48 protein-coding genes and 1 tRNA gene (2 of these 49 only partly in view) are annotated in these 56731 nt (G+C 61.8%); 28 read left to right on the forward strand and 21 right to left on the reverse strand.

The genetic code is table 11. The features are described from left to right. The 10 genes from FGZ14_RS22115 to FGZ14_RS17350 form a co-directional block, all read left to right on the forward strand. On the forward strand, positions 1-661 hold the 3' portion of the coding sequence (locus FGZ14_RS22115) for an AIR synthase-related protein (RefSeq protein ID WP_139925445.1). 2468 nt of this gene lie to the left of the window's left edge; 661 of the gene's 3129 nt are visible here — the last part of the coding sequence; its start codon lies beyond the left edge, outside the window; the stop codon is at positions 659-661. Positions 662-663: 2 nt separating this feature from the next. After that, the gene (locus FGZ14_RS17310; protein WP_139925446.1) at positions 664-2157 is read left to right on the forward strand and encodes a phosphoribosylformylglycinamidine synthase subunit PurQ; all 1494 of its coding nucleotides are present in this window, start codon (positions 664-666) and stop codon (positions 2155-2157) included. 81 nt (positions 2158-2238) lie between these two features. Next, a complete protein-coding gene (locus FGZ14_RS17315) occupies positions 2239-3171 on the forward strand; it encodes a phosphoribosylaminoimidazolesuccinocarboxamide synthase (protein WP_139925447.1) in 933 nt (310 codons plus the stop codon). A gap of 26 nt (positions 3172-3197) precedes the next feature. Beyond that, positions 3198-3581: a nuclear transport factor 2 family protein gene (locus FGZ14_RS17320; protein ID WP_139925448.1), complete on the forward strand. Its 384-nt coding sequence runs from the start codon at positions 3198-3200 to the stop codon at positions 3579-3581. 19 nt (positions 3582-3600) lie between these two features. Then, positions 3601-3978, forward strand: coding sequence for a hypothetical protein (locus FGZ14_RS17325; protein WP_139925449.1), 378 nt, complete (start codon positions 3601-3603; stop codon positions 3976-3978). Between the two features lie 12 nt (positions 3979-3990). Continuing rightward, complete coding sequence (gene purD, locus FGZ14_RS17330) at positions 3991-5280, forward strand: phosphoribosylamine--glycine ligase (RefSeq protein ID WP_219601032.1); 1290 nt, start codon at positions 3991-3993, stop codon at positions 5278-5280. After that, the gene (gene purN / locus FGZ14_RS17335) at positions 5277-6071 is read left to right on the forward strand and encodes a phosphoribosylglycinamide formyltransferase (protein WP_257883264.1); all 795 of its coding nucleotides are present in this window, start codon (positions 5277-5279) and stop codon (positions 6069-6071) included. Before purD ends, purN begins: the two co-directional genes overlap by 4 nt. A 74-nt stretch (positions 6072-6145) precedes the next feature. Further along, complete coding sequence (gene purF, locus FGZ14_RS17340) at positions 6146-7657, forward strand: amidophosphoribosyltransferase (RefSeq protein WP_139925450.1); 1512 nt, start codon at positions 6146-6148, stop codon at positions 7655-7657. A gap of 27 nt (positions 7658-7684) precedes the next feature. Continuing rightward, positions 7685-8044, forward strand: a complete 360-nt coding sequence (locus FGZ14_RS17345; RefSeq protein ID WP_219601033.1) for a hypothetical protein — start codon at positions 7685-7687, stop codon at positions 8042-8044. Between the two features lie 67 nt (positions 8045-8111). Beyond that, complete coding sequence (locus tag FGZ14_RS17350; protein ID WP_139925452.1) at positions 8112-9242, forward strand: AIR synthase-related protein; 1131 nt, start codon at positions 8112-8114, stop codon at positions 9240-9242. Between the two features lie 135 nt (positions 9243-9377). On the opposite strand, the gene FGZ14_RS17355 is transcribed toward FGZ14_RS17350, so the two are convergent. Continuing rightward, entirely contained in the window at positions 9378-9593 is a 216-nt protein-coding gene (locus FGZ14_RS17355; protein WP_139925453.1) for a heavy-metal-associated domain-containing protein, read from the reverse strand. Between the two features lie 175 nt (positions 9594-9768). Here FGZ14_RS17355 and FGZ14_RS17360 point away from each other — a divergent pair, with 175 nt between their 5' ends. Further along, positions 9769-10467 carry a DUF4240 domain-containing protein gene (locus FGZ14_RS17360; protein WP_139925454.1) on the forward strand — a complete coding sequence of 233 codons (699 nt, stop codon included), beginning with the start codon at positions 9769-9771 and terminating at the stop codon, positions 10465-10467. A gap of 17 nt (positions 10468-10484) precedes the next feature. Here FGZ14_RS17360 and FGZ14_RS17365 read toward each other — a convergent pair whose 3' ends face one another. Next, positions 10485-11972: a nicotinate phosphoribosyltransferase gene (locus tag FGZ14_RS17365; RefSeq protein ID WP_139925455.1), complete on the reverse strand. Its 1488-nt coding sequence runs from the start codon at positions 11970-11972 to the stop codon at positions 10485-10487. Between the two features lie 200 nt (positions 11973-12172). Further along, the gene (locus FGZ14_RS17370) at positions 12173-12559 is read right to left on the reverse strand and encodes an STAS domain-containing protein (protein WP_139925456.1); all 387 of its coding nucleotides are present in this window, start codon (positions 12557-12559) and stop codon (positions 12173-12175) included. Between the two features lie 297 nt (positions 12560-12856). Between FGZ14_RS17370 and FGZ14_RS17375 the strand changes: the two genes are divergently transcribed. After that, on the forward strand, positions 12857-13540 hold the full coding sequence (locus FGZ14_RS17375; protein WP_139925457.1) for a response regulator transcription factor: 684 nt from the start codon (positions 12857-12859) through the stop codon (positions 13538-13540). A 100-nt stretch (positions 13541-13640) separates the two neighbouring features. Here FGZ14_RS17375 and FGZ14_RS17380 read toward each other — a convergent pair. Further along, a tRNA-Arg gene (locus FGZ14_RS17380) sits at positions 13641-13712 on the reverse strand. A gap of 130 nt (positions 13713-13842) precedes the next feature. Between FGZ14_RS17380 and FGZ14_RS17385 the strand changes: the two genes are divergently transcribed. Further along, positions 13843-15003: a DUF2652 domain-containing protein gene (locus FGZ14_RS17385; protein WP_139925458.1), complete on the forward strand. Its 1161-nt coding sequence runs from the start codon at positions 13843-13845 to the stop codon at positions 15001-15003. A gap of 192 nt (positions 15004-15195) precedes the next feature. Here FGZ14_RS17385 and FGZ14_RS17390 read toward each other — a convergent pair whose 3' ends face one another. Beyond that, the gene (locus tag FGZ14_RS17390) at positions 15196-16437 is read right to left on the reverse strand and encodes a Pycsar system effector family protein (RefSeq protein WP_139925459.1); all 1242 of its coding nucleotides are present in this window, start codon (positions 16435-16437) and stop codon (positions 15196-15198) included. 242 nt (positions 16438-16679) lie between these two features. On the opposite strand from FGZ14_RS17390, the gene FGZ14_RS17395 reads away from it, so the two are divergent. The 3 genes from FGZ14_RS17395 to FGZ14_RS17405 all read left to right on the forward strand — a co-directional run bounded on the left by FGZ14_RS17395 (position 16680) and on the right by FGZ14_RS17405 (position 22601). Continuing rightward, the gene (locus FGZ14_RS17395; protein WP_257883265.1) at positions 16680-20588 is read left to right on the forward strand and encodes a metallophosphoesterase; all 3909 of its coding nucleotides are present in this window, start codon (positions 16680-16682) and stop codon (positions 20586-20588) included. Positions 20589-20889: 301 nt separating this feature from the next. Further along, on the forward strand, positions 20890-22011 hold the full coding sequence (locus FGZ14_RS17400) for a DUF6268 family outer membrane beta-barrel protein (protein ID WP_139925460.1): 1122 nt from the start codon (positions 20890-20892) through the stop codon (positions 22009-22011). A 167-nt stretch (positions 22012-22178) separates the two neighbouring features. Then, on the forward strand, positions 22179-22601 hold the full coding sequence (locus FGZ14_RS17405) for a hypothetical protein (protein ID WP_139925461.1): 423 nt from the start codon (positions 22179-22181) through the stop codon (positions 22599-22601). 84 nt (positions 22602-22685) lie between these two features. On the opposite strand, the gene FGZ14_RS17410 is transcribed toward FGZ14_RS17405, so the two are convergent. The 4 genes from FGZ14_RS17410 to FGZ14_RS17425 form a co-directional block, all read right to left on the reverse strand. Next, positions 22686-23765, reverse strand: coding sequence for an NAD(P)-dependent alcohol dehydrogenase (locus FGZ14_RS17410; RefSeq protein WP_139925462.1), 1080 nt, complete (start codon positions 23763-23765; stop codon positions 22686-22688). A 169-nt stretch (positions 23766-23934) separates the two neighbouring features. Beyond that, entirely contained in the window at positions 23935-24270 is a 336-nt protein-coding gene (locus FGZ14_RS17415; RefSeq protein WP_139925463.1) for an ASCH/PUA domain-containing protein, read from the reverse strand. A 281-nt stretch (positions 24271-24551) separates the two neighbouring features. Continuing rightward, positions 24552-26648, reverse strand: coding sequence for a polyphosphate kinase 1 (gene ppk1, locus FGZ14_RS17420; RefSeq protein WP_139925464.1), 2097 nt, complete (start codon positions 26646-26648; stop codon positions 24552-24554). A gap of 108 nt (positions 26649-26756) precedes the next feature. Next, positions 26757-27248 carry a histidine phosphatase family protein gene (locus FGZ14_RS17425; protein WP_139925465.1) on the reverse strand — a complete coding sequence of 164 codons (492 nt, stop codon included), beginning with the start codon at positions 27246-27248 and terminating at the stop codon, positions 26757-26759. A gap of 282 nt (positions 27249-27530) precedes the next feature. Here FGZ14_RS17425 and FGZ14_RS17430 point away from each other — a divergent pair, with 282 nt between their 5' ends. Further along, positions 27531-29636 (forward strand): T9SS type A sorting domain-containing protein, encoded by a 2106-nt coding sequence (locus tag FGZ14_RS17430; protein ID WP_139925466.1) that lies wholly within the window; start codon positions 27531-27533, stop codon positions 29634-29636. Positions 29637-29823: 187 nt separating this feature from the next. Here the strand turns inward: FGZ14_RS17430 and FGZ14_RS17435 are convergent, their stop codons facing one another. The 3 genes from FGZ14_RS17435 to FGZ14_RS17445 all read right to left on the reverse strand — a co-directional run bounded on the left by FGZ14_RS17435 (position 29824) and on the right by FGZ14_RS17445 (position 34112). Next, the gene (locus tag FGZ14_RS17435) at positions 29824-31533 is read right to left on the reverse strand and encodes a GEVED domain-containing protein (RefSeq protein WP_139925467.1); all 1710 of its coding nucleotides are present in this window, start codon (positions 31531-31533) and stop codon (positions 29824-29826) included. A 411-nt stretch (positions 31534-31944) separates the two neighbouring features. Continuing rightward, positions 31945-33285, reverse strand: a complete 1341-nt coding sequence (hflX, locus tag FGZ14_RS17440) for a GTPase HflX (protein WP_139925468.1) — start codon at positions 33283-33285, stop codon at positions 31945-31947. Positions 33286-33335: 50 nt separating this feature from the next. Then, positions 33336-34112 carry a cytochrome c gene (locus tag FGZ14_RS17445; protein WP_139925469.1) on the reverse strand — a complete coding sequence of 259 codons (777 nt, stop codon included), beginning with the start codon at positions 34110-34112 and terminating at the stop codon, positions 33336-33338. A 147-nt stretch (positions 34113-34259) separates the two neighbouring features. Here FGZ14_RS17445 and FGZ14_RS17450 point away from each other — a divergent pair, with 147 nt between their 5' ends. Further along, entirely contained in the window at positions 34260-35390 is a 1131-nt protein-coding gene (locus FGZ14_RS17450) for a glycosyltransferase family 4 protein (RefSeq protein WP_139925470.1), read from the forward strand. A 49-nt stretch (positions 35391-35439) separates the two neighbouring features. Next, positions 35440-35982, forward strand: a complete 543-nt coding sequence (gene rfbC, locus FGZ14_RS17455) for a dTDP-4-dehydrorhamnose 3,5-epimerase (RefSeq protein WP_139925471.1) — start codon at positions 35440-35442, stop codon at positions 35980-35982. 411 nt (positions 35983-36393) lie between these two features. Here the strand turns inward: rfbC and murF are convergent, their stop codons facing one another. Next, entirely contained in the window at positions 36394-37704 is a 1311-nt protein-coding gene (gene murF, locus FGZ14_RS17460) for a UDP-N-acetylmuramoyl-tripeptide--D-alanyl-D-alanine ligase (RefSeq protein ID WP_139925472.1), read from the reverse strand. 54 nt (positions 37705-37758) lie between these two features. Here murF and FGZ14_RS17465 point away from each other — a divergent pair, with 54 nt between their 5' ends. Beyond that, positions 37759-40071: a T9SS type A sorting domain-containing protein gene (locus tag FGZ14_RS17465; RefSeq protein ID WP_139925473.1), complete on the forward strand. Its 2313-nt coding sequence runs from the start codon at positions 37759-37761 to the stop codon at positions 40069-40071. Between the two features lie 83 nt (positions 40072-40154). Here the strand turns inward: FGZ14_RS17465 and FGZ14_RS17470 are convergent, their stop codons facing one another. The 3 genes from FGZ14_RS17470 to FGZ14_RS17480 form a co-directional block, all read right to left on the reverse strand. Further along, entirely contained in the window at positions 40155-40964 is an 810-nt protein-coding gene (locus tag FGZ14_RS17470) for an amidohydrolase (RefSeq protein WP_139925474.1), read from the reverse strand. Between the two features lie 123 nt (positions 40965-41087). Then, the gene (locus FGZ14_RS17475) at positions 41088-42245 is read right to left on the reverse strand and encodes a methionine aminotransferase (RefSeq protein ID WP_139925475.1); all 1158 of its coding nucleotides are present in this window, start codon (positions 42243-42245) and stop codon (positions 41088-41090) included. Positions 42246-42319: 74 nt separating this feature from the next. After that, positions 42320-45379 (reverse strand): PAS domain-containing protein, encoded by a 3060-nt coding sequence (locus FGZ14_RS17480; protein WP_139925476.1) that lies wholly within the window; start codon positions 45377-45379, stop codon positions 42320-42322. A 153-nt stretch (positions 45380-45532) separates the two neighbouring features. Here FGZ14_RS17480 and FGZ14_RS17485 point away from each other — a divergent pair, with 153 nt between their 5' ends. Continuing rightward, positions 45533-45928, forward strand: coding sequence for a hypothetical protein (locus tag FGZ14_RS17485; protein WP_139925477.1), 396 nt, complete (start codon positions 45533-45535; stop codon positions 45926-45928). 78 nt (positions 45929-46006) lie between these two features. Next, positions 46007-48883 carry a hypothetical protein gene (locus FGZ14_RS17490; RefSeq protein ID WP_308217157.1) on the forward strand — a complete coding sequence of 959 codons (2877 nt, stop codon included), beginning with the start codon at positions 46007-46009 and terminating at the stop codon, positions 48881-48883. Positions 48884-48895: 12 nt separating this feature from the next. Here the strand turns inward: FGZ14_RS17490 and FGZ14_RS17495 are convergent, their stop codons facing one another. Beyond that, on the reverse strand, positions 48896-49333 hold the full coding sequence (locus tag FGZ14_RS17495) for an META domain-containing protein (protein ID WP_139925478.1): 438 nt from the start codon (positions 49331-49333) through the stop codon (positions 48896-48898). Positions 49334-49415: 82 nt separating this feature from the next. On the opposite strand from FGZ14_RS17495, the gene FGZ14_RS17500 reads away from it, so the two are divergent. The 3 genes from FGZ14_RS17500 (at position 49416) to FGZ14_RS17510 (ending at position 51429) form a co-directional block, all read left to right on the forward strand. After that, positions 49416-50243: an alpha/beta fold hydrolase gene (locus FGZ14_RS17500; RefSeq protein WP_139925479.1), complete on the forward strand. Its 828-nt coding sequence runs from the start codon at positions 49416-49418 to the stop codon at positions 50241-50243. A 190-nt stretch (positions 50244-50433) separates the two neighbouring features. After that, positions 50434-50883: a hypothetical protein gene (locus tag FGZ14_RS17505; protein ID WP_139925480.1), complete on the forward strand. Its 450-nt coding sequence runs from the start codon at positions 50434-50436 to the stop codon at positions 50881-50883. Positions 50884-50979: 96 nt separating this feature from the next. After that, positions 50980-51429 carry a DUF2141 domain-containing protein gene (locus tag FGZ14_RS17510; protein WP_139925481.1) on the forward strand — a complete coding sequence of 150 codons (450 nt, stop codon included), beginning with the start codon at positions 50980-50982 and terminating at the stop codon, positions 51427-51429. On the opposite strand, the gene FGZ14_RS17515 is transcribed toward FGZ14_RS17510, so the two are convergent. Further along, complete coding sequence (locus tag FGZ14_RS17515; protein WP_139925482.1) at positions 51430-51912, reverse strand: YdeI/OmpD-associated family protein; 483 nt, start codon at positions 51910-51912, stop codon at positions 51430-51432. 108 nt (positions 51913-52020) lie between these two features. On the opposite strand from FGZ14_RS17515, the gene FGZ14_RS17520 reads away from it, so the two are divergent. Next, positions 52021-52722, forward strand: coding sequence for a DsbA family oxidoreductase (locus tag FGZ14_RS17520; RefSeq protein ID WP_139925483.1), 702 nt, complete (start codon positions 52021-52023; stop codon positions 52720-52722). A 64-nt stretch (positions 52723-52786) separates the two neighbouring features. Here FGZ14_RS17520 and FGZ14_RS17525 read toward each other — a convergent pair whose 3' ends face one another. From FGZ14_RS17525 to FGZ14_RS17535, 3 genes are all read right to left on the reverse strand, one after another. After that, positions 52787-53233, reverse strand: coding sequence for an META domain-containing protein (locus FGZ14_RS17525; RefSeq protein ID WP_139925484.1), 447 nt, complete (start codon positions 53231-53233; stop codon positions 52787-52789). A 154-nt stretch (positions 53234-53387) separates the two neighbouring features. After that, entirely contained in the window at positions 53388-54371 is a 984-nt protein-coding gene (locus FGZ14_RS17530; protein ID WP_139925485.1) for an aldo/keto reductase, read from the reverse strand. A 152-nt stretch (positions 54372-54523) separates the two neighbouring features. Then, positions 54524-55234: a hypothetical protein gene (locus FGZ14_RS17535; protein WP_139925486.1), complete on the reverse strand. Its 711-nt coding sequence runs from the start codon at positions 55232-55234 to the stop codon at positions 54524-54526. Positions 55235-55489: 255 nt separating this feature from the next. Between FGZ14_RS17535 and FGZ14_RS17540 the strand changes: the two genes are divergently transcribed. Next, positions 55490-56095, forward strand: coding sequence for a DUF4136 domain-containing protein (locus FGZ14_RS17540; protein WP_139925487.1), 606 nt, complete (start codon positions 55490-55492; stop codon positions 56093-56095). Positions 56096-56400: 305 nt separating this feature from the next. Further along, positions 56401-56731, forward strand: the 5' portion of a protein-coding gene (locus FGZ14_RS17545) for a YsnF/AvaK domain-containing protein (RefSeq protein WP_139925488.1). Its footprint extends 131 nt past the window's final position; the window shows 331 of its 462 coding nt (coding positions 1-331); it begins with the start codon at positions 56401-56403; the stop codon falls past the right edge of the window.

The following is a 56731-nucleotide window of genomic DNA, read 5'->3' on the forward strand; positions in this document are numbered from 1 at the left end:
CACCTCAGGCAAGGACTCCATGAAGAACGACTTCAAAGCCGATGGCGTGAAGATTTCCGTTCCACCGACGGTCCTGTACTCCATGACCGCCAAAATTGAGGACGTTCGTCGCACCATCACCTCCGACTTCAAGCAAGCCGATGACGTGGTGTACCTGCTGGGCGAGACCTACGACGAGCTGGGTGGCTCGGAGTTCTACCAGCTCTTCGGCGAGCTAGGTGCCAATGTGCCTAAGGTGCGTTTCGAAGAAGCCAAAGCCCTTTACACCCTGATGGGCGAGGCTAACGAGAAAGGCCTCATTCAATCCTGCCACGACCTGTCGGATGGTGGCTTAGCCGTTGGCCTAGCGGAAGCCACGTTCGGTTATGGCTTTGGCGCTGAGATAGAACTGCCGGAAGGCCTGCCGGTGCATGTGCAGCTGTTCTCGGAGTCGCACTCCCGCTTTGTAGCCACGGTAGCCCCCGAGGATGTGGTGGCGTTTGAGCAGCACTTTGGCGCCCATGCTACCCGCCTTGGCTGGGTAACCCAGAATGGTCATTTGCATGTGCGCCAAACTGGTAAAACCATCATTTCGGCCAGCACGGCGGCCCTGCGCCAGGAGTGGACGAACGGCCCGGTAAACCGCATTATCGGCTTCGGCCAGCACGAAACCGTACAGTAAGCATGGACGAACAACCCAAACTGCCGGACCTGAATACGCCCCCCCGGCCTCAGCTCGACCACGGCGGACCCGTTACGGATGCGAACGGTAGCCTGCAGGTACTCGGCTTCAAGAGCGTGGACGCTGGTCATGAATCAACTGAGCCCTTGAAAGGCTCGGAAGAACAACCTGACAACCAGCAACTGGCAACCGGCAACTCAACGGTGCGAGCCCTCATCCTGACGGGCTTTGGCATCAACTGCGAAGAGGAGTTTGCCGCCGCCTACCAACTGGCTGGCGCCGAACCTACCATTGTGCACCTGAACCAGGTGCTGCACGGCCACGTCAGCATCCACGACTACGACATCCTGAACTTCCCCGGTGGCTTTAGCTTCGGCGACGACTTGGGCTCGGGTGTGGTGCTAGCTAACAAGCTGCGCTACCGCAAAAACGCCGAGGGCCGCACCCTGCTCGACGACATCAAGCAGTTTATTGCCAACGGCAAGTTCGTGCTGGGCATCTGCAACGGCTTCCAAGTGCTGGTGAAGCTAGGCCTATTGCCCAACCTCAGCGGCAACGTAACGCCCGAAGTAACCCTCACGCACAACGCCTCTGGCCGCTACGAAGACCGGTGGGTGCGCCTGAAAGTCAACCCCAAGTCGAACTCCCCCTTCCTGAAAGGCATCGACAGTATGGAGGTGCCCGTGCGCCACGGTGAAGGCCGCTTGATCATCAAGGGCGAAGAAACCCTGGCTGAAATCGAAGCCCGCGCCCTGAACTGCCTGGCCTACACTGATTTCGACGGCTCGCCGACGGACGTGTATCCGCACAACCCCAACGGCGCCGACCTGAACTGCGCCGGCCTGACCGACACTACCGGCCAAGTATTCGGGCTGATGCCACACCCCGAGGCTTTCCTCTCGCTCTACAATCACCCCGACTGGGCCCGGCGCAAGCGCCAGAACCCCGGCCTGAGTGAGGAAGGGGATGGCCTCCGCCTGTTCCGCAACATTGTGGAGTACGTAGCCGCCCTCCACGGTGGACCCCACCCCCCGGCCCCCTCCCCGGTGGGGAGGGGGAGCCAGACAACAACAAAGCCCGAAACTAGTATCGAAGAGAATGTATTCACTACCACGCCGCAGAAGTGGGAGGTGTTGAAGGAGTTTGCTCGGGATATGCGGAAGCAGCCTACTCCGGCAGAAGAGAAGTTATGGGAAGCATTGCGAGGCCAGCAACTGGCTGTAAAGTTTCGGCGGCAGCACGCCATTGATGCCTATATCGTTGACTTCGTTACGATTCCGGATAAGCTGATTGTGGAAGTGGACGGCGACGTGCACCTGGAGCCAGAACAGATTGAGTATGACGCTGGCCGGACCCACGCGCTCCAGGAGCTGGGCTACCAGATTATCCGCTTCACTAATGAAGAGGTAATCAACAGATTGGATGAAGTACTGACTACCATCCAGCAGCACCTGACGCATACCAACGAAAACCATCGGTTGCGCAATAACTCTTAACAGCCACTAATACTAAACCAGCCCACTGTCGCCTGGCACCCCCTCCCTACCGGGGAGGGGGCCGGGGGGTGGGGTACTCGTATGAACACCCTCAACCACTTCGATACCCCCCAGCTCGAACTCCTGCACCGCGGCAAAGTCCGTGATTCGTACCGTGCGCCTTCCGGTGAGCGTCTCATCGTAGTTACCGATCGGCTGTCGGCCTTCGACTCGGTGCTGGAAACGCCGGTGGCCCACAAAGGCGCGGTGCTGAACGGGCTGGCTGCTTTCTGGTTCGAGAAAACACAGCACATCATCCCGAACCATGTGATTTCGCTGCTCGACCCGAATGTGACGCTGGCCAAGGAGGCTGAGCCGATTCGGGTGGAGATGGTGGTGCGGAACTACCTCACCGGCTCCATGCTGCGCGGTTACCAGAGCGGCCAGCGCACCTTCTCGGGCGTGACGGTGCCGGACGGCCTGACCAAGCACCAGAAGTTCCCCGAGCCCATCGTAACGCCGACTACCAAGGAGGAATCGGACCGCGAAATCACGCCCGAGAACCTGGTGTCGGAAGGCTGGGTGTCGGCGGAGCTGTACGAGAAGATGCGGGTGAAGTCGCTGGAGCTGTTCAACTTCGCTTCGCAGTGGATGGCCGAGCGCGGCATCATCCTGGTGGACACCAAGTATGAGTTTGGCCTGCTGGATGGGGAGCTGATCCTGATTGACGAAATCCACACGCCCGATTCATCACGGTTCTGGAGCGCCGAGGACTACGCCAAGAACCCTGAGGCCGTGGAGCAGATAGATAAGGAGTACGTGCGCCAGTGGCTGATTGCCAACAAGCAGGACGGCCAATACCCCCGCGCCCTCACCCCCGAAGTTTCCGCTGAAGCCACCCGCCGCTACCTCGATATTTACGAGCGTATCACGGGGGCCCCGCTGCCCACCGCCAACGAAGCCACTGCCGGTGGCGATGTACAGGCCCGCCTAGTGAATAACCTAGTGCAGGCCGGTATCATGAAAAGCGCCTAAGCTATAGACACCGTAAGACAAAGCACATGGACGCTGCGAAACAGAAACAACTCGTGCAAGACTACATCGAAGCGTACAACCGCTTTGATGTAGATGGCATGCTACGCCATCTGCATGAGGAAGTAGTGTTCCGCAACGTTTCCAACGGCGAAGTAAACCTGACCCTGACCGGCAAGGAAAACTTCCGCCAGCAGGCTCAGCAAGCTTTGCAGTACTTCTCCCAGCGTGAACAGCGCGTCACGGATTGGCAAGTAGCCGACAACAGCGTGGAAGTCTTTCTAGACTATACCGCCGTTGCCGCTATCGACTTTCCGAATGGCTTAAAAGCCGGCGACTCACTACAGCTGCAGGGCAAATCAGTTTTTCAATTTGCCGACGACCTGATAGTTTCCATCGACGACATCAGCTAGGCCTGTATAGACCTGTACCATGGAAAAACTGCTGAGAGAATATGCGCTAAACGACGGGGAGATTATCTCGCTGAAGTTAAATGCGGCCTATGCTTTCAACAGTAAATCTATGCTGCGCCAAGCTTCTGTGGAGCTTCTAATTCGCAAAAGAGATGGAAGTGCATGGATGCCTTGCGTGCTGCAAATTGAGTTGGCTGAAATTCTGAGTCTGCGACTTGATGAAGATTTTGCTTCCTCTCGTTACTCGGATATTGTCTTTAAAAGAATTGAGGATGACCGGTGGTACCTATCCTTAGACCCATACGGTAACTCCGGCGAGCCTCACGAAGAAGATAACTTGGTGATAGTGGCCAAGTCAGTGAAAATAGATGAAGGAGTAACACAAGATAGATTTTAAGCATTTACAACCTTGGCAACTCCTAAAACCATAGTACTCCTCGGCGGCGGGGCCCGTGAACACGCCATGGCGTGGAAGCTGACCCGCGACGGCGCTACCGTGCACGTGCTGCCCGGCAACGCCGGCATCCCCAACAGCCACCCCAACATCAGCGCCACCGACTTCCCGGCCATTCAAAGCTTCTGCGAAGCCCACGGCGTGAAGCTCATTGTGGTAGGACCCGAGGCTCCGCTGGCGGCTGGCGTTACGGACTATTTCGCCGGTTCCGATATCCGGGTGTTCGGTCCGGGCCGGTCCGGCGCGACGCTGGAAAGCTCCAAGGTGTGGTCGAAGGACTTTATGCGGCGGCATGGGGTAGCAACCGCTATGTCGTGGCAGTACCGCAGCGACAAGTTGGAAGAGGCCCGCGCCAAAGCCATCGAGCTAGACGGGCAGGTAGTGGTGAAGTATGATGGTCTGGCCGCTGGCAAGGGCGTGTACGTGTGCTCCTCTATTGAAGAAGCTCAGGCCGCGCTGGACGACTTGCAGCAGCAGCACACCGGCTGGTTTAGCTTCCTGCTGGAAGAAAAACTGACCGGCCCTGAAATCAGCATTATTGGCGTGACGGATGGCAACCGGGTGCGGCTGCTGGCTCCTTCTCAGGACCACAAGCAGCTGTTAGCCGGCGACCAGGGCCCCAACACTGGTGGCATGGGCGCCTACTGCCCCGTTCCGTTCTGCGACGACAACGTGCTGGCCGCCATCCGCACCAGTATCGTGGACCCTACCCTACGTGGCCTGCAAAACGAGCAGTTCGATTTCAAGGGCTTCCTTTATTTCGGCATCATGCTCACCCCCCAGGGCCCCAAGCTGCTGGAATACAACGTCCGCCTCGGCGACCCCGAAGCCGAAGTGCTGCTACCCGCCCTGGAAAGCAGCTTGCTGGAGCTCATTGAGGCTACCCTCGACGGCACGCTTCAACAAACCGTGGTACGCCAGCGGCGGGGCTGCTATGTAGGGGTAGTGCTGGCCTCGGGCGGCTACCCCGCGGCGCAGTTCCCCACCGGTTTCCCCATCACGGGCCTCGACCAGCTGCACCCCAGCATCCTGGCCTTCCATGGCGCTACCAAACGCACCGAAGCCGGGGAACTGGTAACCAATGGCGGCCGGGTGCTGGTGCTCGTCGGCCATGGCGAGGAGCTGGAAGATGCCGTAGGCCACGTGTACCGGGAAGCGGAAAAAGTGAAATTCCAGGACGTGTACCTCCGCCCCGACATCGGCCAACGGCCGGAGCCAACGGAAATTTTCAGCCAGGTACGGTGAAGAAATTATCAACCCCACCCCAGCCCCTCCCCGGTAGGGAGAGGCTTAGTTTAGCTTCTGATTCGGCTGATTTGTCGGCTGGCACTCCTGCCTATGGGGGAGGGGCTGGGGGAAAGGTTGCCCGCCTCGCCATCCTGCTCTCCGGCCGGGGCTCCAACATGGTGGCCCTGGTAAACGCCGTGCAAGGCGGCGTGCTGCGTGGCCTGGCTGAAGTGGCGGTGGTGTTCAGCAACAAGCCCGATGCGCCCGGCCTGGAAACGGCCGCCGGGCTGGGCTGCCCCACGGCCAGCCTCAGCAGCCAGGGCCGCAAGCGGGAGGAATTCGATGCTGAGGTGGTAACGGCGCTAGGTCAGTTCCAGCCCGACTATGTGGTGCTGGCCGGCTACATGCGTATCCTGTCGCCTACGTTCATCCGGGCATTTGCAGGGCGCATTCTTAACATTCATCCCGCCGATACGCACCAGCACCAGGGCCTGCACGCCTACGAGTGGGCCTTTGAAAATCAGTTGGTTGAAACCAAAATAACGGTGCATCTGGTTGATGAGGGTCTGGACACGGGACCTATCCTGGCCCAGCACCCCGTGGATTTGCGCGGCGCCGACACTTTGGCAGAAGTGGAGCGCCGCGGCCTGGCCGTGGAGCACCGTCTCTACGCCGAAACGCTGGCCCGCCTCATCCGGGGCGAGCTACCCGTTGGATCTACTAAGACTGCTACTTCTGAGGCTCAGCGCGAATCGTTGCCTTTGTCGTCTGGCTCTCCCTCTCCCTCCAGAGAGGAGGCCGGGGGGTAAGGCGCCCCAGTACAACATCACCCCTTACCACCCACAGCGACCCGGCAACGGGCAACTGGCAACTGATAATTGAAATGTGCGGAATTGTAGGTTTTTACGGCCCCGATGATGTTGCCCACGACATCGTATTTGGCTTGACGGCGCTCCAGCACCGCGGCCAGGATGCGGCCGGCATAGCCACCTTCGACGACAACTTTCACCTCTGTAAAGGCAACGGTCTGATTTCCGATGTGTTCAAGCCCAAGCAGCTCAAGAAGCTGAAGGGCAACATCGGCATCGGCCATGCCCGCTACACCACTCAGGGCTCCGGCGACGCGGAGCTGGCGCAGCCGTTCACCACCAGCTACCCCTTCGGGCTGGCCATGGTGCACAATGGCAACGTCATCAACTTCCGCTCGGCCGCCAAGCGCCTGCATGAGAAGTACCACGTGCTGCCCAAAACCAGCAACGACCTGGAGCTGATCATGTACACCTTCGCCTCGGAGCTGCGCCTGAAAAACCTCGATGCGCTATCGGTGGTGGATATTTTTGATGCCGTAGAAACCACCCAGGAGCTGGTGAAGGGGGCCTACGCTACCATCACCGTTATTGCCGGGCACGGCCTGCTGGCCTTCAACGACCCGCTGGGCATCCGGCCGCTGGTGCTGGGCCGCCGCGACACCGAAAACGGCCCCATCTACGCCTTCGCCTCCGAAAGCACCTGCTTCGACTACCTCGGCTTTGAGTTCATCAAGAACGTAGGCCCTGGCCAGGCTATCTTCATTGACAAGGACTTCAAGGTGCACTACAAGAACCCCTACGCCCAGCCCAAGGCGTTCTGCGTGTTCGAGCACATCTACTTCGCCCGCGAAGACTCCACCATCCACGGTCGCCTGGTGGCCCGGGAACGGGTGCGGCTGGGTAAGATGCTGGCCAAAAAAGTAATCGAGTCGGGCATTCAGCCGGATATGGTTATTGACGTGCCTTCATCGGGGTACTTTGCGGCTTCGGGCCTGGCCGAGGCCATTGGTGTGCCTTACCGCCGGGCGCTGGTGAAAAACAACCACATGGGCCGCTCCTTCATCGTGAGCAGCCAGGCCGGCCGCGAGGACATCGTGAAAAAGAAGCTGAACCCCATCCGGGAGTTTGTGGATGGTAAGAAGATTGCCGTAGTCGATGATAGCATCGTGCGCGGCACCACGTCGCGGCGCATCGTGCGCATTCTGCGCGAGGCCGGTGCGGCTGAGGTGTACTTCATCAGCAGCGCCCCGCCCATCATCGCGCCCTGCATTTATGGCATTGATATGGCCATGAGCACCGAGCTGATTGCCGCCAACTACACCGAGGAGGAAATCTGCCGCTACATCGAGGCCGACAAGGTTATCTATCAGTCCATTGAGGACCTGCAGGAGTTGTTCTCAGAAGAAAAGGGCCACGGTGGCAACTGTTTTGCCTGCTTCACGGGCAAGTACCCCACCGGCGACGTGACCAAGTATCTGCGCCACATCCAGGAGGAGCGCCAGAGCCACCGCACCGACAAGAAAGGTCCTGATAACAATACAATGCCCTCCGTCAGCGCCAAAGCACCTGCACCCACGGAGCATTAATTCCTCGCCTGCTTGCTCTGAATGCCTATGAAACTGACTAGGCTCCTATTGTTGCCTTTGTTGCTGAGCACTAGTTTGCTTGTGCAGGCCCAACAAGGTGCTTCGTCAAGCAAAACCGGGGAAGGGAAGGTGCCTAAAGTGGAGGATGTGTTGCGTGGTTCAGTTAATCCTCGCTACAAGGTTCTAAAAGATGTTACCCTAGTGTATCGATATCAGCAGCCTGCCGACACCAGTATCAACCGCCCGGTACTTAGGCTGTTTCCTGGCACGCGGGTCTACATTCGGGACTATAAGGCACAGGGGTTTCTGATTGACTTTGGTAGTGGTGAGCTTTATTACCTGCCGGCGAAGTCAGTAGAAGGCTTGCCAACACATGTTGAACTCTAAACCACTCTCCTGAGCTTACTTCCGCTGTTACATCTTCGTCAATAGCCCAGAAAGTAAGGTTACTACCATGAACAATACCCTCAAAGCCACCGCCGGTTATTCCATCGAAGAAGGCAACGCCGCTTCTAAAAATGCCTACCACTGGGCTCAGAAAACCTTCTCGACCCGTGCCGGCAAGCCCGGTGAGCCAGCCCAGGATCTGGCGGGCGGCTTCTCCAACGAAATCCGGTTTGGTAGTGAGCGACTGGGCATCGGCTCCGACGGCATCGGGACGAAGATTGAGGTAGCCGAGCGCCTGGACCGCTACGACACGCTGGGCTACGACCTGATTGCCATGGTGGCCGACGACCTCATTGTGGCCGGCTTCGTGCCCACCAACCTCTCCAATATCATCGACGTGAATACGCTCAACTACGAGGTAGTAGATGAGCTCATGCGCGGCCTGCACGACGCGGCCCAGTTCAGCCAGATTGCCGTAACGGGTGGCGAAATTGCCGAGCTGGGTAACCGCATTGGGGGCTACCCCGGCGCTAAAATGAACTTCAACTGGTGCTCAACGGCCGTGGGCGTGCTACACCCCAGCCTAGAGCGGCCCCTAAGCGGCGCCAACGTGCGCGCCGGGCAGGCCGTGGTAGCGCTTCGCTCACCTTCCTTCCGCTCCAACGGCTACTCCCTGGCCCGCCGCGCCCTCACCAAAGCCTTCGGTGAAAAGTGGCACGAAGCACCTTACGAGGCAGCAGAAGGAAACGAAGCAGGCAGTCAGCAGTTGACCGCCAGCAACGCCAAAACCTGGGGCGAAGTCATGCTGGCGCCCTCCCTGATTTTCTCGCCTGGTGTGGCGGCCGTGCTGGATGCCGGCCTGCCCCTGCACGCGGCCGCCCACATCACGGGCGGCGGCATTGCCGACAACTTCAAGCGCGTGCTTAAGAATGGGGTAGGAGCGGAGCTGACCAACCTGTTCGAGCCCCTGCCCGCCATGCAGCAACTGGCCGAGCTGGCCGGCATCACGCCCCAGGAAGCCTACCTCTACTGGAACATGGGCAACGGCATGCTCCTCGTCACCAACGAAGCCCAGGCCGAAGCCGTAGCTGAAACCCTACGCAACCACGGCTACCAGGCCCAGGTGGCGGGCCACATCACCCCGGAGCCCGGCGTTACACTGCATGTCGGTGCGGGTGAGCTGCGCTACGAGGGGTAAGCTTTCTATTCCAGAATAAGAAAGAGCGTCCTGCTGAGCTTGTCGAAGCATCTCTACCGCGCCGTATGGTTCGGTAGAGGTGCTTCGGCAAGCTCAGCAGGACGCTCTTTTTAGAGTTGGATGTTACTGCGTTTCTTATGCCGCAACCGGCTCAATATCAAACCCCGCCTGCGATACGGACTTCATAATCAGCTCCGGAATGGGGTTTTCGCCTTCCACCGTGAGGATTTTTTCGGGGCTGTTTGTGTCTACGCTCCACTTTTCCACGCTGGCTTCAGCGTCGAGGAAGGGCGTGACGGCGCGCACGCAGTTAGCGCAGTTGATGCTGGTCTTGAATTTCAGAGTTGACATGATGGGTAACGGTTGGAGCCGCAGTGGCAGGTAGGAAAATTGCCAGCGGCGGGTGAGTTGCTGTAACAACGGATACAGAGCAAAAGTAGCTGCTGGTACAGTCCTGGCAGGTATAGGCTTTTGACGAAGGAGTGCAGAGTTTTGCCTTATTTCAGGGCCTATATCATATCCTGGCATGAAGCGATACTTTATCAACCAAGAAGGAGAGGCCAACAAATTCTGGAATATCGAAATTGACGGTTCAGCCTATACCGTGACCTTCGGTAAGGTTGGAACGAAAGGTCGGGAAAGCCACAAGGTATTCAGTGATGCTTCTGTCTGTGCAGTGGAAGTGGCAAAGCTAATGCAAGAGAAGCAGCGTAAGGGCTATCAGGAAATAGAAGGAAATGCGCCTGTTCCTGAAAAAAAGGCAGCTGCGTATCGACCAATGGACGAGGCGCTGTTCTGGGAGATTTTAGATTTATTGAATTGGAAGAAAGCTGGCAATGATGACGCAGTGCTGCTGCCGGCCGAAAAACGCTTAGCCGCGCTACCTCTAGAGGATATTTTCGCTTTCGAAGACATCTTGGCCGATAAACTCTATCAGCTAGATGGCGAGAAGTATGCCGCAGCCTGTTATCCAGGAGAGGATATCCGGGCTATTTCAAGTGATTCTTTTCTCTATGATAGGTGCAGTGTACTTTGTAATGGCCCCGGTTTCTACGACGCCGTTCTGCAAGACCCTTCTAAATGGCCTATTGGGTTAGAGTTCGAAAGCCTTCTGTTCTTAGCAGGCAAAGCGTACACCCGAAAAACTAAGCAAGAAGATTTCCCGCATAGCACCCGCGTTTCCTATGAAACCGGAAGTAATACGGCTGGGTGGCCTTCCACATGATAAGTTACCCACCTGATTTACGCCGGCCGCAGCGGGCGTTTCTCCAGAATCAGGTTGGTGCGGAAGGTGTTCAGGGTTTCCTCCAGGCCTACGGGGTAGGTGTGGGGGTTGAGGAAACGGCGGATGCTGGGGTCGAGGCTGAGGACTTCACGATGGGCGCGGTTGCGGCTTTCCTGTAGGGTAGGCAGCTGGTGTACCAGTTCGCCGCGGCGGAAAATGGGTTCCAGCAGCTCCCGGTAGGTAGCATCGGGGCGCACGGGGCGGCGCCGGGTAGCATCCACGGGGTCGATGATGGTGAGGCGCTCGGGCAGGGGCTCAGCGGTGTTGTAGAGCATGTCGGCGCGGGGCTGCCCATGTTCGTTTTCGTAGCGACGCACCTGCAGAATACCGGGGATGCTGGTTTTGGCCAGCTGCTCCGAGAGCTTGATAGTGAAGTCCCAGCCCGAGTCGTCGGATTTGCGCAGGGCGGCCATCTTGTACACCCCACCCAGGGCGGGCTGGTCGTAGGCGGTTACTAGCTGCGTGCCAATGCCCCAGGTATCAATTTTGGCGCCTTGTAGCTTAAGACTTGTGATGAGGTTTTCTTCCAGGTCGTTGCTGGCCACGATGCGTACGTTCTCGAAGCCGGCCTCATTTAGCAAGGCCCGGGCTTCGCGGCTGAGGTAGGCCAGGTCACCGGAGTCGAGGCGGATGCCACCCAGCTCGTGGCCGTTGGTGCGTAGCTCACGGGCTACTTTAATGGCGTGGCGCACGCCTTCCAGCGTGTCGTAGGTATCTACCAGGAATACGGAGTCGTCGGGGAAAGCCTTGGCGTAGGCCGTGAAGGCCTCTACCTCATCCTCGAAGGCCATAACCCAGCTGTGGGCGTGGGTGCCCTTTACCGGGATGTTGAAGCGCTGCCCGGCCAGTACGTTGGAGGTAGCATCGACCCCGCCCAGGTAGGCGGCGCGACTGGCGCTCAGGCCCCCATCGAAGCCCTGGGCGCGGCGCAGCCCAAACTCCAGTACCGTATCGGAGCCGGCCGCCTCCCGAATGCGGGAGGCTTTGGTGGCAATCAGGGTCTGGAAATTGACGAGCGTAAGCAAGGCTGTTTCTACCAGTTGCGCCTGCAGCAGCGGGCCCTGCACCCGAATCAGAGGCTCGTTGGCAAACACCACCGTGCCCTCGGCAATGGCGTCCACGTCGCAGGTAAACTTCAGCTCGCGCAGATAGGCCAGGAACTCCTGCGGGAACATGGCCCCACCCTTGGCGCTCTTCAGGCTGCCCAGATAAGCGAGGTCGTCGTCGGAGAAGCGCAGGTTCTCCAGAAAATCGACGGCGTAGGCCAGGCCGGCCGCTACGGCGTAGCCCCCGCTGAAGGGCGGGCGGCGGAAGTAGAGGTGAAACACGGCCTCGCGGTCCTGCATACCCTGTTGCCAGTAGCCATAGGCCATGGTAACCTGATAGAGGTCGGTGAGGAGGCTGAGCGAAGGGGCATACAGGCCGGAAAGCGGAGCAGAGTTCATGCAAAGCAACGGTTGAGACGCCGTAGCTTACGCAGAATATTTGGATCCGTCGGTGCTTTGCTCGGGCATGCGGCCCAGATAGGTACCGACACGCCCTTGCCGACTCCCGAAGATACCCAGGCTTAGAACTGCCGGGCCTGATGGAGACTAGCTACTTGGCGTGGCCGTGCGGGAGTACGTGTTTTTGCGGATAGGCGCTACTAATGAGAAAGTGGAAGCTGGGTGCGGCAGTAGCGCTCCGCATCGAGCAGAGACGGTACCACCGGCGGGCAAAGGGCGGCAGGCAGGCGGGTAAGCAACTGGCCGGCCGAGTCGCCGAGGTGGCAGAGCACCAGCGGAATCTGGCGTTCCTGCAGCCGCCGGTAGTAGCGCACCAGCACGCGCAGGGTGGCAAAGGAAAGGTTGTGCAAATGGCTGCAGTCAATCCAGATGCTGGGCTTGCCACTGCGGCTGGCGTGCCGCAGCGCGTAAGAAAGCTCCGCCCCTCCCGTCGGCTCATCATCATCAGCCAGAATCAGCAGGTAGCTTTCTGGCAATATCTCGCGGTACACTTCCATGGGCAGCACACTAGCTAAAAAATGAAGCAACCAGCGCTAAAAAAGCATTAAGGCGTTTTCAGCAAACTGTTTACAGCTTCGGAAAAAGTATTCAAATATACGGTGGGTAGCAAGTAGGGTAATGGGGTAAAACACTGATTTATAAGTAGGTGAATACACGTAGCGCGCTGCGTGCCGGTAATCTCCACCAGGTTGCGGCGGTGCGGAGGGTGCCGCTACAACGGCCGTGTGCTACCCTTTGCAGCAGCCTTCAGCTTACTTATTGCGTAGTATTGCCGGGCCGCAGGAGCGCGGTTCCGTACTGCTGAGTTTGAACCGACCCTCTCTATGATTCGCGTAATGCTTGCTGATGACCACGCCATTCTGCGGGAAGGCATTCGGGCCATCCTGTCACAGGAGCCCGATATGCAGGTGGTGGGTGAGGCTGAAAATGGGCAGGCGTTGCTGGAGCTGCTGGCCGTTATTCCGGCCAACGTCGTGCTCATGGACGTGAATATGCCCGTGCTGGATGGCTTCGCGACGATGGGCATCCTGCGCAGCCGCTTTCCCGAAGTGCGCGTGCTGGTACTCTCCATGCTCGACCACGAAAACTACGTGTACCGGATGCTGCAGGCCGGGGCCCTGGGCTACGTGCTCAAAACCTCCGACACCACCGAAATTACCTATGCCATTCGCACGGTGGCGGCGGGCCGGCAGTTTCTGTGCACCGAAATCGGCCTGAACCTGTTGTACCGCTCCGTGCAGCGCCCATCGGCGGTCCCTGAAGCAACTGAAGCCCTGCCGGCCTACAGCATGGCCTTGCACCGCAGTGATGCCATTGATCTATCGGGGCGGGAAATGGAGGTGCTGAAGCTGATTGCCGAAGGCCTGACCAACGCCGAGATTGCCGAGCAGCTGTTTGCCAGCAAGCGCACCATTGAAACCCACCGCCAGAACATCATCGAGAAAACCCAGGCTAAAAACACGGCCGCCCTCATCCGCTACGCCATGAGCCACGGGCTGATAGAGTAGCGGTAAAGTGGTGAATGAGTGATTGAGCGGATTTGATGTTCTGACAGCGCAAATCCCATGTTAAACTCACTCAATCACTCTTTCACTATTTCACCTCTTGTAGCCGCGGCGGGAATCGAACCCACATCTAAAGTTTAGGAAACCCTTATTCTATCCGTTGAACTACGCAGCCAGTAGTTGGGCACTGGCACAAAGTTACGCCGAAAGCAGCGCCTCCCCAAACCCGTGGGAGCCATGGCTATGCACAGCTGCCCCGCGTAGCCTATCTTGTTTTGTCCTCACTGTTTTTCTTTTCAGGCTTCATGGGTTTACTGGACGACTTGCGGGCTGACCGGCGGGTAGCGGGCACGGGGCCGCATCCTGGCCCCGATAAACAAGTGCCCGCGCTGCTGCTGATACCGGATATCAGTGGCTTTACGCGCTTTATTGAGGAATCGGGGAGCCCGCAGGCCCCGTTTCTGGTGGCTGATCTGCTGGAAATTCTCATCGAAGCCAACACCCTGGGTCTGCAGGTAAATGAAATCCAGGGCGACGCCGTGCTGTTTTACCGGCTGGGGCCGCCGCCGCCGGTAGCCGAGCTGGTGCGCCAGTGCCGCCGCATCTACCTCGATTTTCAGAACTACCTGCGCCTGGTGGCACGCGACACGGGCTCGGAGCTGGCCGCTGCCCTGCACGAACTGGCCCTGACCCTTAAAATTGTGGTGCACTACGGGCGGGTGAGCGTGGCCCGCATTCGGGAGTACACCAAGCTGATGGGCCGCGACGTGATTGTGGTGCACCGCCTGCTCAAAAACAACGTCACGGGCTCGGAGTACGTGCTGCTCTCGGCGGGCTACGTAGCTACCCAAAGCCCCGCCGCCCTGGCCCAGGCTTTTTCCTGGACGCGCCTGCTGCCCGGCGCCACGTACTACGAGTACCTGGGCGAAACACCCTACCACTACGCCAGCCTCTCGCCCCTGCGCCTGCTGCTGAGCACCCCGGAAATTGACGACGACGTGCCCCCGGGCCGTGGTTGCGCCCTGAAGGTGCGGCGGGCCCTGCGCATTCCGGCTCCGTATGCCCTGCGCGTTATCACCAACTTCCGCCTGCGCCCCCGCTGGATGGAGGGCGCCACCTCCGTACACTATGACGTAACCAAGGTCGGCCGCCTGGGCACCAGCTACAAGGTGGATGTGTTTGGGGGCCAGATTGATTTTCAGGCCGTGCAGCAGTTCGAGGATGAAGATGGGCGCCTGGAGTACGTGGAGAAGATTTCGCACTTCCGGCTTTTTCCGAATACTCTGCTGTTCTATTCTATTGAGGCTGTAACCGCCCATGCGTGCCTTGTGACCATGGAGCTGCGCTACGGCCACATTGCCAGCGCCAGCCGCGTTATCCGGTTCGGGCAGCTGCGGCGTTTGCACCGGTTTCTGGGCCGCTCCATGCGCGGGCTTGCGCAACTGGCGGAGCCGGCCCTGAAGTAGAAGGAAAGCAGTGGCATGGCAAGCCCGGCCCGGCTGCCCGCGCTGCCCGAAACCCTGCCCCCTGATAAGTAACAAGCCCTTCCCACCAGCATAGGAGGGAAGGGCTTGTTGTGTTTTTAAGGCTTCAGGGCAGAAGGGAGGGTAGCCCGCTCAGGCTGCAGCCTCCTTATAACTTAGACACCACTACAGCCGCTATACTTTGTACAGGAGCGCGATACCGAAGGACAGGGCCGTAAGAATAAGGCCCACCATGAAAATGGTGTAGCTCAGGCGCAGCAATCGGTACTTCTTCGTGAGCACGTCGCCGAGGTAGTAGATGTCCGTCACCATGTTGGTGTACAGGGCCTCCTTCTGACCCATAATCTCCGTCATGCCGTGCTGAAAGTCGTCGAGGCTGAGCTTGCTGAAGTTACCGAAGAACAGCAGGTTCACACGGCGGTTGGTGGCAATCTGGGGGCTGCGCTTCAGCCACTTAAAGCTCGTGACATCGGGCTGGGCGCAGAGGATGGCCGTGATAACCGAGGCCAGGGCCGTAGCCAGCAGAATGCCCATGGGCACCGCAATAATGGGGTTACGGATCAGGCCCACATTGCTCAGGGCCGCCGTTTTGCTGCCCAGCTTTGCCCCGAAATAAGTGATAATCAAAGACATGAGCACCGCGTTCAGCGAAATCATCATGTTGGCCTTCTTATCGGCCATGTCCGAGAGCTTCATGTGGTTGCTGTACATGGTCCGGAACATGGTTTCGATGCCCCGCTTGGGCTCGGCGAAGGTGCCCTCGGCTTCCTCCGCCTTCTTCTTTTTCTTCTTCTCTGTTTTCTTAACCAGCTTGCGCTGCTCCTTCACGTTTTCCTTGAACTGGTCCTGGTAGCGCTCCTTGGCTGCTTTGGTGTAGTACTTGCCGGCCAGCAGAAAGGCCAGCTGCGTTTCGGCCCACTCCGGGTTCGAGTAGGTTTTGCCCAGCATGGCTTCCCATTCGGCCCGCAGCAGCTCGGCCTCAGCAAAGAAACTCTCGCGGCCCATGTTGCTCATGTCGGCATCTACCAGCAGCTGCTCCAGCTCCGTCTGGCGGGGCGCGTCGCGGTGGGTGGCCTTAATGAGGTTCTGCACCACTTCAATACGCTCGGAGGGGTAGCCCTGCTGCTGCAGCCACTCGGCGGCCATTTCCGCGCTGCGGAACTCGTGTCCGTCATAGACTTCGGTGTAGCCCACGTCATGAAACCAGGCCGCCAGCACCAGCGCTTCGTGGTCGGCTTCGCTCAGGCCGGCCGCTTCGCCCAGGGCGCGGGCTTCCTTTACTACCGTGGCCGTGTGCTTAGGCGAGTGATACACGAGCTGGGCCGGCAGCTTGGCCTCCAGCAGCGTCTGCACATAGGCCTTGGCATTTTTAACGATTTCGGCTTTGGCCGGCTTCTGAATAAGAGTGGTTTCCATTAGCGGAGGGCAACAACAAAGAAACAACAGCGAGCGGCTGTTCGGCTTACAACGCGATTCGCGCCGTCGGGTTTTCGGGGCCTCAGTCCCAACCGTAGCCGAGCGAATTGCGTAGGGCAGCGCACCTACCCGCACCGGGCACTTCAGCCGTTACAGGTAAGTTTACCGTATTTCCTGAACATCCGTTCCCCTGCCTTGGTGCCCTGGCAAGCGCCGGGCTTTCCCGCTACTTTCTCTTTTGTATGAGCAGACATTTCCTGTCGTCCTGTTGCCTGCTGCTGGCCCTGGCCGGCGGGGCCGCGCCGGTGGCGCTAGCCCAGCAGAAAACCCAGACGCCCCACCCCGAGCGGCCCAACTACCGCAAGGGGGGCCTGAACTGGGAGTCAAAGACGCCGCCCGACAGCTCGCGCATCCGCTACAGCGTGTTCCTGATTGGCGACGTGGGCAAGCCGATTCCGGAGGCCGAAGGTGGTGAGCCTTCCCTGAACTACCTGCGCAAGCAGATTCTGGCCGCCGGGGCCAAAAGTACCACCGTGTACCTCGGCGACAATATATATGAGTACGGCATGCCCGAGGCCAAAGCCTCGGACCGCCAGGAGTCGGAGCGGCGCATCATCGACCAGATGAAGATCCTGCGCGACTACCAGGGCGAGAAATACATGATTCCGGGCAACCACGACTGGAAGCAGGGCAACCGCGGGTCCGTGGAGCAAGTAAACCGGGAACAGTTTTTCGTGGAAAGCTACCTGCAGAGCGACTCGGCGGCTTTCCCCTATACCGGCGACTTTTTCCTGCCCCGCAATGCCTGCCCCGGCCCCGTAGAGGTGCGCCTGCAGGACGACCTGGTACTCATTGCCATCAACTCGCAGTGGTTTCTGCAGACCTCGGGTGAGCGGCCCTACGGAGCCAACAGCGGCTGCGGCGTGGCCAACGAAACCGACTTCTTCACCCAGGTAGAGGACATTATTCAGCGCAACGCGGGCAAGAACATTATGGTGGTGGCCCACCACCCGCTGTTCTCCGACGGTATTCATGGCGGCTACTTTACCCTGGCCGACCATTTCTTCCCGCTCAGCATCGTGTACAAGTACGCCTTTGTGCCCCTGCCGGTCATTGGCTCCATTTACCCCTTTGCCCGCAAGTACGGCGGCATTTCGCAGGATATTCCGCACCCGCTGTACCAGGCCTACAAGAAGGGCCTGATGGAAATCTTTGAGAAATATCCCAACGTGGTGTATGCGGCCGGCCACGAGCACAACCTGCAGTTTTTCAAGGAAGGCAACCTCAACCACATCGTCAGCGGCTCGGGCTGCAAAACCCAGCACGTAAAGCCCGGCAGCGGCGGCGACGCCCTGTTCTCGGACAAAGAGAAAGGCTTTGCCCGCGTGAACTACTACGATAACGGCGAGGTCTGGACGGAGTTTTACGTGCCCGAGGGGGTAGGCCAGACGGGCCGCCTCGTGTTCCGCACGCCCATGTACGCCCAGCAGGCCATGGCCGCGGCCGACTCGGTGGCCCGGCCCACCGGTGCCCCGCGGCCCCGCTTCGCTGACAGCACCGTGACCGTGGCTGTAAACAAGCAGTACCTGGACCGCAGCGGAGTGCACAAGCTGTTCTTCGGTAAGCACTACCGCCAGGAGTGGGCTACCCCCGTTACGTTCCCGGTGCTGGACCTGGCCACCGAGAAGGGCGGCCTGACGCCCTACAAAATCGGGGGTGGCAAGCAAACAGCTTCCCTGAAAGTGCGCAACGAGGAGGGTCGTAACTTCACCATCCGCAGCCTCAACAAAGACCCCTCGGCCGTGCTGCCCGAGGCCCTGCGCGAAGGTGCCGCCGCCGATATTCTGCAGGACCAGATTTCGGCCCAGCACCCGTTTGGCTCCATTGTTATTCCGCCGCTGGCTACGGCGGCCGGCATTCTGCACACCAACCCCGAGCTGCGCTACATCCCCCAGGACCCCCTGCTGGGCCAGTACCTGGAGCGCTTCAGCAACACGCCTGGGGCTATTGAGGAAGATGCCAAGGACGACCAAAGCAACGTGGAAAGCCTGGGCAACGCCAAAAACCTGGTGGGCACCGACAAGGTGTTTGAGCGTATTACCGACGACAACGATAACCGCGTCAACGAAAAAGCCTTTGCCCGCTCCCGCCTCTTCGATATGTGGATTGGCGACTGGGACCGGCACGAGGACCAGTGGCGCTGGGCCGAGAAAAAGGACAAGGATGGCGACCGGAAATTTACGGCCGTGCCCGAAGACCGGGACATTGCCTTCTTTAAGGGCGACGGTATTTTTCCCTACCTGGCTTCGCGCAAGTGGGCCATCCGCAACTTCCAGAACTTCGGTGAGGACTACGCCGACTGGAAAGGCCTGAACCTGACGGCCCTGAGCAACGACCGGGTGTATCTGGCCTCGGTCACGAAGGAAGAATGGGTAAAGCAGGCCGAAGAAATGAAAGCCGGCCTCACCGACGAGGTCATTGAAAAAGCCTTCCGGGAGCGGTGGCCCAAGCAGATCTACGACCTCCACGGCCCCGAAATCATTGCCAAGCTGAAAAGCCGCCGCGAGCTGCTACCCCAGGTAGCCGCCGATTACTATGAGGTACTCAGCAAGGTAACCGAGGTGAAAGGCTCCAAGAAGCGCGAGCGGTTTGTGGTGGAGCGCCTGCCCGAGGATAAGACGCACGTAACGGTGCAGAAAATCAATAAGGAAGGCGAGCTGACCAAGATGCTCTTCGACCGCACCTTCGATAACAAGGTGACCAAGGAGCTGCGTCTCTACGGCTTCGAGGGCCAGGACCAGTACGAAGTGAAGGGCGACGTGAAAAACGGTCCGCTGGTACGTATCATCGGGGGCCTGGACCGGGACTCCATCGTGGACCGCTCCAACGTGAGCGGCCTGGGCCACAAGCTGCATGTGTATGATGCCGACACCGGCAACGTAATTGTGGCCGGCAAGGACGCCCGCCTGCGCCTGGAGCCTGGCATTGACGTGAGCCGCTACGACGTGCACACCCGCACCGACCGCAAGGACTACACCCTGAACTACTTCGGGCCTACCGCTTACTTCGGCTATAATGTCGATGACCGGTTGTTCTTTGGTGGGGGGGTAGTGTACCGCACCTACGGCTTCCGGAAAGCGCCTTACGCCACCGAGCAAAGCCTGGCCGCCAACTACTCGCCTTCGCAGAGTGCCTACAACGTGCGCTACCTCGGGCACTTTGTGGATGTGTTTGGCAAGACGGACCTGCGCCTCACGGCCCAACTCTACGGCCCGCAGCTGCTCTATAACTTCTTCGGGCTGGGCAACGACACGCGCAACATTCTGGCCGACGACCGGGGCACCCGCGCCCGCGACATCAACGATACGTACCGCATCCGCTTCTCGCGGCTGTACGTGGCGCCTATGCTGGAAAAGGACTTGTTCAGCTTCCTTAAGTTCGGCTTCGGGCCGCAGTACGACCAGTTCCGGGTGGATCGCAGCCAGATAGGAAGTGAAATAGCCGCCGGCTTGGATGAGAACGGTAACGGCCGCGAAGGCACCGCTGCCGCCGGCATCCGCGCCTCCGATTTCGGCCTGAACCGCTACCTCGGTGGCAAAGCCTACCTGAACCTGGATGCGGCCTCGTCGCCCAAAAACCCGCGTATTGGTTTGCGCTGGTACAACTCGGCGGAGTACAACCACCAGCTCAACGGCGAGAAGCTGACGTATGGCCGCCTGGCTACCGAGTTCCGGGCCTACCTCTCGCCCAACTTCCCGTTCCAGCTAACCTGGGCCGGCCGCATCGGGGCCAACCGCAACCTCGGCGACTACCGCTTCTTCCAGGCTAATACGCTGGGCGGCACCACCAACCTGCGCGGCTACCGCCGCACCCGCTACGCCGGCCGCTCGTCGGTATATGGCAACGCGGAGGTGCGCGTGCAGCTGTTTACCTTCAACGCCTACCTGGTGCCCGGTAAGTTCGGTATCTTGGGTCTGGCCGATGCCGCCCGCGTGTACTCCTCCCGCGACACCGAAACGGGCCTGAAAGCCCTCCACACGGCCGTAGGCGGCGGTATCTGGGTTGATGTGCTCAAGCAGGCTGTCATCAACGCTACCTACTCAGTAGGCGAAGAAAACCTCGTTTTTGTAGGCTTTGACTTCCTGTTTTAAGTGGTGTAATGAGGTGAGTCAAGTGCCGTCATGGCGAGGATACCAACGCCATCCGTCCTGACCACCGTGCTACCCCCTTAGAACGTGACAAGCCCTTGCTTCCTGCTTGGAAGTAAGGGCTTGTCTGTTTAGCAGGCTTTGAGCAAATGAGAGGCAGGATGGCTCCGTTGTGCCTTCTTGCCATGACACTTCAGTCATTCACTCATTCACCGTTTCACTACCTCCCTATCCTTTTTACGCGAAAGACGTTAAGGCTAGCCTGACGCCTTTGCGTTGTATTTACCCTCCGCTTTTCATCCGTATGATTCTTGTTTCCGCTTCGAAGACGTTGAGGATGCTGCGGCCGCTGGCGGCTTCGGCGGCGGTGCTGTGCGCCGCGTCGGCTCAGGCCCAGATTACGCCCACCACGCCCCCCGTGTACCCGCCGCCGGCCCCGCCCCTCGGCGACAGTACCGCCGCAGCCAACACCCAGGAATTTGCTACCCCCTCCGTGGTGGGTATGGGCCCCAGCAAGGGCCTGGTGTTTCACTACGAGCGGATGCCGCGCTTCAATGTGGCCTCCGATGGGAAAGTGGTGGGCCTGCAGGACTATAACTCGCAGGCTACCAAAAACGCCCGGCTCGTCATCAAGGGCTATATCCCGATGCTCAATCGTCCGCACCTGAAGCTGATTCTGGGCGTGAACTACGAGCGGGAGGAATTCAAATTCCGGGAGTTCCCGACCCGCTACGAGCTCTACGACAACATCGAAAACAAAGGCCTGAAAACCCTGGGCGCCCAGCTGGCCGTCATCCGGCCGGTAAACGAGGTGAACTGGTACATCTTCCGGGTGAAGGGGGAGCTCAGCGGCGACTATACCTCCTCGGAGCTGAGCGTGCGCGACTACCTGCGCGTGTCGTCGGAATTTCTGTACGGCTGGAAGCGGAGCCCTACCTTCTCGTGGGGGGTAGGGGTGCAGCTGGGCTACACCTTCGGGCGGCAGAGCATTTACCCGGCCGTGCTCTACAACCGCACCTTCAATAACCGCTGGGGCGTGGAGGCCCTGTTCCCGGCCCGCGTAACGGCCCGCTACAACGCCTCGCCCCGGTCCCTGTTCTTCGCGGGCTACTCCGTGGACGGCCTCAACTACATTATTAAGCTGCGGCAGCCCCTGCGCCGCGAAGGAGCTATTGACCTGCGCACCCTGGAGCTGCGCGAAACCGAGGTGAAATTCCGGGGCCGCTGGGAGCGGGAAATCTACGATTTCCTGTGGTTTGGGCTGGAGGGCGGCTACCGCTACAACTACGCCTTCGACGCCTTCGACCGGACCAACGACAACCGCATCAAAATCATCGACAGCAAGCTGGCCGGTGCCCCGTATGCCTCCTTTGAGCTGTTTATCGTGCCTCCGCGCAAGTTCCTGAAGAAAACCGTAAACAAGTAGGCGCCCGGGCCGCGCCCGGATATAGCGCCCTGAAGCCCCCAACCCACTCCAACGGAGGTGCGGGTTGGGGGCTTCATTGTAATACCGCCAAAGCGGCCTGAACAGTAGTAACCTTCTGCCAACCCGCTTACGTTAAGTGCCTTCTTTCCCTCTCCATCTCAGTTTCTATGCAGATTTCTAAGCACACAGACCTACGCGACGGCAGCAGCTGTACCCTGGACTACGATGAAGCCAACGGCTGGCTGCGCGCCACCTGGCTGGGCCACGTAGAGCCTCGCGAAGCCTACAACGGCGCGGCCCGCTACCTGCAGGCCCTGCAAAATGTGCGGTGCCCGTATTTGCTGAACGATAACAGCCAGCTTTCCGGCCCCTGGTTCGACTCGGTGGAGTGGCTGCGCACGGTATGGCTGCCCCGGGCCCTGCACATGGGGCTGCGCTACGTAGCCCACGTAGCCCAACCCCACGACCTGCTCGACGAGGCCGCCAGCATGGGCCGTACCCTGCTGGAGGGCCAGCTGCACCTGCAGGTGTTCGATGATGTGGCCTCTGCCGAGGAGTGGCTGCACCAGATGCAGGCCCAGGCAGCCTAGTGCCCTATCCCCCGGCCCGGCCCAAACGCCAAGGCCCCGACGCTGATGAGCGCCGGGGCCTTTGTGCTAGAAGAACATAGTGCCCTAGGCCGGCTCTTTCAACGACTGCATATCGATGACGTAGCGGTAGTGCACCTCTTCGTCCTGCATCTTATCGAAGGCCTTGTTGATGTCCTGGATGGGAATCATTTCTACCTCGGGCAGAATGTGGTGCTGGGCGCAGAAGTCCAGCACTTCCTGGGTTTCCTGAATGCTCCCGATGATGGAACCCGCCACGGAACGGCGGTGCATGGCCACGTCCATGTTGTTGAGGGGCTTCTTGTACTCGCCCAGCAGGCCCACCGTGACAATCGTGCCATCGCGGCGCAGCAGGTTCACGTAGTCGTTGATGTCGTAGCTGTCGGGGATGGTGCTCAGGATAAAGTCCAGGGTCAGCTCGTGCTGCTCCACAGCTTTTTTATCGGTGGATAGGATGACGTGGCGGGCGCCCAGCTTGGCGGCATCGCCCTGCTTCTCTTCTGAGGAGGTAATAACCGTTACTTCGGCGCCCAGCGCGGCGGCCAGCTGCACAGCCATGTGGCCCAGGCCGCCCAGGCCTACTACCCCCACCTTGTGGCCGGGCCCGATTTTCCAGTGCTTCAGCGGGGCGTAAGTAGTTACGCCGGCGCACAGAATAGGCGCCACGGCCTTGATATCGAGGGCCTCCGGAATGCGCAGCACGAACGATTCCTTCACCACAATATCCGTGGAGTAGCCGCCGTAGGTGTTGTAGCCGCTGCCATCGGGCTTCATATAGCCGTTGTAGGTAGCCGTCCAGCTAACGGGGCCCTCGCAGTAGTTTTCCTCCTTTTCCCGGCAGGGGGCGCAGGCGCCGCACGAGTCAATCATGCAGCCTACGCCCACCACATCACCGACCTGAAACTTAGTAACGGCGCTGCCTGCGCGCACCACCCGCCCAATTACCTCGTGGCCGGGTACGCAGGGGTAAATCGTATTTTTCCAGTCGTTTTTTACCTGGTGCAGATCGGAGTGGCAGACGCCGCAGTACAGTACCTCAATGTGCACCTCATCTTCTTTAGGAGCGTGCCGCTCAAACTTCATTTCCGAGAGGCCATTGAAGATGGAGTTGGAGGCGCCGTAGCCTTTGGCTTGAATAGTTTCCATGCAGGGTTTTGGGTTGAGAATGAGGGATATAGATACTCTAAATCCATACGCCCCCGTACGGCCGTGGTTTTGCCGGGCTGGCTGAGCCACTAAGCAATGCGGACAGTAAGCAAAAAGCCCTTACCAGGGGCAAGGGCTCAGCGGGGTACTACCCACCCTGGAGGCGGCACTACCATAGCTTGGTGTTGCTGATGCCAGCCGGCAGGGGTGGGTGCTCGGAGAGGCCCAGCACGCACCAGCCTGCTTCAACACCGAAGGAGCCGCCCTGCAGCAGGTAGCTGACCCACCGCTCGGTGGTACGGCCGCTGTACTGCTCGCTTTCCGGCTCGTACTCGCGCAACAGCAGGGCGTCGCCTACCTCGAAATTCCGGTCGTTGAGCCGCACGTCGAAGGATTTGGTGCCCGCCACCACGGCGGCAAAGCAAGCCGGCCATACCTTCAACTCGTGGTGGTTAGCCGTAGCGCCCCGAACCGACGCCAGCGTACCCGAAGATGTATAGTTCATGGAAGTGAAGTCAAAAGGGTGAAGCAGCAAAAGCAGAGAAAATCATGCCGTATTGCCCAAATAAAACCAGTTAAGATTATGAAACAGGCAATACAGGCGTAATGTTTGGCCTACGCGCCCTGCACTACAAAGTTGCCGGGCACGTATTACCTGATGATGAAGGCAATGCTAGGATGCTGCTGTGGTAGCCCCGGCCGTGTGGCGCCCCGGGCCCATCAAAAAAGCCCCTGCCGGTGGGGCAGAGGCTTTTAGTTAGAGGCAGAATGCCGGGCCAGTGGAGCTTACTTGCGCTTCTTGCCGGGTTTGCAGAGGCTTTTCAGGTAGGCATAGGTATCGAACTGGGAGCGGATGCGGGCAGCCTCCGTGTCGTCGCCATCGGGGCCGATGAAGTGGTTGTGGAAGTCGCGGGCCTTCACGTTGTCGTGGCGCTGCAGGTCCAGCAGGTGGCGCACCTCGGCCCGCAAATCGGGCTGCAGAATCGGGAAGGCCACCTCCACGCGCCGGTCGAGGTTGCGGGCCATCCAGTCGGAGGAAGCCACGTACACTTTTTCCTCGCCGCCATTGCCGAACACGTACACCCGGGCGTGCTCCAGAAACCTATCGACCATGCCACGCTGCCGGATGTTCTCGCTCTGGCCCGGCAGCTCCGGAATCAGGCACGAAATGCCCCGGATCAGGAGCTCTACCCGTACGCCGGCCTGGCTGGCCTCGTAGAGCTTCAGAATCATGCGCTCATCCTGCAGGGCGTTCAGCTTCAGGATGATGTAGGCGTCTTGGCCCTGGCGAGCCAACTCTATTTCGTGGTCGATGAGGGCGTTGAGCTTCTCCCGCAGCTCGAAGGGTGCCACCAGCAGGTGCTGAAACAGGCCGGTCTTGTCCTGGCGGTCATGGAAGTAGCGGAACACCTCCACCACCTCCCGCGTGATGTCGGGGTTGCTCGTGAACAGGCCGTGGTCGGCGTACACCTCACTGGTTTTCTCGTTGAAGTTGCCCGTGCTCAGGTAGGCGTAGAGGCGGTTCTGGTTGTCCTCGGAGCGGGTGATGAGCAGCAGCTTGCTGTGCACCTTCAGATCGGGGATGCCATAAATAACGTTGGCGCCGGCTTTCTGCAGCTTTTCAGCCCAGAACATGTTGCTTTCCTCATCAAAGCGGGCCTTCAGCTCAACTACCACTGTTACTTGCTTGCCGTTTTTGGCGGCCTTCAGCAGGGCTTTGGCTACTTCGCTTTTGCCAGCCACCCGGTACAGCGTGATGCTGATGCTGCTGACCTGCGGGTCCTGGCCGGCCTCATTAATCAGGCGCGTTACGTAGTCGAAAGACTGGTAGGGCAGGTGCAGTAGATGGTCGCGCTCGGCAATGGCGGGCAGCATCTTGCCGGTGCGGGGCAGGGTAGGGTGGGGCAGGGCCGGCATGGGCTCGTACTGGAGCTGGGCCAGCCCGAAGTCCGGGAACCCGAAGAAGTCGCGGAAGTTGTGGTATCGGCTGCCTTCCACCAGCTCGTCCTTGCCGATGCCGGTTTTCTGCATCACGGCCCGCAGCACCTCCTGGGGCATGGCGGGGTCGTAGAGCAGGCGGGCGGGGTAGCCGGTTTCGCGCTTCTGCAGGCTGCTCTTGATTTTAGCCAGCATGTTACCCGATACTTCTTCCTGAATGTCCAGTTCGGCGTCGCGGGAGAGTTTAATGGCGTGCACCTGCACTTTCTGGTACTTCGGGAACAGCTCCTGGGCGCAGCACCGGATTACGTCATCGAGAAACATCACGTACTTGTCCTCGCCCTGGGCTGGCAGCTCCACAAAGCGGCTGCCGTGGCGCTTGGTGGGCAGCTCCATCACCACTACCCGCTCCTCATCCTGCTTTTTGCGGTTTTCGGGCTGGGTCAGCAGGAAGGTGAGGTACACGCTCTGGTCGCGCAGGAAAAGATGGTGCAGGTTGTCATCGAGGATGATGGGCGAAAGCAAATCCTGCACCTGCTCCCGGAAGTAGGCCTGCACCCAGGCGCGCTGCTCGGCCGTGAGGTCACGCTCTGAAACCAGGTGAATATGCTGGGCCTTCAGGGCGGGCAGGATGTCGTTGCGGAAGGTTTCGCCGAAGGCTTCCTGCTGGCGGCCTACCTCCCGCAGCAGGTCCTGAAGCTGGGCTACGGGGTCTTCGCCCAGCTTGGCGCGAGTTTTTTTCTTGAGCTTCACCAGGCGGCGCAGGGTAGCTACGCGCACCTTGAAGTACTCATCGAGGTTGCTGCTGAAAATGGCCAGAAACTTAATGCGCTCCAGCAAAGGCACCTCGGGGTTTTGGGCTTCCTGCAGCACCCGGCAGTTAAAGGCGAGCCAGCTCAGTTCCCGGTTCAGCAGCCGGGGCTGCGCCTGTGTAGTTTCGGACATGGCAGTATGGTAGTCAGGAGCTTGGGGGCTTAGGCACTTGGATGACGCTCAATCATTATTCAGCAAAACATCAGCCAAGTCTCTAATCCCCCAAGTCCCTTACAGACCCTATTTATTTTTCGGATGATCGTAGAAGTAGTACTCGGCGTTGGCCCGGTCAATTTCGGCCCAGCGGGCGCAGTTGAATTTCAGGCACACAATGGCGGCCGTGGGCATGTCGGGGATGCTGCTGGGGGAGAGGATGTTGGCAAACTCCGTGATGGTAGGGTTGTGGCCCACCAGTAGCACCGAGTCGGCGGGGTCGGGCAGCTGGCGCACCACAGCCAGCAGGTCGGGCACGGTGGCCTCGTAAATGGGCTCTACCACCTCCACCCGCTCGGGGGGGTAGTCCAGCTCACGGGCCACCAAGGCGGCCGTGCTCAGGGCCCGCACCGCCGGGGAGGTTACCAGCAGATTCAGCTGAATCTGGCGCTTGGCCAGGGCCTGGCCCATAGCCGGCGCATCGTCGCGGCCCCGGTCGTTGAGCGGGCGCTCCTTGTCGGTTAAGTCGTCGAAGCTCCAGCTCGATTTGGCATGACGCATCAGATACAACGTCTTCATAAGGGGTAGGGAGTCAGGTGGCAGGCCTCTTTACTGTGGCGTTTGGAAAAGGTTATGGTGAGTGCCGGCCGGCGGGCCGCAACCCCACCTCGTACGGTCCGGCCCTCAGAGCCCGGAAAGGCTGGCAGCAGAGTAGCTCAACCGTGCGCGAAAGGCTGGAGTGTAAGAATCAGTAGGTTATGAGTACAGGAGTTTCTAAACTTGTGCGCCATTTTGGGTCTCTATAATCAAAATGGGAAAGCAAGTGTCTTCCAACTTCCTGCACTCCTTTCTTTTATGACATTGAAGTTTACTGAATTCCTGCGGCAGAGTTTGCGGCTGCTTGGTTTAACCACGGCTCTGACCGTTATGAGCGCCGGCGCGGCGCGGGCCGAGGGCTCCAAAAACCTGACGCCCGGCACCGGCAACCGCGGTACCGCCACCGGTGTAAACAATTACATTGGCTACCTGCAGCACAACGATAACGGCAGCCAGGCCAACTCGGCGCAGTTTCTGAAGAAGGGCAGCCCTGCCACGGAGCGCATGTACATTCACATGGAGCCCGGCGAAACGCTGTATTTTGGGGTGCGGCGCATCCGTACCAACGACGCGGATAACGGCCGGCTGCGGCTGGAAGTCAAATACCTCGATAACAACAACGTCATCCAGACGGCCGGCACCTACTTCCTCACGGCCCAGGCCGCCGGCTCGCAGGGGGTAGTGAACCTGGCACCCGACCAGGCCGGCCTGATTAACTCGCCCGAGGAAGCTGCCGTTGGTCCGCGCTACGAGGCCCGCGCCAGCGGCCCTATTGCCGGCTACAACCCCCTGGTGTTCAACCCCGCCGCTACCACCCCGGCGCGCGACTACTGGGTGGAATTTATGGAGGTAGATCCCAACGGCAACGATGCGGGCGTGACCCAGCGTAAGTCGTGGTACGATATCTGGGACTTTACGGTACGCGACGCGGTGGAGGAGAAGTCGGGCCGGCTGTACTCCCAGCACTGGTCGTTTACGGCGGCTGGGGGCACCAACTCCCTGTCTTCCTCCTTTGCTCTCTACCCCCTCATCCCCAACCCGAACTTCAACAACAACAGCTTCTTCGTGAAGCGGGTCAGCTACGCTGGTATTCAGCCGTTCGGGGTGATTCTGGTGGCCAACAGCGCCGGTACCACGGCGGCGGGCAACTTCAAGGCCAAGCGCAAAAGCCAGCGCACCAACCTGGGCTATGCCGAGTACAAGCTCTTTGTCAATAATCCCGACCCGATCATCTATCCTACCTCCCCGCGGCCGGCCAACCCTACCGTTACCACCAGCTGCGCTAACGGCATCACCACCTTCACCCTGAAAGTAGATCAGGCTGGTTTTGGCGTGGTCTTTATTGACGGCGACCAGAACGGGCAGTACGACCGGACCAAGGACCGGGTGCTGGAAAACAACACCGTCATCGGCGACAACACCTTTAAGTGGGACGGCAAAACCGACAGCGGCGACCCCATGAGCCAGACTAACCTGAGCGTAACGTTTTCCAGCGGGGTCGGCCCCGTAAACTTTCCTATCTGGGACTGTGAGCAAGCACCTACCACGGGTATCTCGGTGCAGGATGTGCGCCCCGGCAACCAGGGCGCCCAGGACTATATCTTCTGGAACGACTCATTGCTGGCGCCCAACTTTGCGGCTCCGCTCATCAACCCCATCGGGACCAACACCGTGGCCACCAGCCACAAGTGGGGCACTAACCAGGGCGACGGCCGCCTGGTGAACTCCTATGCTGTAGGGCTGCTGGCCCGGGGCAATGCCATCCAGATTACCTACGACCCCTCCACGGCCTGCGCTACTACCCCCCCGATAGTGCTGCAACCCCTGCCTGTGGAGCTGGCGCACTTTGGGGCCGCCCTGCGCGGGCAGGCCGTGGCCGTGAACTGGGAAACTTCCTCGGAGCGCAACAGCGCCTACTTTACCGTGGAGCGCAGCCCCGATGCCCGCTCCTTCGAGCCGCTTGGGCGGGTAGCCGCTGCGGGCACCAGCACCACCACGCGCCGCTACAGCTTCACCGATACTGAGCCGCTCGCGGGCACAGCCTACTACCGCCTCCATCAGGTAGATATCAACGGTACCCATACCTACAGCCCGGTGGTGCCCGTGCGCAATGGGGCCGCGCTACTTGGGGTGGTGTACCCCAACCCGGTTACCTCCGAGCTGAATATTCGTCTGCGCACGCCCGTGGCCGGCCCGGTTTCCCTGCGGATTCTCGATGCTACCGGCCGGGTGGTATGGCAGGAGCAGCGCCGGCTTGAGGCGCCCACCACTTTCCTGCGGGTAGCGGCGGCCCAGCTGCCGGCCGCCCGCTGGTACGTGTTGCAGGTGCAGAGCACCACGGCCCTGCTGGTGGAGCGCTTTCAGAAATAGCTACCCTACCCCCTGTAAAGCACAAAGCCGCTCCTGGTACCAGGAGCGGCTTTGTTTTTGTCGGCTGTGGGCAACGGGCGGGCCGCGCTCAGGCTGCGTGACTTGCCTTTACCACGCAGGTGGCCCGCACGAAAAAGGCCCACCCGGGTAGGGTGGGCCTTCGCATAGCTCAGAGGGGAGAGGTTGCCTATTGCTTAATGAAGCGCTGATGGGTTACCTGCTGCCCGTCGGCAATGCGCAGGGTGTACACGCCCCGGGCCAGCTGCCCGATGTTGAGCAGGTTGCCATCGAAGCTTATCTGCTTCATTTCGGCCCCGCGCACATCAAACACCTTCACTGACACGGCAGCGGGGCTGATGGCCGCCGGAATTTCCAGGTTAAGCACATCGGAGGCCGGGTTCGGGAAGATGCGGTAGCCGGCTGCCTCGGCCGTTTCGCCGGCCTGGCGGGCCGTACCGCCCGAAATCGTGAGGCTGTAGTCTTCGGTTTCGCCGTAGCTGTAGCTGTTGCAGCTGGTAGTGGCCGAGGCGTCACTCATGACGATGCGTAGGCGGGTTTTGCCGGTTTGGGCCGTAGCGGGCACCGTAAACGTGCTGGTCAGGGTGCTGGCCGAGGAACTGCTGCGGCTGGCTACCAGCTCGCCCGAGTCCGTGAAGTCGCCGTCCTGGTTGTAGTCGATGTACACCTTCCAGTACTCCGTGTAAGCCGAGGAAGCGTAGCCGGCGGAATAGCTGATGGTTTGCGTGCTGCCGGCCGTTACCGTAGTGCCCAGGGCCGTGCCATCGTAGTAGCCCGCGTTAGCCCCGGAGGTGCGATTGATAGAGCCCAGCTGCACCAGGTCTATCCACTCGTACGAGGTGCTGCTGCCCTTGGAGGCGCAGTAGGTGGGCGTGGTGGGGGTAGGGGTAGTGCCGCCGGGGGCGGTTGCGCCGTTAGAGGAAACCAGGGAGGCGCGAGCCCCGCCGGTGGCAAACAGAGCGTTCATGCGGGTCGATTGCCCGGTGGAGAACATGTACATGCAGGCATCATCCACGTAGTCCATGTAGTTCATGAACATGTCGCCGTTCGGGCCGTTGGTGCAGGTCACCTTCGGGAAGGAGGGGCAGCCGTAGTTGCTGGTTTGCTGGGTAGGCGTGTCCGCTACCAGGTCGTTGCCGCAGCTGGCGTCGCCCCAGATGTGGCGCAGGTTCAGCCAGTGGCCTACCTCGTGGGTGGCGGTGCGGCCCAGGTTGAAGGGCGCCGATGAGGAGCCGCCCCGCCCGAACGCCGAGGTCAGGATTACTACCCCGTCGGTGCTGGCCGGGCCGCCGGGAAACTGCGCGTAGCCCAGCACCCCGCCCGAGAGGTTGCACACCCATAGGTTCAGGTATTTGCCCGAGTCCCAGGCGTCGAGGCCACCGGTGCTGGCCTTCTTCATGGCATCATCGGTGCCCCAGCTGGTTTTGGTGGTCGATTTGCGCTCGATGCCGGTGGTAGCCGCGCCCGAGGGGGTGCGCTTAGCCAGCACGAACTGCAGGTTGGGGTCAGCCGCCAGACCGGCAAAGGCCGCCGGAGTCTTGCTAACGTCGGCGTTGGTTTTGCTGAAGTCCTCGTTCAGCACGTCCAGCTGCGACTGAATCTGGGCGTCGGAAATGTTCTGGGCTGTGGTGTTGTACAGCACGTGCACCACTACCGGAATGGTAATGGCGGCTGTGGCGCGCCGGGCCAGGGACCGGCTGGCAAACTCCTGAGTCTGGCCCTCAATGCCAGCCAGGCGCTGGGCTAGGCCCGGGTCGGCGGCCAGCTGAGCAGCCAGGTTTTCCATGGTGGCGCACTGGCGCACCGTCTGGGCTTCGGTCGTAAGCGAGGCACCCAGCCCAAGGCAGGCCAGGGCCATTGCGTAAATGGTTTTTTTCATAGACTGTGTTTTGGTTGTGGTGAAAAAGGGCGTGGGAGAGAGAACGGAAAAACAGGCGTGTGGTTGTGAGAAAAGGAGCGAAGCTTCGAAATTATTGAAAATATTTCAATGTATAGCCTGGTTATTAACGAAACTGTATAAGATTGACAAAGCTCGGTTTTCCCGTTTTCAATCGGCTTCCCTGATAAGTGCAAAGTGGTGGCCCTAATGGTAAAGCCCAGATCTGCAACTTTCTAGGCATGCCAAACAGGCGCTCCATGGCTGCCGTCGCCCGATACTTCCCAGAATGAGCTACCCGGAAAGCAGAACCGTAGCGGGGTAGGGCTGGCCGCCGACTACGTGCCCGCCCGGCACAAAAAAACGCCCGACCACAGGGGCCGGGCGTTGAAAAGCCACGCACAGGGAAACGCATTAGGCTTCCTGGTCGTCGGGCTGCACGGGATGTACGGAGGGGTAGCGCGTCTGATACAGCGCCGATACGTTGCGCACGAGCAGGGCCCGCAGCTCATCAATATTCTCGCGCTCCTGCGCCGAAATAAAGATAACCGGGTCGTGGAGCTTGGCCATGTAGGTTGCTTTCAGCTGCTCCAGGGTGGGGCGGGGGGCCGGGCCATCCTCGTCGTCGGTGTTCATTTCCTCGAAGCCGCCGTGGTGCTCTACGGCCGGCTCCTGGGTGTACTGGTCAATCTTGTTGAACACCAGCAGCATGGGCTTGTCGGCGGCCTCAATATCCTTGAGGGTTTCGTTTACTACCGCAATCTGCTCCTCGAAGGTGGGGTGGGAAATGTCCACTACGTGCACCAGCAAATCAGCTTCCCGAATCTCATCGAGGGTGCTCTTGAAGCTCTCAATCAGGCGGGTGGGCAGCTTCCGGATAAACCCTACCGTGTCGGAGAGCAGGAAGGGCATGGTGTCGAGCACTACTTTGCGCACGGTGGAGTCCACGGTGGCGAAGAGCTTGTTTTCGGCAAACACCTCGGCCCGGCTCAGCAGGTTCATGATGGTGCTTTTGCCTACGTTGGTGTAGCCCACCAGGGCCACGCGCACCACGCCAGTGCGGGTTTTGCGCTGGGTGTGGCTTTGCTTGTCCAGCTCCTTGAGGCGGTCTTTCAGGAAGTCTATTCGCTCCCGCACCACGCGCCGGTCCGTCTCGATTTCGGTTTCCCCCGGTCCGCGTTGGCTTACGCCACCACCGCGCTGCTTGTCCAAGTGAGTCCAGAGGCCGGTGAGGCGGGGCAGCAGGTACTGGTACTGGGCCAGCTCTACCTGGGTGCGGGCCGTGGCCGACTTCGCCCGGCTGGCGAAAATATCAATAATGAGCAGGCTGCGGTCCACGATTTTGACCTTCAGCTCGGCCTCTAGATTGCGCAGCTGGGAAGGCGAAAGGTCGTCGTCGAAGATGACCATGCTGGCCCCGGAGTGCTGCACGTAGGCCTTGATTTCTTCGAGCTTGCCCTCGCCCACAAACGTGCGGATGTCGGGCTTGTCGAGGCGCTGCACGAAGCGTTTGGTAACGGTGGCGCCGGCGGTTTCGGCCAGGAAGGCCAGCTCATCGAGGTACTCCTGGGTGCGGGCGTCGGCCTGGCGCTTGTCGGGCACGGCCACCAGCACGGCGGTTTCGGCCTCGGGGGCGGTTTCGAAGGTGGCGTCTTTGTTGCCCTGGGCCAGAATGCGGCCGGCCCGGCCCTTCACGGTATCGAAGGAGCCGTGGTGGCGGGTGCTGTTCTGGCGGCGTTTAGATTCTTTGGCCATATTTTAGAAAAGGTAAGGGGCCGGGGAGAGCGGCGCGGGTAGGGGCAAGGTTAGCGCAGGGTAAGGGAGTATTCCGCCACCTGCCGGATCTGCTCTTCGGTGAGTTGGTCTTCGAAGCCGGGCATCTTGCCCAGGCCGTTGGTTACCATGTACACGCGCCCAACGGTATTCAGGTTGCTTTTGGTCAGGTCGTGGGCGCCATTGAGGCCCAGCTTGCCGTCGGGGCCGTGGCACACGGCGCAGCGCTGCCCGAACAGGACTTTACCGGCCACCAGCGCCTCGGCTGGCTCGGAGACTTCGGAGGCTGCGGCCAGGGTAGCAGCCTCCGCGTTGGAAAGGCCGGGGGCGGCGTGGGCCGCCGTGTCAACGGGGGCGGCGGCCTCCGGGGTGGCCGTGGCCTCGGCCAGGCCCGGGCTGCTGGCGTAGGTAGTGCTGGTTGCGCCGTTTGGCACGGCGGGCTTTTGCAGGGCCAGGGAGCCGGTTTCCGATACGCCGTACACGTACACAAACCCCAGCAGCGTCAGGACCACGCCCGGCTTCTGCTGGCGGCGCATGGCCGCAATAGCCAGGGGCAGCAGCACCAGCACCAGGCCCAGCTTCACCCACACCCAGCCCGGCACGCTCCCGGGCAGGGTAGCCAGCAACGCCCCACCCGAGGCCAGAATCAGCAGGCCCAGGCCCGAGTCCACGATGCGGGTGCGGGCCCGCAGAGCGCGCAGCGTGTCGAGGCGGCCCGCCAGCAGCAGCCCCGCTTTCAGCAGGTAAAACAGCAGAAACACCAGCACCACCACCAGGTGCAGGCGCAGGAAAAAAGGAAAAGCAGCCATAGAGGGGCAAAGATAGGGGCTGCCGGGCAGGCACGAGGGGTTAGGCCGCTGGTGGGGGGTAGGGGGCACCGCTTATTCGCTGCTATACAACTCTGCTGCTCCGGCCCCGTACCTTTGCACTCTTTTCCGCTCCCTCATACCCCTGGAATGCGCGTTGCCATCGTTATTAATACCAGCTGGAACATCTGGAACTTCCGGCGCAGCCTGGTGCAGGCCCTGCAGGCCGCCGGCCACGAGGTGCTGGCCATAGCTCCCCCCGACGATTACTCGGCCCGCCTGGAAACCGAGCTGGGTTGCCGCTTCGTGCCCATTCTGATGGAAAACAAGGGCACCAACCCCGTGAAAGATGCCCAGCTCACGCGCCGCTTCTACCGCCTCTACCGCCGCGAGCGGCCCGATGTGGTACTGCACTACACCATCAAGCCCAACATCTACGGCACCATAGCCGCCCGGCTGGCCGGCATCCCCAGCGTCAACAATGTGTCGGGCCTGGGCACGGTGTTTATCGTGAAGAACTTCGTGAGCCGGGTGGCCCTGGGTCTCTACCGCTTCGCGTTCAAATTTCCGAAGCGGGTGTTTTTCCAGAACGACGATGACCGCCAGCTGTTTCTGGAGCACGGCCTGGTGGAGAAGCGCATCACCGACGTGCTGCCCGGCTCCGGCATTGATACCCACCGCTTCCGGCCCGCCCCCACGTTCGAGCGCCACGAGCCGTTTACCTTCCTCATGATTGCCCGCGTGCTCTACGAGAAGGGCGTAGAAGAATACTTTGAGGCAGCCCGGCGGGTGCGCGAGGCCGCACCCGGCACCCGCGTGCAGCTGCTTGGGGGTATTGATGAAAGCGGGGGGGTAGGCGTGAAGCGGGCTGTGTTTGAGCAGTGGCTGCAGGCCGGCCACGTCGAGTACCTGGGCACCTCCGACGACGTAGCAGCCCACATCCGGCAGGCCGACTGCGTGGTGCTGCCTTCCTACCGCGAGGGCACGCCCAAAACCCTGCTCGAAGCCGCCGCCATGGGCAAGCCCATTGTAACCACCGATGTGCCCGGCTGCCGCGAAACTGTGGTTGACGGCCAGAACGGCCTGCTCTGTGAGGTGCGCAACGCTCCTGACCTGGCCGACAAAATGCTGCGGGTGCTGCGCCTGCCCGCTCCCGAGCTGGAGCAGATGGGCCGCGCCGGCCGCCGCCTGGCCGAGCAGAAGTTCGACGAGCGCATCGTGCTGAACAAATACCTGCAGGTGGTGCAGGAAGTAACCGCCGCCCGCTCAAAACGCTCGTAATTCTGGCTAATTTGCGCCGGCTGCGGGCATCATCATTAAGTAAGACTACATGGAGTTTAAGTACTTTGCTATTCAGGGAGTGGTAGAAATCCAGCCCCGGGTGTTCGGCGATGCCCGCGGGGCCTTCTTCGAGTCCTTCAGCGCCCAGAAAATGACCGAGGCCGGCATTATCGGCGAATGGGTGCAGGACAACCAGTCGCGCTCCGATCGGGGCGTGGTGCGCGGCCTGCACTTTCAGAAGCCGCCCTTCACCCAGGCCAAGCTCGTGCGCGTGGCCCAGGGTCGCGCCCTCGATGTAATTGTGGACATCCGCAAGGATTCGCCTACCTACGGCCAGCACCTGATGGTAGAGCTGGACTCGGAGCGCTACAACATGCTGTACGTGCCGCCCGGGTTTGCCCACGGCTTCACGGCCCTCGAAGACAACACGCTCTTCCTCTACAAGTGCACCAACTACTACGCGCCCCAGTCGGAGGGCGGCCTGCTCTGGAACGACCCCGCTCTGGGCATTCAGTGGGGGGTAGAAAACCCCACTGTGTCGGCCAAAGACCAGATCCTGCCTACCCTCGCGGAGCTGGACAGCCCTTTCTAGGTGGTGATGAGGTAAATAGTGAGAGGTGAGAGGTGACTGGCGGCAGACTTCTGGCCTGCGGCCAGGCGTCTGCCCGCCGGGAAATGGGGCAAGTCTCCTGACTTGCAGCCGCCGCAGGCGGCCACCTCGCTCTTGCGCCGCTTGGGCCACCTGAGCGGCCTGGGTACATCCGGGCCGTAGCATCCCTGAAAAAGAAAGCCCGTGCAGCAGTGTTGCACGGGCTTTCTTTCTTGGGAAGGATGGGTGGGGTAGCAGTTCAAAGACTCCCGAATGGCGCAGGCGCGAGGTGGCCGCCTGCGGCGGCCGCAAGTCAGGAGACTTGCCCCATTTCCCGGCGGGCAGACGCCTGGCCGCAGGCCAGAAGTCTGCCGCCAGTCACCTCTCACCTCTCACTATTTACCTCATCACCTCCTATACCAGCTCTACCAGGGTTTCCAGGCCCATGCCGCGGGAGCCTTTAATCAGGAGCTGGCGGTTGCGCAGGGGGTGGGCCTGCAGCCAGGCGGCGGCTTCGGGCTTGGTAGCGAAGTGCAGGAAGGTGGGGTCCAGGGCGGCGTGGCGCATATCGGAGCCTACCAGAACCACGGTGCCGAAGGGCAGGCTGCTCAGCAGCTGCCCGATAACACGGTGCTCGGCTTCACTGTCGGGGCCCAGCTCAAACATGTCGCCCAGAATTACCACCTTCTCGGCGGGGTTGCCGGGGCGGGCAGCAAAGCTGTTCAGAGCCGCCGTCATGCTGCTGGGGTTGGCATTATAGGCATCCAGCACCAGCTCGTTGTGGGCCGTGCGCACCAGCTGGGAGCGGTTGTTGGTGGGCGCGTAGCTAGCCAGCGCCTCGGCAATAGCGGCCGGCTCTACCTTGAAGTAGGCGCCTACTGCGGCGGCGGCGGCCAGGTTCGGGAAGTTGTAGCCGCCCGTAATCTGGGCCTCTACCGCCGTGCCATCGAACAGGCGCAGCACCACCTGCGGGGCCGCGCTGATCAGCTCAGCGGGGTAGCTGTCGGTGGGACCGGGGTAGGTAATGCGCTCCGCCACGGTGGCGGCCATGCCGGGCAGGCGGGCGTCCAGGGTGTTTACGAAAGCCAGCCCGCCTACCTGCTCCAGAAACCGGAACAGCTCGCCCTTGCCTTTCACGATGCCCTCTACCCCTCCAAACCCCTCCAGGTGGGCCTTGCCGATGTTGGTGATCAGGCCGTGGGTAGGCTCGGCCAGGCGGCAGAGCAGCTCAATCTCGCCCTGGTGGTTGGCGCCCATTTCCACAATGGCCAGCTCATGCTCGCCGGGCCGGATGCTGAGCAGGGTAAGCGGCACCCCAATGTGGTTGTTGAGGTTGCCGCGGGTGTACTGCACCTTGTAGCGCTGGCGTAGCACTGTGTACACCAGCTCTTTGGTGGTGGTTTTGCCGTTGGAGCCGGTAATGGCCAGCACCGGAATAATCAGCTGACGGCGGTGGTAGTGGGCCAGCTCCTGCAGGGCCAGCAGCGGATCGGGGGCGAAGGTGTAGCGCTCCGGGTCCTGGGCAGCCAGGGCTTCATCATCGACCACGGCGTGGCGGGCGCCCCGGGCCAGGGCCTGCGGCGCGAAGTCGCGGCCCCGGAACGAGGGGCCATTCAGGGCAAAGAACAGGGTGCCGTCCTGGGGCTGGCGCGAGTCGGTGCTGACGGCCGAAGCGGCCCGGAACCGGCTGTAGAGCGCCGCGAGGTCGGGCGTGCGGTTTTGCATGTAACTTAGGGCAGAAGAAGTGTGTTCGTAACTCGGACCATAACGCCCGTATGCATGCGTCAGTATTTTACCGCCAGCTTTCTGGCCGCTCTTCTCAGCGGCTTTTCCCTCCCGGCCTCGGCCCAGAGCAGCGCGCCGTTTGGCTTTGAATACCGCGACGTGGCAAAAGTAGTGCACGGCACCTATACCCTGCGCAACCCCTGGGTGGGCGGCCTGAATTCGCCCCAGTTTTCCAACATCGATCTGAACGCCGACCAGGAACCCGACCTGTTTGTGTTTGACCGGGCCGCGGGCCGGGTATTTACGTTTCTGAGCGTGGCGGCCCCCACGGGCCGGGCCTGGCAGTACGCCCCCGAGTACGAGGCCCTGTTTCCGGCCGGTCTGCAAAGCTGGGCCCTGCTGCGCGACTATGACTGCGACAACCGGCCCGACCTGTTCACCTATGCCAACGGGGGCAACATCCGGGTGTATCACCACGAGCCCGACGCCCAGGGCCGGCCGGGCTTCCGGCTGGTTACCAGCCAGCTCACCTACTTCGACCCCGACCCGGTGCTGGGTGGCGACATCAACATCACAGGCGGGGGCTACAACATGCCCGATGTGCGGGACGTGAACGGCGACGGCCGGCTGGACATTGTGACCTACGACTTTGCCTCGCCGTTTCCGGCCGTGAACTACTACCGCAACACCAGTACCACCGCCTGCGGAGGACTGCAGTTTGCGCTGGGCTCCGACCACTGGGGCGGGTTTGCTGCCTGCCTGGGGCCGTGCACCAGCTTCGCGTTTGGCACCGAGCAGTGCCAGTCGGCCCCGCTGCGGCCCCAGCATACGGGCGGCTACAACCTCACGCTGCTGGACCTCGACGGCGACGGGGACCAGGACGTACTTACGGGCCGCGACAACTGCGCCGAGCTGGTGAGCCTGCGCAACGATGGCACGGCCCAAACGACCAACATGCCTCGCAGTGGCCTGAACACCAGTTTCCCGGCGGGCACTGCCGCCGCCCGCGTACCCAACTTCCCGGCCGCTTACCTCGCCGACGTTACCTTCGATGGGCGCCCCGATGTGCTGGTGGCCCCCAACCTCTACGACAACGTGGATACCGTGGAAACCCGTCAGTCGGTGTGGCTTTACCGTAACACGGGCACCGGCGCGGCCCCAACGCTGGTGCGCGAGCAAACCGATTTTCTGCAGCGCGACATGCTGGAGGTAAGCGAAGCCGCGGCCCCCACCTTCGGGGATGTGGACGGCGACGGGCTGCTAGATATGCTGGTGGGTGGGGTGAGCCGCAACAACGCGGCCGGGTTTTACCGGGCAAGCCTGAGCCTGTACCGCAACACTGGCACGGCTACCCAGCCCGCGTTTCAGCTGGTCACCACGGATTATCTGGGCCTGCTCAGCCGCAAATACACCCAGCTGAAGCCCGTATTGACCGACCTTAACCGGGATGGGGCCCTGGACCTGGTGTACTCGGCTACCCGGCCGGGCGTCACGGCGGGTCAGGCAGCTACCCATGCCGTGTATTACCTGCTCAATACCGCTGCTCCGGGCCGGGCCGCCGTGTTTGGTACTACCCCGGCTACGTTGGCTACCCTGCCCGCCAGCGCCGGCAACGCGCTTTGTTTCACGGATGTGGATGTCGATGGACGCCTGGATCTGCTGCTGGGAACCAACGTGCCCGATGAGGGCGGCTCCCTGCGCTACTACCGCAATACGGGTGCAGCTAACCTGAGCCAGGCCTTTGCCCTGCAGGAGGCCGACTTCGGGCAGTTGCGCACCGCTACCGGGCAGCGCCCCGTGAACCTGCACCCCGCCGTAGCCGATTTCGACGGGGATGGCCGCCCTGACCTGCTGACGGCCGATGCCAGCGGCCAGATTCGCTTCTTCTCGAATTACCGCGCCCAGACAGGGGCCTTCCAGGGCCGCACCGACCTGTTCTATAACGCCCTGACCGGGCAGTTTCTGGCCGGGCGGCTGGGCACGGCCGCCCTGTTCCACTACGCCCTCGCTGCCCCCGACCTCACCGCCGACGGGGCCCCCGAGCTGTTTCTGGGGCTGGAGGGCGGCGGTGTCACCAGCTTCGTGACCCGCAACCGCCTCATTACCTCTCAGCAGACGGCTCAGGCTACCCTACCCCTGCAGGTGTACCCCAACCCGGCCCTGACCGCCGCCACCGTGGAAGCGGCCCAGCCCGTACGGGTTACGCTGCTGGACCTGGCCGGGCGCGTGGTGCGGCCTGCTACCCCCCCCGCCCGCCAGCACCGGCTGGATCTGACGGGGCTGGCCGCTGGTATTTATCTGGTGCGCTGCCAGGCCCTAACTGGCGAAACGGCCGTGCGCCGCCTGGAGGTAGCGGCCGAACGCTAGCCTGGTTTCCTGGTCGTTACACACGCGGAAGCCCGCGGCATCTGCTACCAGATGCCGCGGGCTTCCGCGTGTGTAACGAGGGCTTAGTGGGGGGCGGGCTGCTGCAGCACCAGGCTTTGCAGAGCAAAATGGTCGCCGTCCTGCAGGGCCGGGAACCGCTCCCGGAAGGCCTCCAGCTCGGAGCGGCGCAGGGCGCGGGTAATGCTGGTTTCCTGGTTGCCGACTTCCACCAGATACTCGCCGCGCATGTCCAGCAGGGCCGAGTCGCCGGTGTAAGCATGGCCGTTGCCATCCAGCCCCACGCAGTTCACGCCCATGGTGTAAGCCAGGTTTTCGATGGCCCGGGCCCGCAGCAGGGTTATCCAGGCCGTGCGCCGGATGGCGGGCCAGTTGGCCACGTACAGCAGCAGATCGTAGGGGTTATCGAGGGGGTTGCGGCTCCAGACAGGGAAGCGCAAATCGTAGCAGATCAGCGGGCAGATGCGCCAGCCCCGCCACTCTTCAATCAGGCGGTCAGTGCCGGAGCTATACACCTCGTGCTCCCCGGCCATGGTAAACAGGTGGCGCTTGTTGTAGTGGCTGACGGTGCCATCGGGCCGCACCCACAGCAGGCGGTTGTAGTAGGCCTCCTGGTCCTTGATGATGATGCTGCCCACCACTACCGCGTCGCGGGCGGCGGCCAGCTGGCGCATCCAGGCGGTGGTGGGGCCGTCCACGGGCTCGGCCAGCTCGGCCGCCTTCATGCTGAAGCCGGTAGTAAACATTTCTGGCAGCACAATCAGGTCCGTGGCAATCGATATTTCATCGATGTGGCGGCCCAGCTCCCGGCGGTTGGCTTGCGGATCGTGCCACTGGAGGGAGGCCTGCACGAAGGAAACAGTCAGATCAGACACAACAACAAGGTTAAAGCAGAAGGCAAACAGTTAAGTCCTGTATTATACCGAAAAACAAGAAGATTCGGCGCATAAAACTGCCGGCAGCTCTAGGTCATCGCGCCGTACTGCCGCCCCGGCTCCTTAGAGCTGCCGGAGCCGCTCGGCGGCGGCGCGCAGGGTAGCCTCCTGCTTGGCAAAGCAGAAGCGCACGAGCCGGTGGTCCTGGCGGTTGTGGTAAAAGGCCGACAGCGGAACCACGGCTACCCCGGTTTTCTGGGTCAGGCGGCGGGCAAAGGTTTCGTCGTCGAGGTCGGGGGCCAGGGCCTGGTAGTCGGCCACCTGGAAATAGGCCCCCTGCACCGGCAGCAGCCGGAACCCGGTACCGGCCAGCAACTCCCGGAACAGGTCGCGCTTCTGCTGGTAAAAGGCCGGCAGCGCATCGTAGAGGCTGGTTTCGGGCAGCACATCAGCCAGGGCGTGCTGGGTAGGCGTGCTCACGCTGAAGGTGATAAACTGGTGCACCCGGCGCAGCTCCGCCGTGAGGGCCGGTGGGGCCACGCAGTACCCCACCTTCCAGCCCGTGGCATGGTAGGTTTTACCGAACGAGGACAGCACAAAGGCTCGCTCCCGTAGCTCGGGGTGGCCCGCCACGCTGTGGTGCGGCTCCCCGTCGAATACCATGTGCTCATACACTTCATCACTGAGCAGCAGGGTAGGGGTAGGCCGCAGCAGCTCCGCCAGGGTGTCCAGGTCGGTGGGGGTGAGAGTAGCGCCCGTGGGATTATGGGGCGAGTTAAGCATAACCAGCCGGGTGCGCGGGGTCAGGGCCGCCGCCACCCGGTCCCAGTCGGGGCGGAAGTGGGGCTGTAGCAGGGGCACGTACACGGGCACACCGCCCTGCAGGCGCACGGCCGGGGCGTAGAGGTCGTAGGCCGGTTCCAGAATTACTACCTCGTCGCCGGGGCGCACCACGGCGGCCAACACCGCGTACAGGGCTTCGGTGGCGCCGCTGGTCACGGTAATTTCGGTGGCTGGGTCGGGTAGGTAGTTATAAAGCCGGGCGGTTTTGGCGGCAATGGCCTCGCGCAGGCGCGGCAGCCCCGGCATGGGGGCGTACTGCTGGTGCCCGGGTGTGAGTACATGGCGGCCCAGGGCCTCCAGCAGGGGCCGGGGCGGGTCGTAGTCGGGGAAGCCCTGGGCCAGGTTGATGGCCCCGCTGTCCTGGGCCAGCTGGGTCATCACGGCGAAAATGCTGGTGCCCACATCGGGCAGTTTGGAGGCGAGGGAGGGGTAGGGCATGGCAAAGGATAGAAACCGATACCCAAGGTAGCACGGCCGCCGCGGGTTACCACCCCGTGCGGGTCCTGCCGGCGCTACGAAGCCGGCAGGGTGCTGGCCGGCAACGACACCCGGAACGTGGTACCCTCGCCTACCGTGCTGTCCACGGCAATGTGGCCGCCCACGTTCTGCACTACCCGGTTTACAAGGTAGAGGCCCAGCCCGGCCCCTTCTACGTGGTCGTGGAAGCGGCGGAACAGCTGAAACAGCTGCCCCCCAAAGCGCTGCAGGTCCAGGCCCAAGCCGTTGTCCTGTACTTCCAGCACCGGATGGCCCTCCACCAGCAGGGTGCGGAGCCTGATGCGGGGCCGGCGGTGCGGAGCGGCATATTTCAGGGCGTTGCTGAGCAGGTTGTAGAGGACGCTCTGCAGGTGGGGCCGCACAAAAAGCAGCACCGGCACGGCCCCGAAGCTCACCTCAATCAGAGCGCGGGAGGTGGTTACCTGCTCCTGAATGCTGAGCAGCACTTCCTCCGTCAGCTGGGCCAGGTCGAGCGGCTCGGCGGGCTGCTCGTGGCGCAGCTTCTGCAGGCGCACCAGCTCCGTGAGGTTGTGGATGGTGCCGTCAATCTGGTGCAAGGACTTCTCGAACATGGTGATGAGCTTCATGGCGTCCGGGTCGCGGAAGAAGGCCGTGCGGATCAGCTCCTGAAAAATGCCCGCCATGTTGTGAATGGGCTGCTTCAGATCATGCGAGACAGCGTACACAAAGCTGTCGAGGTCCTGGTTGGTACGCGTGAGCTCGGCGTTTTTCTCCTCCAGGCGCTGCTGCACCCGCTTGTAGTCGTCGATGTCGGTGGTGGTGCCAAACCAGCGCTGAATCTGGCCGTGCTCGTCGCGCAGGGGGCGGGCCCGGTGCAGAAACCAGCGGTACTGGCCGGTGCGCACGTCCAGCAGGCGGGTTTCCATATCCAGCTCCGTTCCCGTCCGGATGCTCTGGCTGAACTCGTTGTACACGGCTTCCTGCTCAGCGGGCCAGAGCAGGCCGGTCCAGCCTTCCTGCAGGCTCTGCTCCACGGGTACGCCAGTGTAGTAGGTCCAGCGGGAGTTCAGGTAGTCAATAACCCCATCGGGCCGCGCCGTCCAGACGATGGCCGGCACGCTTTCGGCCAGAAAGCGAAACTGCTGCTCGCTGCGCCGCAACTCCTCGGCCAGTAGGCGCTGGTCTTGCACATCGGCGCAGGCTCCGTAAAAGCATTGCAGCTGGCCATCGGCCGTAAACGAGGGTACCGAGCGGCTGAGGTGCCAGCGGTACTGCCCGTCGTGGCGGCGCAGCCTGACCTCCACGCTAAACGGGCTGGCTGTAGCGGTGGCCTGCTCAAAGGCCTGGCGGGCCGTGCTCATGTCCTCGGGGTGGAGGGCCAGGCTCCAGCACCGCGGCAGGTCGTCGATGGTCTGGCCCGTGTACTCAAACCACTGCGGGCTCAGGTACTCCATGGAGCCATTGGGTAGCGTAATGCTGGTAATCTGGGGGAGCGACTCGGTCATGACCCGCAGGATTTCATCCTGGCGGCGCAGCTCCTGATTTAGGTCATCGAGGCGAAGGCGGGCCTGCACACGTTCCGTCACTTCCACCGCAAACGCCAGAATACCCTGGGGCTGGCCAGCATTGTCCAGCAGGGGCTGAACAGTGAAATCGAAGTAGCGCTGCTCTTGTGCCCCCTCAGGCCCCAGCCACACGCCGCGCTCCTGCTCCACCAGGGTCTGGCCACTGGCGTAGGCCTCGTCCAGCAACTCAAACAAGCCCTGGCCGGCCAGCACCGTGGCCGCCTGCCGAGCCGTCTGGCCCACCCGCACCTGCCCGCCCAGCAGGTCGCTGAAATGTTGGTTGATGAAGCCCACCAGGTGCTGAGGCCCAAGCAGCGTGGCAATAAAGGCCGGCACCTTGCCCAGAATCAGCTGCAGTTCCCGGTCTTTCTGCTCCAGCAGCTGCTGGGTTTGCTTCTGGTCTTCGATATCAGTGCAGGTACCAAACCACTTGGCTACCCGTCCTGCCTGATCGAGCACGGGACGGGCCTGGGCCAGAAACCAGCGGTACTGGCCGTGCTGGCCGCGCAGGCGGTAGTCGCACTGGTAGTTGGTGCCGGTTTGCTGGGCCTGCTGCCACTGGGCCGTGGTGCGTAGGCGGTCGTGAGGGTGAACAAGGGCGGCCCAGTCTGCGTCCTGAAAGCTGCGCAGGCCGGTGTACTCGATCCAGCGCTGGTTGGTGTAGAGGCTGTGGCCCTGGGCATTGAGCACCCACACCAGCTGCGGAATAAACTCGGCCAGCACCCGGAACTGCTCCAGGCTGTAGTGCAGGGCCCGCTCGGTGGCCTTGGCCTGGGTTACATCCTGCACGGCGCCCAGCAACCGGACTACCTGGCCTTCCTCGTCGCGGATGATGTGGAAGCGGTCCACAGCGTCGGCCCAGCTGCCATCGGCGCGGCGCATGCGGTAGCTGAGCTGGTAGTCGGTTTCGGAGCCGGTGCGCAGGGCCTCCAGGGCCGCGTCAACGTGGGGGCGGTCATCGGGGTGTAGGCAGCTGTACCAGAACTCCTGGGTCTGGTACTCGGGCGTGCGCGGGTAGCCGAAAGCCGTGGTAAACATTTCGTTGTGCCACAGGTGACCCGTGCGCAAATCCAGTTCCCAGAGCACATCGTGGCTGGTGCGGGCCAGGGTCGAAAAGTTATCGTGGCTAAGCTGCATTTGCTGCTCGGCCTGCACCTGGGCCGTCACATCAAGTACCCGTACCAGAATGCAGCGCAGCTCGCCGGCCGGGCTCAGCACCGGTTTCAGCAACACCTGGGCGTAGTGGGTGGTAGGGGCCTGGCCCGCCGTGCGGGCCGGTAGCTGGTAGCGCAGCGCGTCCAGGCGACTGGTGGTCTGATGTTCCAGCACCTGCTGCAGCGCCGTCTGCCAGCGGTCCAGCTCCGGCGAGTCTGTTTGGGCCGGCAGCACGGCCAGGGCCGGCTGCCCTACTAGGGCTTCCCGCGGCCGGGCCAGCAGCTGACACATGGCCTCGTTAAGCGCTGCCACCTGTAGCGTAGGGGTCAAAACAAGATGGGGGGCTGGCAGAACCTCAAACAGGAGTTGGAAATCGAGAGACTCAGAAACCATGGTAGAACGGGGCGGGAACAGGCAAAGATACGCAGGCGCCGGCCCCCGGCCCTATCAAAAAGCACAACGGTTTTCGGGCCGGGGCCGGCCTACCCCTCCGCTCAGGCGAAAGTGCCGCCGATGCCGTTTCTTTATCACTAAATACACTGAATTATGGCGCTACGACTGCTGCACCAGGACGAGTACATCAGCATCTACTTCGACTATGGCAACGACTGGCTGTATGCCGACTGGACCGGGGACCAGACCGGGGAGTCGGTGAAGGCTAGCGCGCTGCGCATGCTGGAGCTGCTGCGCCAGGAGCAGTGCCATAAGGTGCTCAATGACAACCGCCGCGTAACCAGCATGTGGCTCGATGCCTCAGAGTGGGGCGGCAAGGAGTGGTTTCCGGCCATGGCCGAGGCCGGCCTGCAGTACTTCGCCTGGATTTACTCGCCCAACGTCTATAGCCGCCTTTCCACCGACCTGACCCTGGAGCACACCACCCGCCCGGTAGTGCTGACCTTCGACAACCCTGAAACGGCCGCCTCCTGGCTGCGTCAGATGTAGCCGGCCCCCGGGCCATCGGGTTTGCTTTCGGGCCGGAAGCGTAGTTTCTTCGGGGAATTTCCATCCGATTTTTCCCGCGTGATAGTTTCCCTGCGTACGTTGCTGCCGGCGGCTCTGCTGGTAGCCCTGCCCTGCGGGGCCGCCCTGGCCCAAACCCTTCCCGTGCTCGACCAGGTACCGGCCTCCGTGCGGTGGTATGAGGTGCGTACGCCCCACTTCCGGGTGCTTTACCCCGAGGGGTTTGCCGAGCGCGCCCGCCGCACCGCCCATCGCCTGGAGCAGGTACACGAGCCGGCGGGGACCTCGCTGGGCCTGGCCGCCCGGCCGGTAACCGTGGTGCTGCAAACCCGCACCACTATCGGCAATGGCTTCGTGACGCTGCTGCCGCGCCACTCCGAGTTTTTCACCACCTTCCCCCAAGACCCCTTCCTGACCGGCACCCTCGACTGGCTGGATCAGCTGACCGTGCACGAGTACCGGCACGTGGTGCAGTATGATAAGGCCCGGCAGGGGGTAGGGCAGCTGGGCTACCTGCTGGGAGGCTACGGCGGGCTGGGGCTCACCACCCTGGGTGTGCCCGACTGGTTTGCTGAAGGCGACGCCGTGGGCACCGAAACCGCTCTGACCCGCAGCGGCCGGGGCCGGATTCCGAACTTTGATGCCTACCTGCGGGCTAACCTGCTGGCCGGGCGGCGCTACTCCTATGCTAAGGCCGTGGCCGGCTCCTTCCGCGACCAGGTGCCCAACCACTACGTGCTGGGCTACTTCCTGACCACCCGCCTCAAGCGCACAGCCGGTGCCGGAGCCTGGGGTGAGGTGCTCAACCGCTACTACCGCTTTCCGGTGTACCCGCTTTCGTTTTCCGACAAGCTCCGCCTGACCACCGGCCTGCGCACCGACGACCTGTACGCCCGCACCATGCAGGAGCTGGACAGCACCTGGCGCGCCCAGCAGGCCGGCCGGGAGCTGACACCTGCTACCGACCTGCCCGTGGCCGCCACTCAGCAGGTCTTCACCGAGTACCAGTTTCCGCAGTACATTGATAACAATACCGTTTTAGCCCTGAAAAGCGGCCTGGGCCACACCCCGCAGCTGGTGGAGCTGCACCGGGGCGGGCAGGAGCGGCAGCGCCTGGTGCTGGGCCTGCACCACAACGCCGAGCAGCTCTCGGTGGGGGGCGGCAAAGCGGCCTGGCTGGAGTTTCGCTACAGTCCGCGCTGGCAGCAGCAGGTGTACTCCGAGCTGCGCGTGCTGAACCTGGCTACCGGGCAGCTCAGCCGGCCCGGCCGCCGCACTCGTTACACCGCCGCCGTGCTCTCGCCCGATGGGCAGCGCCTGCTGACCGTCAGCACTGACTCGGCCTACCAGCACCGCCTGCAGCTGCTGGATGCCGGCAGCGGGGCCGTGCTGCGCACCTTCGCCAACCCTCGTAACCTGCCCTACCTGCACCCGCGCTTCGGGGCCGATGGCCGCACGGCGGCGGTGGTGCGGCTAGAAGCGGCCGGCAAAAGCCTGGAGCTGCTGGAGCTGGAAACGGGCCAAAGCCGTACGGTGCTACCCCCCGCCAACGACAACCTTTCGCACCCCCAGCCCTGGCAGGACTATGTGCTGTTCAACTCCCCTCGCTCGGGGCAGGATGAGGTGTACGCCGTGCGCGTGGGTAGCGGGCAGGTGCGGCAGGTAACGGCGCGCCCGGTGGGGGCCTACCACGCTGCCGTTTCGCCCGATGGGCAGCGCCTGGCTTTTCATGAGGTGCGGGCCCAGGGCAGCCGGGTGCTGGAAATGCCCCTGCGGCCGGAGCAGTGGCGGCCGGTGGCAACCCCTACGGCCCCCGCCCCGCCCAACCTCTATGCCGATGAGCTAACGGTCCGGGAGCCCGGCGCCCGCACGGTGGGAGCCGTGCTACCTCAGGATTCGGTGGCCGGCGCGTCCCTTACTGCCCGCCGCTACCGCCGCCTGCCTCACGCCCTGAACCTTTATGGCTGGGGGCTGGTACAAAGTCCCTCGGGCACGGGCCTGAATCTGGGCCTGCGGGCTCAGGACGTGCTGAGTACCACCCAGCTGCTGGTAGGCGCCGGCTACGACGGGGTGGAGCGCACCGGGCGCGTGTTTGCCGATGCCAGCTACCAGGGCCTCGGGCCGGTGCTGGACCTCAGCCTGGAGCACGGCGCCCGCCGGGTGGCCGGCCGCCTGGCCACGGGCGGCACCGATTACGACCGGTGGCAGTACAACCGCCTGAGCGTGGGCACCCGCCTGCCCCTGACGCTCACGACCTCTCGCATGCTTACCTCTCTCACGGTGGGCACGTACTACCAGCTGGAGCAAACCCAGGGCTACGAGCTGGCCTCGCGCCCGATTACCGAGGCCGGCCGCCGGCCCCTGCACGCGCTGGTAGGCAGCTTGGCCTTCGCCCGCACCCTGCGCCAGAGCTACCGCGACGTGGCCCCGCGCTGGGGGCAGAGCCTAAGTGTGGTGTGGCGCGGCACGCCCTTCGGTACAGGGCTGTCGGGGGAGCAGCGGGCGGCACAGGCCAGCCTGTTTCTGCCGGGGGTAGGGCTGCACCATGCCGTGCGCCTGCGGGCGGGCTACCAGTGGCAGCAGCAGCAGGAGTACCGGTTTGGCTCGGCCATCTTCTACCCCCGCTCCCTGCCCTACCTCAGCTACAACACCCTGGCCTCCCTGAGCGCCGAATACCGCCTGCCCCTGGCCGACGTGCACTGGGAGCTGGGCCGGGTGCTGTACGTGCAGCGCCTGAAAGGCAGCGCCTTCGCCGATGGCGTCCGGGGCGAATCGGGGCTGCTGCGGGGCAGCTACTACACCTTGGGCTTCGATGTATCGGCGGTGTTTAATCCGCTGCGCCTGCGCACTCCCCTGGAGGCCGGTGTGCGTACCGTGTATAACTCCTACTACCGGCGCTGGGAGCTGCAGCCCTTGGTGCTTAACGTGGGTTTCTGAGCCCCGCGCTGGCTATTCGGCCGCCCGGAATACCAGCACGGGCTGAGAGTGCTCGGCATCATAGAGAGCCAGCCGGCGGTTGCTGATGGTATAGCGGGTTACCTGGGGCAGCAGCTGAAAGTAGCGCGTTTCCAGGTTTTGGTTGGCGCAGGTAGCGTAGGTAGCAAACTGCGTGGAAAAGCTCAGCTGAGATGTGCCCGAGTTCAGCAGGTAGCTGCCGCCGTAGCGGTTGCAGGCCGCCTGGCCCGTGTTATTGCTGCCCACGGCGTTCAGCAGCAGGTCGGTGGCCGAGCTGCCGGGCTGCTGGCTGGGGGCTTGCCCATCTATTTCAACCAGTAGCCAGCGCTGATCCAGCAGATAAACCGGCGCGGGCACCGGCTCCGTATCCTTGGCACAACCCGTGAGTAGGGCAACGGTGGTAGAGCAGATAAGGGGTAGGAGGCGCCGCATAGAAATAAGAACGAAGCAGGATGAGAGAAAGCCAGGCAATGAAAGGAGCAAGGTAACAGACAAATGGTTGCATACTTGCGCTATGTCTACTGTACTGCCGCTCACGCCTGCCAATTTCACCCTGCCCTTTCCTGACCACTACCTGCAAGTGCGGAGCCTGCGCCATGCCAGCCCCGAGGCCGAAGGGCGGCCCTGGCTGGTGCTACTGCACGATTCCCTGGGCAGCATTCGGCTCTGGCGCGACCTGCCCGAGCAGCTGGCCACCGCCCTAGGGTGCCACGTTCTGCTTTACGACCGGCGCGGGTATGGCGAGTCGGCCCCGCTGGGCCCCTACCCCCGCACCCCGGCCTACCTCGAAGAAGAAGCCCAGACCATACCCGCCGTGCTGGCCGCCTGCGGTATCACGCGGGCCGTGCTTTTCGGCCACTCCGATGGCGGCACGCTGGCGTTGCTGGCGGCGGCCACGGCGCCTCCGGCCCTGGTGGCAGCCGTGGTAATCATTGGGGCGCACGTATTTGTGGAAGAAGAAACGCTACGAGGCATCCGGGCGGCCCGGCAGCAGTACGCCACCACCGATTTGCCCCAGCGCCTGGCCCGCTACCACGGCGCCAACACCGAAGGCCTGTTCCGGGCCTGGACTGATACCTGGCTGAGCCCTGAATTTCGGGCTTGGAACATAGAGCACTACCTGCCCCGGGTGCAGTGCCCGGTGCTGGTGCTCCAGGGCGCCCACGATGAATACGGCACCGAGGCCCAGGTAACGGCCATTGCCAGCCAGGTGGCGGGCCCAGCCCAGGCCGAGCTGCTGCCCGGTCTGAGGCATACGCCCCACCGCCAGGCCCCGGAGCTGGTCGTAAGCATAACGGCCTCCTTCCTGCGGGCTCACCTGGCAGGGCTGCCTAATGAGTAGCTGTGCTCGTAATAATCACGCATCAGGGTGGGTAGAGCCCACAAGAAAGAGGCCTCAGCCCTGGTAGTTAATGAAGTATAATTATATTTATTTAGGGTGTCTTAGCCTCCGGTAAGCCTCGGGGTAGGGTTCTGGTCAATGACGGTACCGGGTGGGCTAGCTCTTCTTGTTTTCCAGTTTATGTAGTGTCGTGCCCTCACGCCTTTCCGCCCAGCATCCGGAGCATTTGTCTGCCCGGCAGCCTTCCGATCTGCACTTGTTACGGGAGCTGCCGCAGCTACGGCTGTTGTCTGACGCGGCAACTGAGCTGCTGTGGGCCGATTGGCGCGGACCCCAAACGGCCGCTACCGTGCGGGAAGGGGCCGAAGCCGTACTGGCCGCCGTGCAGGCCGGGAAGTACACCAAGCTCCTCAACGACAATACCCACCTGACGGTAATGAACGTGACGGCTCAGGAATGGGATTCCATTCAGGTGCTGCCCCGCCTGTTTAATGCCGGGCTGCAGTATCTGGCCTGGGTGTACCCGCCCGACCTCACCGGCCGCCGCCACACCGATTACTCCGTCAACCGCAGTTCCTGGCCCCTGCTTCTCACCTTCGAGGAGCGACAGATGGCTCTGGAATGGCTCCGGCAGCACTAACGCTACCCGCGCGGCGGGCGCGAAAGCGCGGGCTTCGGCACTTATTCGGGGGTAGGCCGTGTTGGGCAGGCAGCGCCCCATTGCCTATTCTCTGTTATGCAAGCACCGAAGCTCCTCTGCCTGACTACTCTTTGCGCCGCCGGACTAATTGTTCCCACGGCTTCCGCGACGGCCGACGGCCCCTCTTCCGTTACGGTGGTGGTATCGGCCCTGGCCTCTACTTCCGCCGCCGTAAAGCTGTATTTCTACAACGCGCGGGAGAAGTTTCTGACCAAGGGCGGCTACGCCTTTATGCGGGTAGTGAAGCCCGGCGGGCAGCAGCAGGTAAGCCTGCCGGTGGAGCTGGAACCCGGCGAGTGGGCCGTGGCTATTACCCAGGATACCAACAACAACGACAAGCTGGATAAGAACTTTATGGGCATCCCGACGGAGCCCTTCGCCTTCTCCAACAACGTGCGCCCCCGCCTGGCTCCACCCGATTTCAACGACTGCAAATTTACCGTGGGCGGTCCGGGCAAAGTGGTCAGCATTGTCCTGACCAAGTAGCTACTCCTTCCGAAACGGATTCACTCCGCGCGCCAGTCGGCCGGTTACTTCCACGGCGCGGCGGGCGCGGGTTTCGGCCTGCCGCGCCGTGCTGATGTGCTGGGCCAGGGCCCGCCGGGCCCCGTGGGGTAGGGCCTGAAACCGGAGCATGGCTTCGGGCCAGGCGTCCAGGGCTTCGGCCAGCTCGGCGGGCAGAGGTACCTGGTCGGGCTCGGGGTCGGGCTCCAGCTGCAGCTGTACGTATTGTCCCACCTGCACCCCGGCCGTCAGGCACAGTTCTTTGTTAACCATAAGGTAGCGCCCGCCGCCGGCCTGGGGCAATAAGCTCAGCCGGATGGGGTGGCCGTTCAGGGTGCCGCGCACGCGCTTGGTGGTTTTGCCGCCCAGCGCCTCCACGAGTAGCGGCGAAAGGTGCACCACCTGGGTTGGCATAAAGCTGGGGCCGCCGGCTTCCAGGTAAGCATCAAACGAGTGCAGAGACATGGGGTAGAGCAAAGGGGGGAGGGACGCCGCCGGGCCACCTCCGGCACAAAACTTTTTACCGGGTATGCGGCTTATACCCGCCTGAACTTGTAATCATCTTCCTTCAGCATGAAAATAGAAATCTGGTCTGATATTGTGTGCCCCTTCTGCTACATCGGCAAGCGGCGCCTGGAAAACGCGCTGGCCCGCTTTGCCCACGCCGATGCGGTGGAAATTGAGTGGCACAGCTTTGAACTGGACCCCGAGGCCCGGCCTAAACCCGGCGCCAGCCTCTACCAGCTGCTGGCCGCCAAGTACGGCAATACCGAGGACTGGGCCCGCCAGATGAGCGCCAACATGACCCAGATGGCCGCCGAAGAAGGCCTGGCCTTTGACTTCGACCGGGCCGTGCACGCCAACACTCTGCACGCCCACCGCCTGGTGCACCTGGCCGACAAATTTGGCAAGCAGGACGCAGCCAAGGAGCGTTTCTTCAAAGCCTACCTCGAAGAAGGCCAGGACCTCAACGACTTCGCTACCCTCGCCCGCCTGGCTACCGAAATAGGCCTGCCCGCTGTCGAAGTAGAGCAGGTACTTCACTCCGAGCAGTTCACCCAGGAGGTGCGCCACGATGAGTACCAGGCCCGCCAGATTGGGGTGCGCGGCGTGCCCTACTTCGTTTTCGATGACAAGTACGCCGTGTCCGGGGCCCAGCCTACCGAGCTGTTCCTAGAAGTGCTGGACAAGGTATGGGAAGAAAGCCGCCCCCGGCCCGTGCAGCTGGCCGGCACCGATGGCGCCGCCTGCGGCCTCGATGGCAGCAACTGCTAAGCTCAAGCTGCTTCAATAGCAAAAAGGCCACTTCCTGCATTGGGAGTGGCCTTTTTAGTTGATTTTACTCGGCTTTTTCAAAAATAAGCAAGGGCCGCAACGTATTGCTGGCATCATAAAGCCGCAGCTCGTTACCGCTGATTTCATAGCCTACGGTGCGGGGTAGGGCCGCCAGAAATTTATCCTCAATGCTCTGAGCGGGGCAGGTGGCTTTGGTAGAGGATTGCTCGCTGATGCTGAGCACGCCGGGGCTGCTACTCAGCGTGAAAGTGCCCCCGAAGGAGTTGCAGGGCGCCAGGCCTTCCGTGCGGTTAGGGCCGGTAGTAAACCGGATGTAGGAGCGAAAGGTATCGGAGTAGCTGGAAACCGACAAGGGCGTTTCTTCTACCTGCACCAGCTTCCAGCGGGTGTTCAGCAGCTCCGGGGCGGGCGGGGCGTCCTTATCATCCTGGCAGCTGCCAACCAAAAGTCCCAGCCCGATAATGCCTGAGTAGAGGAGGGGTTTGCGCATAAGTGAAGGGTAGGAAAGGTGGGGTACAGCACAGAGTAGCGCCGTTATAATTTACAGAGCTGCCTGCCGGCCAAAAGGTTGCAAACCAAAAGCGCCGCCCAACATGGGCGGCGCTTTTGGTTTGCGAAGGGGGTAGGACTTATACCGGTTGCTGCTACAGCTGCCCCAGCTGCTGGCTGATAAAATCTACCTCCTGGGGCGAGAGCTGCACCTCAATAGCACGGGCGTTCTGCACGGCCTGCTCGGCGTTGCGGGCACCCACCAGCGCCACCGAAATCCCCGGCTGGGCCAGCGTCCAGCGCAGCACCAACTGCCCGAGGGTGGCGTTTTTGCTTTCCGCCATGGGCCTGATTTTATCCAGGAAGGCATTCACGCGGGTCACGAACTCAGGCTTGAACAGCGGGTGCGTGGCGCGCAGGTCGCTGGCTTCAAAGTGCTGGCCGGGCTTGATTTTGCCGGTCAGCAAACCCAGCTGCATGGGGCTGTAGGCCAGAATAGCCTTATTGTGCTCCAGGCAATAGGGCACCACATCCTGCTCAATATCGCGGCGCACCATGCTGTAGGGCACCTGGTTCGAGGCTAGGTTTACTACCTGCTCGGCTTCGCGCATCTGCTCCACGGAATAGTTGCTCACGCCCGCGGCCCGCACTTTGCCCTGCTCAATCAGGCGCTGCACGGCCTCCATGGTGTCGGCAATGGGCGTGGTTTTATCGGGCCAGTGAATCTGGTAGAGGTCAATGTAGTCGGTGCCGAGGCGGCGCAGGCTGTCCTCGCACTCCCGGATGATGCTTTCCGGGGCTGCGTACTTGTACACATCAATGTCCTGGCCTTGGTTGTTTTTGCTCTTGAAGCCGAAGTCGCCCCTCTGCTCGTCCCAGCGCATGCCAAACTTGGTCAGGATCTGGACCTGGTCGCGGGGTAGGGTTTTGATGGCTTCGCCCACAATTTCCTCGCTCAGGCCCTGCCCGTAAATAGGGGCCGTGTCGATGCTGGTTACGCCTAGGTCGAAGGAAGCGTGGATGGCGCCTACGGCGTCGTTCTGCTCGGTGCCGCCCCACATCCAGCCGCCGGCCGCCCAGCTCCCGAACGTAATGCGCGAGGCGCGCACGCCCGAAGAGCCTAATTCAATGTATTCCATGATGAAAGGATAGAAAAGTGTCGGAATTACCGGGCTGCTTGGGGCCCGGAATCAGTACAAACCGGCCGCGGTAGCCAAAGGTTACGGGCCACTGGCCCCGGCCTGGGGGCCAGTTCAACGGTACCGGGCCGCCCTGCCCACAACGGCCACGACTACTTTTTCCGGTAGGGGAACCCGCCCGCCGACGTACGTACCAGGTCCCGGGTAAGGCGGGTGGGCTTGAGGGCCGCGTTGCCGAGGCGCTCAAAATCAAAGCGCCACACCAGCTGCCCGCTGCGGCAGTCGTGGAGGGTAAGGTTGGTGGTGGCCTGGCTGCTCGGAATGGCCGAGGGCTGGTTGGAGCCCAGCAGGGGCTCGTTCAGCAGCACGCGGCCCATCAGGCCCAGCCCGGCGGGCAGGGGCTGGTACAAATCGGTTTGTCCCGAAAGGATGGCATCAACGCCCAGCACCTGCTGCAGCCGCTCCATAGGCTGCTCGGGCAGGGTAGCGTAGCTGATGCCGGCCTGCTGCAGGCGGCGGTTGGTTTCGGCTACGTCCTGAAACCGCACGGAGTAGCCGCGCGCCGGCTGTTGCTGCTGCAGCTGGGCCTGAAGCAAGGCCTGCAGCTGGTAGGCCACGACCTCGCCTTCGCGGCGCTGCTTTTCCTGCCAGGCCTGCTGCACCCGCTGCAGGGTAGCGTGGGAGGTATCGGGGCCAAGGTTGTGAATGTCGCGGAGCCGGATGCGGTCCTGGGTAACCTCAAAGGGCAGAATGGCCACTGTTTGGTGGATAGTAAGGGCGGGGGCATCCAGGGTGTGGGCCGCGTAGCGGGCCGGCGCGCAGGCCGTCGCCAACAGCAAAAGCCCAAAAAATAGCCGGAGCATGTCTGTGTAGGATAAAAGGGGGTAGGAGCAGGCAGCGCGGGCCGCCCGCGGCAGGCCGCCGCAAAGGTAGGGAGCCCGCCCTACCCCCTCAAGACACCCAAAGGCGGCCCAGCCCTTAAACGCGGACCCCGGAGTGCAAACGGTTGAGTTTAAGCTCTTCTGCCGGGTGTGCAGCTTTCCGGCCCGGCGCAACTTCCGCCCTGCGAGGCCGGTATAGCAAGGCAGATATTCTTTCCTCACTCTACGCAAAACCTGATGAAGTCTTTCCTGACCGCAGCCCTGTTGCTGCTCATAACCTTGGTGAGCAGTTGTTCTTCGCCCGTAGCCGTGCAGCAAAAGCCCGGCGTCGATTTCAGCCGGTACCGGACCTATGCCTGGGCCAAAACCGACGTGAAATCGGCCGACTCCCAGAACCCCATCTACAAAAGCTCCCTCAACGACGAAATCATCCAGAACGCCATCAACAGCGAAATGGCCAAGCGCGGCATCCGGCCTGTAACCGGCAACGCCCGCCCCGATTTCTACCTGACCTACCACCTCTACATTGAGGAGGCCGAGCGCACCGTGGCCAACCCGCCCGCGCCGGGCTATGCCTTCCCTTATGCTATGTCGTATCGGGGGCGCTTTATCCCTATCAACTACGGGTACTGGTATACCTCGCCCTACTACAACACGGGCTACCGCACCGAGACGTACAAGGAAGGCACCATGATTCTGGACTTTATTGATGCCCGCAGCCGTAACCTGGTATGGCGCGGCTCCGTGGCCGACCCGGTGGGCAACCCCGCCCGCATCGGCGAGGAATTTGCCAAAGACGCCAAAGAAATCCTGGACAAGTTTCCGGTAGAAGCCCAGAAGTAAGAGGCCCCTTGCGGGTACTCGCTACCAAACGCCCGTCGGCCCGACGGGCGTTTTTTTGTGGGGCGCCGCCGACAGGCCATTATTCTGCCAGGAAATGGGTCGTAAATATTTGCTGGCGTAGTCCTATTATAGAAGAGAATGAATCCTGCAGCTTTAGCGGCTTTCCTCCGGTTTATGCCCTGTAAAACGTTTGTTTATAAAAGGTTGCGAGGTATGAGGATAGTTATAAAAGCCAGAATTTTATAAGCAAAAAACAGGGCTTGGCGGTAGCAGCGCGGCCAAGCGGGGGCGTAGAAACCCTCGCTATGAACACACCCCCTAATCCTGCGGCTGGCGCTGCCTCCCGGCTACCCGAAGTAGTTTCTGATGCTTCCCTTGTGGTTCCCGTTATTGAGGAACACGCCGTGATTCGGCGGGAGGTGGTGGAAACGGGCCGGGTGCGCCTGACCAAGACCATAGAAGAGCACCCCGAAACCCTGAACTTCACCTTGCTGCACGATGAGGTGCAGGTGGAGCGGGTGCCCGTAAACCAGTTTGTGGCCGATGGGGCTACCCTGCCCGGCGTACGCTACGAAGGCGACACCATGATTATTCCGGTGGTGCGTGAGGTAGTAGTAAAGCGCATGCTGGTGGTAG

This window comes from Hymenobacter sp. DG01 (assembly GCF_006352025.1).
Lineage (GTDB): Bacteria > Bacteroidota > Bacteroidia > Cytophagales > Hymenobacteraceae > Hymenobacter.

What these genes read in the sequence shown, in the direction of transcription:
- FGZ14_RS17310 (WP_139925446.1), top strand. Translation starts at nt 664, where the DNA reads ATGGACGAACAACCCAAACTGCCGGACCTGAATACGCCCCCCCGGCCT.
- FGZ14_RS17315 (WP_139925447.1), top strand. Translation starts at nt 2,239, where the DNA reads ATGAACACCCTCAACCACTTCGATACCCCCCAGCTCGAACTCCTGCAC.
- FGZ14_RS17320 (WP_139925448.1), top strand. Translation starts at nt 3,198, where the DNA reads ATGGACGCTGCGAAACAGAAACAACTCGTGCAAGACTACATCGAAGCG.
- FGZ14_RS17325 (WP_139925449.1), top strand. Translation starts at nt 3,601, where the DNA reads ATGGAAAAACTGCTGAGAGAATATGCGCTAAACGACGGGGAGATTATC.
- purF (WP_139925450.1), top strand. Translation starts at nt 6,146, where the DNA reads ATGTGCGGAATTGTAGGTTTTTACGGCCCCGATGATGTTGCCCACGAC.
- FGZ14_RS17345 (WP_219601033.1), top strand. Translation starts at nt 7,685, where the DNA reads ATGAAACTGACTAGGCTCCTATTGTTGCCTTTGTTGCTGAGCACTAGT.
- FGZ14_RS17350 (WP_139925452.1), top strand. Translation starts at nt 8,112, where the DNA reads ATGAACAATACCCTCAAAGCCACCGCCGGTTATTCCATCGAAGAAGGC.
- FGZ14_RS17355 (WP_139925453.1), bottom strand. Translation starts at nt 9,593, where the DNA reads ATGTCAACTCTGAAATTCAAGACCAGCATCAACTGCGCTAACTGCGTG.
- FGZ14_RS17360 (WP_139925454.1), top strand. Translation starts at nt 9,769, where the DNA reads ATGAAGCGATACTTTATCAACCAAGAAGGAGAGGCCAACAAATTCTGG.
- FGZ14_RS17365 (WP_139925455.1), bottom strand. Translation starts at nt 11,972, where the DNA reads ATGAACTCTGCTCCGCTTTCCGGCCTGTATGCCCCTTCGCTCAGCCTC.
- FGZ14_RS17375 (WP_139925457.1), top strand. Translation starts at nt 12,857, where the DNA reads ATGATTCGCGTAATGCTTGCTGATGACCACGCCATTCTGCGGGAAGGC.
- FGZ14_RS17385 (WP_139925458.1), top strand. Translation starts at nt 13,843, where the DNA reads ATGGGTTTACTGGACGACTTGCGGGCTGACCGGCGGGTAGCGGGCACG.
- FGZ14_RS17390 (WP_139925459.1), bottom strand. Translation starts at nt 16,437, where the DNA reads ATGGAAACCACTCTTATTCAGAAGCCGGCCAAAGCCGAAATCGTTAAA.
- FGZ14_RS17395 (WP_257883265.1), top strand. Translation starts at nt 16,680, where the DNA reads ATGAGCAGACATTTCCTGTCGTCCTGTTGCCTGCTGCTGGCCCTGGCC.
- FGZ14_RS17400 (WP_139925460.1), top strand. Translation starts at nt 20,890, where the DNA reads ATGATTCTTGTTTCCGCTTCGAAGACGTTGAGGATGCTGCGGCCGCTG.
- FGZ14_RS17405 (WP_139925461.1), top strand. Translation starts at nt 22,179, where the DNA reads ATGCAGATTTCTAAGCACACAGACCTACGCGACGGCAGCAGCTGTACC.
- FGZ14_RS17410 (WP_139925462.1), bottom strand. Translation starts at nt 23,765, where the DNA reads ATGGAAACTATTCAAGCCAAAGGCTACGGCGCCTCCAACTCCATCTTC.
- FGZ14_RS17415 (WP_139925463.1), bottom strand. Translation starts at nt 24,270, where the DNA reads ATGAACTATACATCTTCGGGTACGCTGGCGTCGGTTCGGGGCGCTACG.
- ppk1 (WP_139925464.1), bottom strand. Translation starts at nt 26,648, where the DNA reads ATGTCCGAAACTACACAGGCGCAGCCCCGGCTGCTGAACCGGGAACTG.
- FGZ14_RS17425 (WP_139925465.1), bottom strand. Translation starts at nt 27,248, where the DNA reads ATGAAGACGTTGTATCTGATGCGTCATGCCAAATCGAGCTGGAGCTTC.
- FGZ14_RS17435 (WP_139925467.1), bottom strand. Translation starts at nt 31,533, where the DNA reads ATGAAAAAAACCATTTACGCAATGGCCCTGGCCTGCCTTGGGCTGGGT.
- hflX (WP_139925468.1), bottom strand. Translation starts at nt 33,285, where the DNA reads ATGGCCAAAGAATCTAAACGCCGCCAGAACAGCACCCGCCACCACGGC.
- FGZ14_RS17445 (WP_139925469.1), bottom strand. Translation starts at nt 34,112, where the DNA reads ATGGCTGCTTTTCCTTTTTTCCTGCGCCTGCACCTGGTGGTGGTGCTG.
- FGZ14_RS17450 (WP_139925470.1), top strand. Translation starts at nt 34,260, where the DNA reads ATGCGCGTTGCCATCGTTATTAATACCAGCTGGAACATCTGGAACTTC.
- rfbC (WP_139925471.1), top strand. Translation starts at nt 35,440, where the DNA reads ATGGAGTTTAAGTACTTTGCTATTCAGGGAGTGGTAGAAATCCAGCCC.
- murF (WP_139925472.1), bottom strand. Translation starts at nt 37,704, where the DNA reads ATGCAAAACCGCACGCCCGACCTCGCGGCGCTCTACAGCCGGTTCCGG.
- FGZ14_RS17465 (WP_139925473.1), top strand. Translation starts at nt 37,759, where the DNA reads ATGCGTCAGTATTTTACCGCCAGCTTTCTGGCCGCTCTTCTCAGCGGC.
- FGZ14_RS17475 (WP_139925475.1), bottom strand. Translation starts at nt 42,245, where the DNA reads ATGCCCTACCCCTCCCTCGCCTCCAAACTGCCCGATGTGGGCACCAGC.
- FGZ14_RS17480 (WP_139925476.1), bottom strand. Translation starts at nt 45,379, where the DNA reads ATGGTTTCTGAGTCTCTCGATTTCCAACTCCTGTTTGAGGTTCTGCCA.
- FGZ14_RS17485 (WP_139925477.1), top strand. Translation starts at nt 45,533, where the DNA reads ATGGCGCTACGACTGCTGCACCAGGACGAGTACATCAGCATCTACTTC.
- FGZ14_RS17495 (WP_139925478.1), bottom strand. Translation starts at nt 49,333, where the DNA reads ATGCGGCGCCTCCTACCCCTTATCTGCTCTACCACCGTTGCCCTACTC.
- FGZ14_RS17500 (WP_139925479.1), top strand. Translation starts at nt 49,416, where the DNA reads ATGTCTACTGTACTGCCGCTCACGCCTGCCAATTTCACCCTGCCCTTT.
- FGZ14_RS17510 (WP_139925481.1), top strand. Translation starts at nt 50,980, where the DNA reads ATGCAAGCACCGAAGCTCCTCTGCCTGACTACTCTTTGCGCCGCCGGA.
- FGZ14_RS17515 (WP_139925482.1), bottom strand. Translation starts at nt 51,912, where the DNA reads ATGTCTCTGCACTCGTTTGATGCTTACCTGGAAGCCGGCGGCCCCAGC.
- FGZ14_RS17520 (WP_139925483.1), top strand. Translation starts at nt 52,021, where the DNA reads ATGAAAATAGAAATCTGGTCTGATATTGTGTGCCCCTTCTGCTACATC.
- FGZ14_RS17525 (WP_139925484.1), bottom strand. Translation starts at nt 53,233, where the DNA reads ATGCGCAAACCCCTCCTCTACTCAGGCATTATCGGGCTGGGACTTTTG.
- FGZ14_RS17530 (WP_139925485.1), bottom strand. Translation starts at nt 54,371, where the DNA reads ATGGAATACATTGAATTAGGCTCTTCGGGCGTGCGCGCCTCGCGCATT.
- FGZ14_RS17535 (WP_139925486.1), bottom strand. Translation starts at nt 55,234, where the DNA reads ATGCTCCGGCTATTTTTTGGGCTTTTGCTGTTGGCGACGGCCTGCGCG.
- FGZ14_RS17540 (WP_139925487.1), top strand. Translation starts at nt 55,490, where the DNA reads ATGAAGTCTTTCCTGACCGCAGCCCTGTTGCTGCTCATAACCTTGGTG.